General features: G+C 30.3%; 54 protein-coding genes and 1 riboswitch (2 of these 55 only partly in view). Of the genes, 38 read left to right on the top strand and 16 right to left on the bottom strand.

Going from position 1 to position 57,671, the window contains the following annotated elements; genetic code table 11:
* Nucleotides 1–72 carry the 3' end of a signal peptidase I gene (gene lepB / locus KQI86_RS05060; RefSeq protein ID WP_216438047.1) on the top strand. Its footprint begins 546 nt before the window's first position, so 72 of the gene's 618 nt are visible here — the last part of the coding sequence; its start codon lies beyond the left edge, outside the window; its stop codon occupies nt 70–72.
* A gap of 358 nt (nt 73–430) precedes the next feature.
* On the opposite strand, the gene KQI86_RS05055 is transcribed toward lepB, so the two are convergent.
* Nucleotides 431–1,054 (bottom strand): hypothetical protein, encoded by a 624-nt coding sequence (locus KQI86_RS05055; RefSeq protein WP_216438046.1) that lies wholly within the window; start codon nt 1,052–1,054, stop codon nt 431–433.
* 174 nt (nt 1,055–1,228) lie between these two features.
* On the opposite strand from KQI86_RS05055, the gene KQI86_RS05050 reads away from it, so the two are divergent.
* The 4 genes from KQI86_RS05050 to KQI86_RS05035 all read left to right on the top strand — a co-directional run bounded on the left by KQI86_RS05050 (nt 1,229) and on the right by KQI86_RS05035 (nt 4,629).
* A complete protein-coding gene (locus tag KQI86_RS05050; RefSeq protein WP_216438045.1) occupies nt 1,229–1,411 on the top strand; it encodes a DUF4177 domain-containing protein in 183 nt (60 codons plus the stop codon).
* 17 nt (nt 1,412–1,428) lie between these two features.
* Nucleotides 1,429–2,427, top strand: coding sequence for a hypothetical protein (locus KQI86_RS05045; protein WP_216438044.1), 999 nt, complete (start codon nt 1,429–1,431; stop codon nt 2,425–2,427).
* Nucleotides 2,428–2,514: 87 nt separating this feature from the next.
* A complete protein-coding gene (msrA, locus tag KQI86_RS05040; protein ID WP_216438043.1) occupies nt 2,515–2,991 on the top strand; it encodes a peptide-methionine (S)-S-oxide reductase MsrA in 477 nt (158 codons plus the stop codon).
* A gap of 90 nt (nt 2,992–3,081) precedes the next feature.
* Nucleotides 3,082–4,629 (top strand): zinc metalloprotease HtpX, encoded by a 1,548-nt coding sequence (locus KQI86_RS05035; RefSeq protein WP_216438042.1) that lies wholly within the window; start codon nt 3,082–3,084, stop codon nt 4,627–4,629.
* 91 nt (nt 4,630–4,720) lie between these two features.
* On the opposite strand, the gene KQI86_RS05030 is transcribed toward KQI86_RS05035, so the two are convergent.
* The 5 genes from KQI86_RS05030 to KQI86_RS05010 all read right to left on the bottom strand — a co-directional run bounded on the left by KQI86_RS05030 (nt 4,721) and on the right by KQI86_RS05010 (nt 9,100).
* Entirely contained in the window at nt 4,721–5,086 is a 366-nt protein-coding gene (locus tag KQI86_RS05030; protein WP_216438041.1) for a YmaF family protein, read from the bottom strand.
* A gap of 110 nt (nt 5,087–5,196) precedes the next feature.
* On the bottom strand, nt 5,197–6,336 hold the full coding sequence (locus KQI86_RS05025; protein ID WP_216438040.1) for a DHHW family protein: 1,140 nt from the start codon (nt 6,334–6,336) through the stop codon (nt 5,197–5,199).
* 24 nt (nt 6,337–6,360) lie between these two features.
* A complete protein-coding gene (locus tag KQI86_RS05020; RefSeq protein ID WP_216438039.1) occupies nt 6,361–7,761 on the bottom strand; it encodes an MBOAT family O-acyltransferase in 1,401 nt (466 codons plus the stop codon).
* 20 nt (nt 7,762–7,781) lie between these two features.
* Complete coding sequence (locus tag KQI86_RS05015; RefSeq protein WP_216438038.1) at nt 7,782–8,267, bottom strand: DUF4358 domain-containing protein; 486 nt, start codon at nt 8,265–8,267, stop codon at nt 7,782–7,784.
* A gap of 11 nt (nt 8,268–8,278) precedes the next feature.
* A complete protein-coding gene (locus KQI86_RS05010) occupies nt 8,279–9,100 on the bottom strand; it encodes a GDSL-type esterase/lipase family protein (RefSeq protein WP_216438037.1) in 822 nt (273 codons plus the stop codon).
* Nucleotides 9,101–9,282: 182 nt separating this feature from the next.
* On the opposite strand from KQI86_RS05010, the gene KQI86_RS05005 reads away from it, so the two are divergent.
* From KQI86_RS05005 to KQI86_RS04995, 3 genes are all read left to right on the top strand, one after another.
* On the top strand, nt 9,283–10,554 hold the full coding sequence (locus KQI86_RS05005; RefSeq protein WP_216438036.1) for a M14 family metallopeptidase: 1,272 nt from the start codon (nt 9,283–9,285) through the stop codon (nt 10,552–10,554).
* A gap of 191 nt (nt 10,555–10,745) precedes the next feature.
* A complete protein-coding gene (locus tag KQI86_RS05000; protein ID WP_216438035.1) occupies nt 10,746–12,131 on the top strand; it encodes an MATE family efflux transporter in 1,386 nt (461 codons plus the stop codon).
* Between the two features lie 176 nt (nt 12,132–12,307).
* Nucleotides 12,308–14,299 carry a fructose-1,6-bisphosphatase gene (locus KQI86_RS04995; protein ID WP_216438349.1) on the top strand — a complete coding sequence of 664 codons (1,992 nt, stop codon included), beginning with the start codon at nt 12,308–12,310 and terminating at the stop codon, nt 14,297–14,299.
* Between the two features lie 131 nt (nt 14,300–14,430).
* Here KQI86_RS04995 and KQI86_RS04990 read toward each other — a convergent pair whose 3' ends face one another.
* On the bottom strand, nt 14,431–14,958 hold the full coding sequence (locus tag KQI86_RS04990) for a 2'-5' RNA ligase family protein (RefSeq protein WP_216438034.1): 528 nt from the start codon (nt 14,956–14,958) through the stop codon (nt 14,431–14,433).
* Between the two features lie 107 nt (nt 14,959–15,065).
* Entirely contained in the window at nt 15,066–15,515 is a 450-nt protein-coding gene (locus KQI86_RS04985) for a DUF2500 domain-containing protein (RefSeq protein ID WP_216438033.1), read from the bottom strand.
* 753 nt (nt 15,516–16,268) lie between these two features.
* Between KQI86_RS04985 and KQI86_RS04980 the strand changes: the two genes are divergently transcribed.
* The 12 genes from KQI86_RS04980 to KQI86_RS04925 all read left to right on the top strand — a co-directional run bounded on the left by KQI86_RS04980 (nt 16,269) and on the right by KQI86_RS04925 (nt 27,988).
* Nucleotides 16,269–17,435 (top strand): MFS transporter, encoded by a 1,167-nt coding sequence (locus KQI86_RS04980; RefSeq protein ID WP_216438032.1) that lies wholly within the window; start codon nt 16,269–16,271, stop codon nt 17,433–17,435.
* A complete protein-coding gene (locus KQI86_RS04975) occupies nt 17,410–18,252 on the top strand; it encodes a CvfB family protein (RefSeq protein ID WP_216438031.1) in 843 nt (280 codons plus the stop codon). The genes KQI86_RS04980 and KQI86_RS04975 overlap by 26 nt, the downstream gene beginning before the upstream one ends.
* A gap of 455 nt (nt 18,253–18,707) precedes the next feature.
* Entirely contained in the window at nt 18,708–19,448 is a 741-nt protein-coding gene (locus KQI86_RS04970) for an IclR family transcriptional regulator (protein WP_216438030.1), read from the top strand.
* A 33-nt stretch (nt 19,449–19,481) separates the two neighbouring features.
* Nucleotides 19,482–20,717 carry a M20 family metallo-hydrolase gene (locus tag KQI86_RS04965; RefSeq protein WP_216438029.1) on the top strand — a complete coding sequence of 412 codons (1,236 nt, stop codon included), beginning with the start codon at nt 19,482–19,484 and terminating at the stop codon, nt 20,715–20,717.
* A 34-nt stretch (nt 20,718–20,751) separates the two neighbouring features.
* On the top strand, nt 20,752–22,026 hold the full coding sequence (locus KQI86_RS04960; RefSeq protein WP_216438028.1) for a dihydroorotase: 1,275 nt from the start codon (nt 20,752–20,754) through the stop codon (nt 22,024–22,026).
* Nucleotides 22,027–22,043: 17 nt separating this feature from the next.
* Nucleotides 22,044–22,820, top strand: coding sequence for a dihydroorotate dehydrogenase electron transfer subunit (locus KQI86_RS04955; protein ID WP_216438027.1), 777 nt, complete (start codon nt 22,044–22,046; stop codon nt 22,818–22,820).
* Entirely contained in the window at nt 22,813–23,724 is a 912-nt protein-coding gene (locus KQI86_RS04950; protein WP_216438026.1) for a dihydroorotate dehydrogenase, read from the top strand. Before KQI86_RS04955 ends, KQI86_RS04950 begins: the two co-directional genes overlap by 8 nt.
* Nucleotides 23,725–23,739: 15 nt before the next feature.
* Nucleotides 23,740–24,495 carry an ABC transporter ATP-binding protein gene (locus KQI86_RS04945; protein WP_216438025.1) on the top strand — a complete coding sequence of 252 codons (756 nt, stop codon included), beginning with the start codon at nt 23,740–23,742 and terminating at the stop codon, nt 24,493–24,495.
* Nucleotides 24,492–25,298 (top strand): ABC transporter permease, encoded by an 807-nt coding sequence (locus KQI86_RS04940; RefSeq protein ID WP_343216138.1) that lies wholly within the window; start codon nt 24,492–24,494, stop codon nt 25,296–25,298. The genes KQI86_RS04945 and KQI86_RS04940 overlap by 4 nt, the downstream gene beginning before the upstream one ends.
* Nucleotides 25,299–25,316: 18 nt before the next feature.
* Nucleotides 25,317–26,102: a nucleoside phosphorylase gene (locus KQI86_RS04935; protein WP_246582652.1), complete on the top strand. Its 786-nt coding sequence runs from the start codon at nt 25,317–25,319 to the stop codon at nt 26,100–26,102.
* A gap of 48 nt (nt 26,103–26,150) precedes the next feature.
* The gene (locus tag KQI86_RS04930; RefSeq protein ID WP_216438023.1) at nt 26,151–27,191 is read left to right on the top strand and encodes an ABC transporter substrate-binding protein; all 1,041 of its coding nucleotides are present in this window, start codon (nt 26,151–26,153) and stop codon (nt 27,189–27,191) included.
* 17 nt (nt 27,192–27,208) lie between these two features.
* A complete protein-coding gene (locus KQI86_RS04925; protein WP_216438022.1) occupies nt 27,209–27,988 on the top strand; it encodes an ABC transporter permease in 780 nt (259 codons plus the stop codon).
* A 52-nt stretch (nt 27,989–28,040) separates the two neighbouring features.
* Here the strand turns inward: KQI86_RS04925 and KQI86_RS04920 are convergent, their stop codons facing one another.
* Complete coding sequence (locus tag KQI86_RS04920) at nt 28,041–29,696, bottom strand: alkaline phosphatase (protein ID WP_216438021.1); 1,656 nt, start codon at nt 29,694–29,696, stop codon at nt 28,041–28,043.
* A 149-nt stretch (nt 29,697–29,845) separates the two neighbouring features.
* On the opposite strand from KQI86_RS04920, the gene KQI86_RS04915 reads away from it, so the two are divergent.
* The 6 genes from KQI86_RS04915 (at nt 29,846) to KQI86_RS04890 (ending at nt 36,533) form a co-directional block, all read left to right on the top strand.
* A complete protein-coding gene (locus KQI86_RS04915) occupies nt 29,846–30,382 on the top strand; it encodes a chromate transporter (RefSeq protein WP_216438020.1) in 537 nt (178 codons plus the stop codon).
* A complete protein-coding gene (locus tag KQI86_RS04910) occupies nt 30,383–30,907 on the top strand; it encodes a chromate transporter (RefSeq protein ID WP_216438019.1) in 525 nt (174 codons plus the stop codon).
* A gap of 438 nt (nt 30,908–31,345) precedes the next feature.
* Nucleotides 31,346–34,009 carry a cation-translocating P-type ATPase gene (locus tag KQI86_RS04905; protein ID WP_216438018.1) on the top strand — a complete coding sequence of 888 codons (2,664 nt, stop codon included), beginning with the start codon at nt 31,346–31,348 and terminating at the stop codon, nt 34,007–34,009.
* A 139-nt stretch (nt 34,010–34,148) separates the two neighbouring features.
* A complete protein-coding gene (locus KQI86_RS04900; RefSeq protein WP_216438017.1) occupies nt 34,149–35,288 on the top strand; it encodes an aminotransferase class V-fold PLP-dependent enzyme in 1,140 nt (379 codons plus the stop codon).
* A 12-nt stretch (nt 35,289–35,300) separates the two neighbouring features.
* On the top strand, nt 35,301–36,266 hold the full coding sequence (locus KQI86_RS04895) for a hypothetical protein (RefSeq protein WP_216438016.1): 966 nt from the start codon (nt 35,301–35,303) through the stop codon (nt 36,264–36,266).
* Entirely contained in the window at nt 36,267–36,533 is a 267-nt protein-coding gene (locus tag KQI86_RS04890) for a putative Se/S carrier protein (RefSeq protein ID WP_216438015.1), read from the top strand.
* A gap of 159 nt (nt 36,534–36,692) precedes the next feature.
* On the opposite strand, the gene KQI86_RS04885 is transcribed toward KQI86_RS04890, so the two are convergent.
* Nucleotides 36,693–38,183 (bottom strand): hypothetical protein, encoded by a 1,491-nt coding sequence (locus KQI86_RS04885; protein ID WP_216438014.1) that lies wholly within the window; start codon nt 38,181–38,183, stop codon nt 36,693–36,695.
* 172 nt (nt 38,184–38,355) lie between these two features.
* Between KQI86_RS04885 and KQI86_RS20125 the strand changes: the two genes are divergently transcribed.
* Entirely contained in the window at nt 38,356–39,900 is a 1,545-nt protein-coding gene (locus tag KQI86_RS20125; protein ID WP_246582651.1) for a beta-propeller fold lactonase family protein, read from the top strand.
* A gap of 53 nt (nt 39,901–39,953) precedes the next feature.
* Here KQI86_RS20125 and KQI86_RS04875 read toward each other — a convergent pair whose 3' ends face one another.
* The gene (locus KQI86_RS04875; RefSeq protein ID WP_216438013.1) at nt 39,954–40,829 is read right to left on the bottom strand and encodes a DNRLRE domain-containing protein; all 876 of its coding nucleotides are present in this window, start codon (nt 40,827–40,829) and stop codon (nt 39,954–39,956) included.
* A gap of 91 nt (nt 40,830–40,920) precedes the next feature.
* Here KQI86_RS04875 and KQI86_RS04870 point away from each other — a divergent pair, with 91 nt between their 5' ends.
* From KQI86_RS04870 to KQI86_RS04860, 3 genes are all read left to right on the top strand, one after another.
* Nucleotides 40,921–41,907: a glycosyltransferase gene (locus KQI86_RS04870; protein WP_216438012.1), complete on the top strand. Its 987-nt coding sequence runs from the start codon at nt 40,921–40,923 to the stop codon at nt 41,905–41,907.
* A gap of 86 nt (nt 41,908–41,993) precedes the next feature.
* Nucleotides 41,994–42,971 (top strand): CgeB family protein, encoded by a 978-nt coding sequence (locus KQI86_RS20485; protein WP_216438011.1) that lies wholly within the window; start codon nt 41,994–41,996, stop codon nt 42,969–42,971.
* Between the two features lie 12 nt (nt 42,972–42,983).
* Nucleotides 42,984–43,976, top strand: a complete 993-nt coding sequence (locus KQI86_RS04860; RefSeq protein ID WP_216438010.1) for a glycosyltransferase — start codon at nt 42,984–42,986, stop codon at nt 43,974–43,976.
* A 34-nt stretch (nt 43,977–44,010) separates the two neighbouring features.
* On the opposite strand, the gene KQI86_RS04855 is transcribed toward KQI86_RS04860, so the two are convergent.
* Together KQI86_RS04855 and KQI86_RS04850 are read right to left on the bottom strand one after the other, a co-directional pair.
* Nucleotides 44,011–45,555 carry an ABC transporter permease/substrate-binding protein gene (locus KQI86_RS04855; RefSeq protein ID WP_216438009.1) on the bottom strand — a complete coding sequence of 515 codons (1,545 nt, stop codon included), beginning with the start codon at nt 45,553–45,555 and terminating at the stop codon, nt 44,011–44,013.
* Between the two features lie 18 nt (nt 45,556–45,573).
* Nucleotides 45,574–46,686 (bottom strand): ABC transporter ATP-binding protein, encoded by a 1,113-nt coding sequence (locus KQI86_RS04850; RefSeq protein ID WP_216438008.1) that lies wholly within the window; start codon nt 46,684–46,686, stop codon nt 45,574–45,576.
* Between the two features lie 403 nt (nt 46,687–47,089).
* On the opposite strand from KQI86_RS04850, the gene KQI86_RS04845 reads away from it, so the two are divergent.
* Together KQI86_RS04845 and KQI86_RS04840 are read left to right on the top strand one after the other, a co-directional pair.
* A complete protein-coding gene (locus KQI86_RS04845) occupies nt 47,090–47,515 on the top strand; it encodes a YaaR family protein (RefSeq protein WP_216438007.1) in 426 nt (141 codons plus the stop codon).
* Between the two features lie 109 nt (nt 47,516–47,624).
* Entirely contained in the window at nt 47,625–48,461 is an 837-nt protein-coding gene (locus KQI86_RS04840) for a DNRLRE domain-containing protein (protein ID WP_216438006.1), read from the top strand.
* Between the two features lie 431 nt (nt 48,462–48,892).
* Here the strand turns inward: KQI86_RS04840 and KQI86_RS04835 are convergent, their stop codons facing one another.
* From KQI86_RS04835 to KQI86_RS04825, 3 genes are read right to left on the bottom strand one after another with little or no spacing between them, the layout of a single operon-like run.
* Entirely contained in the window at nt 48,893–49,339 is a 447-nt protein-coding gene (locus KQI86_RS04835) for a DUF340 domain-containing protein (RefSeq protein ID WP_216438005.1), read from the bottom strand.
* Nucleotides 49,340–49,341: 2 nt separating this feature from the next.
* On the bottom strand, nt 49,342–50,166 hold the full coding sequence (locus KQI86_RS04830) for a DUF3100 domain-containing protein (protein ID WP_216438004.1): 825 nt from the start codon (nt 50,164–50,166) through the stop codon (nt 49,342–49,344).
* A complete protein-coding gene (locus KQI86_RS04825; protein ID WP_216438003.1) occupies nt 50,163–51,488 on the bottom strand; it encodes an amidohydrolase in 1,326 nt (441 codons plus the stop codon). The genes KQI86_RS04830 and KQI86_RS04825 overlap by 4 nt, the downstream gene beginning before the upstream one ends.
* A 172-nt stretch (nt 51,489–51,660) precedes the next feature.
* Nucleotides 51,661–51,775, top strand: a riboswitch (FMN riboswitch).
* A gap of 192 nt (nt 51,776–51,967) precedes the next feature.
* Here KQI86_RS04825 and ribD point away from each other — a divergent pair.
* From ribD to KQI86_RS04795, 6 genes are all read left to right on the top strand, one after another.
* A complete protein-coding gene (gene ribD / locus KQI86_RS04820) occupies nt 51,968–53,053 on the top strand; it encodes a bifunctional diaminohydroxyphosphoribosylaminopyrimidine deaminase/5-amino-6-(5-phosphoribosylamino)uracil reductase RibD (protein WP_216438002.1) in 1,086 nt (361 codons plus the stop codon).
* A gap of 84 nt (nt 53,054–53,137) precedes the next feature.
* Nucleotides 53,138–53,794, top strand: a complete 657-nt coding sequence (locus KQI86_RS04815) for a riboflavin synthase (RefSeq protein ID WP_216438001.1) — start codon at nt 53,138–53,140, stop codon at nt 53,792–53,794.
* 24 nt (nt 53,795–53,818) lie between these two features.
* Nucleotides 53,819–55,024 (top strand): bifunctional 3,4-dihydroxy-2-butanone-4-phosphate synthase/GTP cyclohydrolase II, encoded by a 1,206-nt coding sequence (locus tag KQI86_RS04810; protein ID WP_216438000.1) that lies wholly within the window; start codon nt 53,819–53,821, stop codon nt 55,022–55,024.
* 65 nt (nt 55,025–55,089) lie between these two features.
* The gene (gene ribH, locus KQI86_RS04805; RefSeq protein WP_216437999.1) at nt 55,090–55,551 is read left to right on the top strand and encodes a 6,7-dimethyl-8-ribityllumazine synthase; all 462 of its coding nucleotides are present in this window, start codon (nt 55,090–55,092) and stop codon (nt 55,549–55,551) included.
* An 814-nt stretch (nt 55,552–56,365) separates the two neighbouring features.
* Complete coding sequence (locus KQI86_RS04800) at nt 56,366–57,364, top strand: RnfABCDGE type electron transport complex subunit G (RefSeq protein WP_216437998.1); 999 nt, start codon at nt 56,366–56,368, stop codon at nt 57,362–57,364.
* 234 nt (nt 57,365–57,598) lie between these two features.
* Nucleotides 57,599–57,671: the 5' end (the start) of an HDIG domain-containing metalloprotein gene (locus KQI86_RS04795; RefSeq protein WP_216437997.1), read on the top strand. The gene runs 578 nt beyond the window's last position; only the first 73 of its 651 coding nucleotides appear in the window; it begins with the start codon at nt 57,599–57,601; the stop codon falls past the right edge of the window.

Raw genomic sequence — 57,671 nt, 5'->3', positions numbered from 1 at the left:
GATTTTAAACAGGTTAAAGGAAAAGTATTATATAGAATATGGCCAATTGATAAAATAGGTAGCTTATATTAAGTTATATTAAGTTATATAAGATTAGTTCACAATTATAAATTTTTGTAAAGATATTTATATATCGGAAATAGGAACTGAGATACATAGTGACATCGCTTCGAAAAAGGCGCTCCTCTCACTATATACATCAGTTCCTTTGTGGTTCATAAATGTATTTTTCAAATATATGTTGCAACAAATTGTTTTCTCAAATGTAGATTTCTATAAAGATAATTTAGTTTTACAAGCAGAGAGCTAAGTATGTAGTAAAGCCGCTCCAGAAAAAGTCGCTATTTCACTACATACTTAGCTCTTTTGAGTTTTACAGATACATTTTCAAATTATATTATGACAAATTGTTTTCTCAGTTTTAAATTTTTTAATTATTATTTATCGCATAGATTAAATACTTATGTGCGCTATTATTAAATACGCTAATCCATATTTCACCGTCGCCAACCATTATTCCATCAGCATTTACAAAGGTTTCTTCAACTTTTTGATTGGCTAGTTTAGCTTTAACGTTATCATTAAAGATTTCATCGTAATTTTTTATAAATTGATCCTTAGTTTCTATAGCTACTTTTTTTCCGCCTATGTGTACATTGATAGGAAAATTTATATATTCAGCTACTTTTTCTTTATCATTAGAAGCTACTAGTTCTTTGATATTATTAAAAGTATTTTTAAATTCTGATGGATTATCTATACCTGCTATAGAATATCTATTGGTAGTCTTATCCTCGTTAGTTTTCTCATTTGATTCAGTCTTAGTAGCAGAAGTTTGGATAGTTTTATCTTCGTCAGTTTTTTCATTTGGTTTAGTCTTAGCGGCAGAGGTTTGGATAGTCTTATTCTCGTCACTTTTATCATCTGGATTTGTAATGGTTATATTTTCTTTATTCTTATTATCAACAGTAGTATCAGATTTTTTATTTCCACATGCGGATAGTGAAGTTACGATTAAAGCAGATATAATTATACTTACTAATTTTTTATTCATGAAGCTCACTCCTAATGTCTATATTTATTATATATTGTAATATTAATTATAATAAGTTTGGAAAATTAATGGTTACAAATAAATTACAGTAGATGATTGTTAATAAATTTGTGGTAAAATATAGTTAAGCAACATGAAAATTAAGAATTTTAAAATTAATATGGAGGGGTATATATGTATGAGTATAAATATGAGTCTTGTAATTTAGGGGGCTTTTTTACAGATGCAAATCATCGTGAAATAATAGATAAATATGCAAAACAAGGATGGAGATTGGTTCAAATAGTTCCTACCTATTATAATGGACATGGAAAGCCTACGGAGTATGAAATAATTTTTGAAAGGAAAGTAGAATAGTATCCAGGGGGGATAATATGAAAATTAATAAGTTAATAGATAAATTTAAAATAATATTTATTATATGTATTTTATTAAGCGGAGTATTATTTGTTTCTTGTGAAAAAAACAGCTCTGGCACATTATCAAATAAAAATAATGGTGTAATTACAAAAAGTAGATTAACCTCTGAAGAGGAAAAGTTAGTTGAATCCTTAGCGGATAGGTATTTTATCTTTGATGTGGAATTTGGTAAAGAGGAATATCAGTGGGTAGAGCTTTGGGTAGATGAATATGAAAAAGGAGTTAAGAAAGAAAGGGTTTTAGGATTTGGAAGTTCTTTAGACAATGAGAAGGAAAAAAATAGTAGAATTATTGTTTCTATAAATGATAATGTAGCTGATAATAATAAAAATGAATTATGGTCTTTTGCTCTTGTAAATAATAATGGAATAGCTAAAGCTAAGTCTACAATTACAAAAAAAGAAAGTGCAATGGCTTCTACCTGGGATAGCGTTGAAAATTTAGAGATAAAGGAAGGGGATACTTTATCCCTTGCAACTATGTTGTATTCAAAAGATGGTTCATTTAGAAGTTTATCAAAAGATTTTTTTAAAGAACCAGAAAAATATACAAAAGAACTAGCGGAATATGATTATGCATATATAATAAAATGTAAATTTTTAAAAGAGCATAAGGATTATGTGGAAAAAATAAATATAGATGAAGTTAGCTCTATTGATATAAAATTTAATGATATATTAAAAGAAACTTACACAAAGCAAAACAATGCAAAAGAGATTGAAAGATTTATAAATGCTTATAATAATTCATTTCCATTTATATTTGAAGAAGATGAAAAGAGTAAAAATCATATTAATGTAGTCATAAAACTAGAAGGTGGAGAACAAATTCTTTTAAGTGGAGGTACAAAAGAATTTATTAATGTGACTAAAAATGGGCAAGAAATGGGTATAACTGGTGAAGATATAATAAATATATTTAAAGAATTTTCAAGTGGATTTAATAATGACTAAATTAGAGGTTGATTATATAGATTTATTAAAAAAGTAATGGATAAAAGTGAAGAAAAAATGGGAAACTTATTTTGAGAGGTGATATTTATGAAGGAGATAGTATTAGCAGGTGGATGTTTCTGGGGAGTAGAGGAGTATATATCTAGGATAAATGGAGTATTAGAGACTAAAGTAGGATATGCTAATGGGCAAGTAGAAAATCCAACATATGAACAAGTTTGCAAAGGAACCACAGGCCATGCAGAAGCATGTTTTGTAAAGTATGACGAAAATGAGATAAGCTTGGAAGAACTTTTAAGGAAGTTCTGGGGTATTATTGATGCTACAGTTATCAATAGACAAGGGCCAGATATTGGACATCAATATAGAACGGGGATATATTATTTAAAAGAAGAAGATTTAGATATTATATTAAAAAGCAAAGAGGAAGAACAAGATCACTATTCAAAGCCAATAGTTACAGAAATAGAACCTCTTAAAGGTTTCTATGCGGCGGAAGAATATCATCAAAAGTATTTAAAGAAAAATCCAAGAGGATATTGTCATATAAATTTAAATCAATAAAATTAATTTAAAGGAAGATAGAAAGTTACTCTATCTTCCTTAACTTTTTTCAATAAATTGGATATAATGGATACGAGAGGAGTTGATGTAGTGAAAAATTATTATAAAGTTGTTTTAAAAAAATCCATATTACTTTTAACTCTTTCCTTTGGACTCTTATTTGCAGTAGCTACTACTTTAGTTTGGAAATATGATTTGAGTATATGGTATGGAGTGGCTATATCTGTTGGTATAGTATTAGTTCAATTTTTGTTTGGACCTATTTTTATTGATTTAATATACAAAGTAAAATTTAATATAGAACATGAATATATAAATGAAAATGTATTAAATTTTATAAAGACCTCCTGTGAACAATATAATATACCAGCACCTAAGATAGGCATAATAAAAGATGGAAACCCTAATGCATTTACTTATGGGCATATACCAAGAAATGCAAGATTAGTGGTGACTACAGGGCTTTTAGATATATTAGAAGAGGAAGAGAAAAAAGCTGTAATAGCTCATGAGTTGGGACACATAAAACACTATGATTTCATTGCAATGATGGTAGTGTCTTTAATCCCTATGATACTTTATCAAGTATATGTAGGAACTAAGGGGAAAAAATCTGATAAAAAATATATTATCGCACTAGGAGCATATGCAGCATATTTATTAAGTGGATTTCTAGTTTTAGGGTTTTCAAGAATGAGAGAATATTATTCGGATAATTTTGCTAAAGAGCTAATGGGAGAGAGCAAATACTTAAAAAATGCTTTGATAAAAATAGCCTATGGTACTGCTAGCAGAGAAAAAGGAGAGAATCCTAGAACTTCTTGTATGGCATTTACGAATAATATACAAAATGATGCATTAATGCTATCAACTTATAAATTAGATGGTGAGAATAAATTGGATGAAAAGCTTATAAGATGGGACTTAAAAAATCCTTGGGCGAAATGGTATGAAATAAATAGTACTCACCCATTAACAGGAAGAAGAATATTAGCATTAACAGATACAGAAATAGTAGAAACAGAGGATAGTGAAGGATGGATAAAAAGATTATCAGTATTCATAGTAGAAGCAATCATTAACATGTTGCCTGCTACTATGGCTTTAGCAGGGTTCATGTATCTTATATTTAATAAAGAAATAGGAATAAGCTATTTTATTAAAGAACATTCTTTATATATAGCTTTAATAGGAGCTAGTATTTTAATTAAATATTATTATTCTTATAGAAAAAATTATGAAGAAAGAAGTATAAAAGAACTATTAGAAAGGGAGGATGCTTCTCCAGTAAGAGGAATTCCTACAGTATTAAAGGGAAAAGTTATAGGAAAAGGTATACCGGGATTATTTTATAGTGAAGATTTGGTTATTGATGATGGAACGGGGATAATGCTTGTAGATTATAGACAGCCATTAAAAATATTTGAATGGATTTTCGGTTTGTTTGAAGTGGATAAATATATAGATAGAGAAGTTGAAATTATAGGATGGTATAAAAGAAGTGTAAGACCTTATTTTGTATGTAAATATATTGTATTGGGTGAGGAAAAGGCTCAATGCTTTAACTATATATTAATAAAAATATGTGGATACTTACTTATGGCTTTAGGGATATATTTGAAATTTATTTACTATTAAAAGATAAGATTATGTATTACAAGCTATAAATCCACAATTAATTAGAGCACTTGGAAACCAAGTGCTCATTTATATTATTAATTATTTTACACTAGCGTAAAGGGTCCTCAATTAGAGTTGCAAAAATAAAGCTATGATTATGACCAACATTAACAGTGGTTACTCCCGTTGCTAAATGAACGTGTTTACCGTTTCCCACATCAATTGCAGGACCTGTAGTTACACCTATTTCATGGATATGGTTGAGGAAGAAATCAGTATTAACAAGGATAGCATGAACGTGAGAGTTACCCATAGGAATAACTTCACTAGTAACTCCAGCAAATCTATGATTATGTCTATTAGCACCTTCTACAGCTAATCTTGTGCTTCCTAAAAATTCATGAGTGTGGCTTTGACTACCATTTGGCTCTGGACTACAATTTTTAGAGTTATAATTTAAGTCTCTTTCTGACATATAGTGACACCTCCTTATCTTTTGATATTATATAATATGTATCAAAAGGTAAGGAGGTGCCGTTATAATTATCTAATATATATTTATTTAATATAGTGATTTACATAAAACTATTCAATAATATTATTTATAGAAGCGTCCTCAAAGAATGTATTTACATTATAAAGAATTAACGCATTATCTATATTATTTTTGTTAATTAAATCATTTAAATTCTCATTGTAGAACCTTAAATCCACCATATATATTTCATTAAAATGATCAAGCAAAAATGGTACAAAGCTATTAGCATAAGAATCTTTAATGATTAATAATTTTTTACCGTTTTCAACCTGAGTAGAAATTTTAACTACAGGATGGTTTCCATCTAAAAATACAGTATATTTATCTTTTTTATTTAGATTATCCATAGTGTATATTGAATTAGAGTTTTCATCTTTATCAGAGTAAGAAACAATTAAATTTTGTTCGTTTTTAGGAAGATAAAGGTTAATACTATCAGGTTCTAATCCTCTAAATCCGCTTTTAGAATACATAGATCCATAAAAATCATCTGATACTTTACTTATGTTAAAGTCTTCTTCTGTTTTAGGTGTAAAGTTCATTGCTGAAGCTAAAACCTTATATGCATAGTAGGCTCCCTTAGTTGTCCAATGATGATCTGTCTTATAATAAATATATTCATTTTTTTTATCTTTTAAAGGTGAATATACATCTACAAAATTTATGCTCTTATCTAAGGAATTTTGTACTTTATCTATATAAAGTTTTTGATCATCAGGAGAAGCAAACATAGGAAGTTTGTCTTCTAAAATCTCAATTGAGTTTGGCACAAGCATAAAGTACTTATTTATTTTTGGGTTTTGAGAAGAGAAAGAGTTAATACTTTCTATCTTATTCTTAAAATCTTTTTCTTCAGGTTTGTTAAACATTTGAAATAAATATCCGTCCTTGCCTAGATATACACCATTATTATCTTTTTTACCCATTACCCTCTCTGTACTGGATTTTACTCCTATCCAGAAGTCTCTTATAGGGAATTGATCTGCTACGTATTTTTCGTAATCAGAGGTATATTTACCTTTTAAAAGCTTATCTAATGAAAATTTGGGTTTTTCCTGAAGTACTCTATTTTCGCTTTCAGAAAATTTTCTTTGAGGAATTATAATATTAACAGCAAATATACTTATTAAATAACCTAATAGAAGAAGCGCTAATATATTTTTGTATAATTTATCTAAATTCTTCAATTCTCCACCTCTTAACTCATGTTCCTAAAACCTAAAATATAGGAAAGGATTATAGCTAGCATTTACTAGATAGGCTGTACACAACAATAAAAGAATCACATATATTGTTGTCACAACTATATAACCATAAGATTTTTCTTTAATTCTATCCATTACCTTTTTAGGAAGTGGAGTAGAGAAAATTATAAGACCTATAAATACCCAAATATTTGTATAAAGATAATAAAGTGACTTATAATCCAAGAAAGGAGTTTTACCTGCTCCGAACATCAATCCTATGAAAGAAAATACATTTCCTACCTGATCAAATTCAAATATAATCCATCCTATGATTATTAGGAAAAAGGCGTATATATGACTTATAGCTTTAGGTTTGGTTTCCAGCCATTTTAAAAGAAAGCTTTTCTCTATAATTAATATGGCACAAAAGTATAATCCCCATAGTATAAAGTTCCAACTAGCACCATGCCAAAAACCTGTTAAAAACCATACTATAAATAGATTTCTAAAATGTTTTGCAGTACTAACTCTATTTCCTCCAAGGGGTATATATACATACTCTCTAAACCATGAGCCAAGAGAAATATGCCATCTTCTCCAAAATTCTGTTATGCTCCTTGATATATAAGGATAATTAAAGTTTATATCTAAATCAAAGCCTAGCATTTTTCCAAGACCTATTGCCATATCAGAATATCCGCTGAAGTCAAAATATATTTGAAAAGTAAAGGCTATAATACCGAGCCAAGCCGAGAGTGTAGAAAGTTCTACGAAGGGTGTAGCTTTTACGCTAGTCCAAAGTGCTCCAATATTATTAGCTAGTAGCACTTTTTTACATAATCCAATGAGGAATATTTCAGCTCCTTCTCCAAACTTCTCTAGAGATTCTTTTCTATCATTCAATTGCTTATGGATGTCTCCGTATTGAACAATAGGACCAGCGACCAATTGTGGAAACATTGCTACATACGTTCCAAAAGAAATAATGTTTTTTTGCATTTGAGCTTTGCCAAGGTAAAGATCTATAACGTATGACATAGTCTGAAAGGTATAAAAAGATATACCAACAGGCAATGGAAGGGATGAAGTTGAAATACTTAATCCCAATAAGTTATTAATATTAACTACCATAAAATTGTAGTATTTAAAAAAGAATAATATACCTAAATTTATTACCATTGAGTTTATAAGTATAAACTTAGGTATAATTTTATGATCTCTATACTTGCTGATTAATAGTCCATTAAAATAATCAAAGACCGTAGAGAAAATCATTATTGATATGTATACCGGTTCTCCCCAGCCATAGAAAATCAAGCTTGCTATAAGAAGCACAAAGTTTCTTAATCCTTTTGGAGATATATAATATATAAGTAAAGTGATTGGTAGAAACTTGAAAATAAATACAAGACTGCTAAATACCAAAATGAGTACCTCCCAATCTTCTATTTAAAGCTCTCATAAAAAATTTCTTTTGCTTTTTCACTATCTTTTGAAATTGATAAGAAAATATAGTTATCTTTAACTTCTAAAATGTGATTTTCTATTAAGCTATATTCTTCAGGAAGATAATCCTTAAAGCTTGTGCCTTGATTCTCAACTCTTTTTTCCACTTTTTCTTTTATAAAATCTACTTTTGTCTCGTCTTTAACTTTTATTATGGCTAATTCGTCAGCTTTAATATTTGAAGGAGCTGTTAAAAGGAAAAAGTCTTCAACATCTTCTTCTGCTATATCATAAAGTTTAGCTAATTTTTTACTGTCTCCTTCCTTCATTTCGGAAAGATCAATAGCTTGGCTTATTTTTTCACCAATTTCTTTTGATGAAAGGTTTTTTGTTGATGATTCCTTTGGAGAACAACCAAATAAAACTCCTGTAGGTAATATTACTATTAAGGATATCAATAATATATTTTTAAATAGATTTTTCATGTCTTCATCTCCTAATTATGTTGTAAATTTTCATTTTCAGTTAAATACTTCTTTAAATAATCTAAAAGTTCATCATAGAACTTAGCTTTAAAGTGTATTCCATCTTCTTCATATAATTCTTCACTATGGTTTAATACTGGCTCTATATTAATAAAAGGTAATCCCTCCTTTTCTGCCATATCCTCTAATACCATGTTAAACTCTTCTATACGTTCATCAGAGAGAAAAGGATGTTCCTTTTTTGCCTTATCTGCAACAGGAAGTATAGATAAAATATAAATATTAGCTTCAGGTAAACCTTCCTTTATGTCTTGTAATAGCCCTGAATAATCCTGTATAAAAGAGTCACCTTTAAGTTTTTCATTAAATAAATCATTATTTCCTAATAAAATAAATATGTTTTTCGGATTTAATTTCACTATATTAGGTACTTCTTTTTTTGCTTTAAAAGCAGTTAAACCTTTTTTATGTATTACGTGTTGCTCGTCCAACACTTCGTAAAAAGATAATCCTTCTATTATAGAATCACCAAAGAATAGTCCATCCTTATAGAAGGTTTTATTATCTATGTCATTGCTAAAAGCCACATTGTTTTCGGTGTTTTTTCCAACAGTATTATTTTTCACTTCTGCGGCTTTAGTTTTTTCAACTTTATCATTAACTTCTTCTTTATTATTAATCTCTTCTTTTTTATCATCTATTTTTTTTGTAACGGGAGGGGTATTGGAATTTTGACCCCAGATGAAACTTTTAATAGGTATAAAGGCTGCGACTATAAATGTGAACAAAATTGCCAATTTAATTAGTTTCTTCTTTTTCTTCGACTTTTTCATTATTATACCTCCAAATATAAAGAACAACTGATTTTAAATTACAAAAAACATTATAATATATTTGTCAATAAAAAGGGTTACAAAAAAATTAAGTTAAAAATATATTAATATTTATCACAAAAATTAGCAGGGAAAATAAACTAATAATAGTAATAATGTATAAATGGTGGGTTTATTAAAATATGAGAACATTAAAGAGAGGTTCTAGAGGAACTGATGTAATGGAAATTCAAGCGCTATTAAAAAAACTTGGATATGATCCTGGTCCTATTGATGGTATTTATGGAGCACAAACAGAAAATGCAGTAAGGGAATTTCAAAGAAATAATGGACTTGTAGCAGATGGTATAATCGGTCCTAATACCTATAAAGTTATGGAAAAATTTCTTTTAGGTTATGACAATTATACAATCCAACCAGGGGATACGCTATATAATATTGCTAGAAAATATTACACTCAAGTTTATAGAATATTAGTTGCCAATCCAGGACTAAATCCTTATAATCTCATTCCTGGTGAGAGTATTGTTGTTCCTTATGGAATAGATATAGTGGATACTAATATAGATTATACTTATGATGTATTAAGAAGAGACATTGAAGGATTGAAAAAAAGATATCCATTTATTACTGTGGGAAGTGCAGGGAAAAGTGTATTGGGAAAGGATCTATATTATATAAGGCTTGGGGTAGGTCCTAATGAAGTATTTTATAATGCTGCTCACCACTCACTAGAATGGATAACATCACCATTACTTATGAAATTTACTGAAAATTTTCTTAATAATTACGTTTTAGGAAGAGAAATAAGAGGATACAATGTGCCAGATATATGGAGTAGGAGCAGCATATATATTATGCCTATGGTGAATCCAGATGGTGTGGACTTGGTTTTAAATGGATTAAGTAGAGATAATCCTTATTATAATCAATTAATAACATGGAACAATGGAAGTACTGATTTTTCACAAACATGGCAGGCAAATAATAGAGGAGTAGATTTAAATCACAATTATAATGCATCTTGGCAGCTATCTAAAGATGCAGAAAGGTTATATGGCGTATACGGACCAGGGCCTACTAGATATTCAGGACCTTTCCCAGAATCAGAACCTGAAACTCAAACAGTAGTAAAATTTACACGAGATCATAATTTCAGGTTAGTACTTGCTTATCATAGTCAAGGAGAGGTTATATATTGGCAATATGGAGATTTAACTCCACCTGAATCTAGAAGAATTGGGGAATTATTTGCAGAAGTAAGTGGATATACTTTAAGTGAGACTGTTGGAATAGCTTCTTATGCTGGTTACAAGGATTGGTTCATTGAAGAATTCAGAAGGCCAGGATATACAATAGAAGTAGGAAGGGGAGTAAATCCATTACCTATAAGTCAATTTGATGAGATATATAATGATAATGAAGAACTCTTATTATTAGCTTCTACAATTTAATACAGTTTACAGTTAACTTAATTAGTTGAAAGTTAATAGTTGAGGGTTTAGAGTAAAGAAAGGGATTTTGCTGAGCAAAATCCCTAAAATTATATATAAGACATTAGGGAAATATAAATTTGATTTGAAAAATATACTATATTTATGTATAATTAATTAGTTATATATAATGCAATAAGAGGAGTGGTAGTTTGGATAGATCGAAGCAATTAGGAGAAGAGAGTATAGGTAAACTTCTTTTGAAGTTTTCAATACCAGCAATTATAGGAATGCTTGTAAATGCATTGTATAATATGGTAGATAGAATATTTATAGGTAGAGGTGTCGGGGCATTAGCAATATCAGGCCTTGCCGTTGGATTCCCTTTATCCACAATTAACATGGCTTTTGGTATGTTGGTGGGGATAGGGTCTTCTGCTATAATTTCTATAAAACTAGGTGAAAATAAAAAAGATGAAGCTGAAAAAATTCTAGGAAATGCACTTGTTTTAAATATACTTATTTCATTAATGGTGAGTATTTTAGGCTTAATATTTTTAGATGATTTATTAAAAATATTTGGTGCTAGTGATGCTACGTTGCCTTATGCTAGAGATTATATGAAATACATAATTGGCGGAGCCTTATTGCAAAATATAGGTTTTGCAATAAATAATATAATTCGTGCTGAAGGAAGTCCTAAAATCGCTATGGCAACTATGCTTATTGGGGCAGTAATAAATACAGTATTGGACCCTATTTTTATATTTGTTTTTAATATGGGAGTTCAGGGAGCGGCAATAGCAACAATAATTGCTCAAGGGGTATCATCTATTTGGGTATTAGCTTATTTCTTTGGCAAAAATAGTATATTAAAAATTAAAAAACAAAATTTAAAAATCGAGATGAATACAGTAAAATCTATATTTTCTATAGGTATCTCACCTTTTTCTATGCAAATTGCAGCTAGTCTAGTTACTACTCTTTATAATAAGAATTTATTAAAATATGGTGGGGACTTGGCTGTTGGAGCTATGGGAATAATAAATAGTATTATAATGTTGTTTTTCATGCCTATGTTTGGTATAAATCAAGGATGTCAGCCAATAATAGGGTATAACTATGGAGCTAAGCAATATGACAGGGTGTTGAAAGCTTTAAAGATGGCGGTAACTGCTGGTGTAATAATTGCCACTGTAGGCTTTATAGTAATTGAAACTTTTCCAGAGGCTTTAATAGGTATTTTTAATAAGGATAATCAAGAGCTTATAGAATTAGGATCACGAGGCATGAGAATATATATGATAGCATTACCATTAATCGGATTCCAGATTATAAGTTCAAATTATTTCCAGGCTATAGGAAAGGCAAAAATATCAATATTTTTAAGTCTTTCAAGACAATTTATTCTATTAGTACCTCTATTATTAATATTACCTCCAATATTTAAACTAGATGGAGTATGGATAACAGGTCCTATTTCTGATATATTGTCATCTGTAATAACAGCAGCATTTCTGTATAAAGATATAAAAATACTTAAGAAAAAAAGCAGAAATAATGAAGACGAAAAAGAGTTGGAGTTAAAGGCTAATTAAAATTGATTTATATTAAAGGTTATAAATTTAATAATAAAGTATATCACATTTTTAAATATGATATACTTTATTATTTTTTAATTAGTTCTTTATCCAATTAATGTAGAATTTATTATAGGAATGTAATATAATATATATTATATTTGAATAAAAATATAGAAAAAGGAGTAAATCCTATGACTTTATACGATGAAAATAATATTAAAATAATAAGTGAAGATTTGAGATATTTAAAACTTCTAGGAACTAAGTATCCAACTATATCTTCTGCTAGTTCAGAGATAATAAATTTACAGGCGATTTTAAATTTGCCTAAAGGTACAGAACATTTTATTAGCGATATTCACGGTGAATATGAGTCTTTTACTCATATGCTTAAAAATGCTTCTGGGGTAATCAAAAGAAAACTAGATGACATATTTGGAACATCATTGATGGAAAGAGACAAGTCTAGTCTTGCCACCCTTATTTACTATCCTGAAGAAAAGATAGAATTGCTAAAGCAAAAAGAAAGCAATTTAGAAGAATGGTATAAAGTAACCCTCTATAGATTAATACAAGTTTGTAAGTCTGTATCCTCTAAGTATACAAGATCAAAGGTAAGAAAAGCTCTGCCAAAGGATTTTGCATATATAATAGAAGAATTATTGAACGAACAAGCAGATAGAATAAATAAGCAAGAATACTATACAGGAATAATAAACACAATCATAGAAATAGGCTGTGCTAACTCTTTTATTATTGCCCTTTCTAAGGTAATACAAAGGTTAGTAGTAGACAGGCTTCATGTTATTGGAGATATTTATGATAGAGGACCAGGAGCAGAAATAGTTATGGATGCTTTAATGGATCATCACTCTATAGATTTTCAGTGGGGTAATCATGACATTCTTTGGATGGGGGCAGCCTCAGGATCAAGGGCTTGCGTTGCTAATGTTTTAAGAATATCTTTAAGATATGCAAACCTAAGTACTTTAGAAGATGGATATGGAATTAATCTATTGCCTTTAGCTACTTTTGCTATGGAAACATATAATAATGATCCTTGCAAGTGTTTCACTCCTAGGACATTGGATAAGGATATTAGTGACAGTGATAAATATTTATACTCTCAAATGCATAAAGCTATAACTGTAATTCAGTTTAAATTAGAAGGGCAAAAAATTAAGAGGCGTTCTGAATTTGAAATGGATTATATGCTTTTATTAGATAAGATGGACTTAGAGGAAGGAACAGTAGAGGTTAACGAAAAGAAATATAAACTTAGAGATACTAATTTCCCGACGATAGATCCAAGTGACCCATATAAATTAACTGAAGAAGAAGAAGAAGTGATAAATAAGCTAACTAGATCCTTTGTAAATAGTGAAAAATTTCAAACACATATACGTTTCATGTATAGCAAAGGTAATTTATATTTAGTATATAATTCTAACCTTTTATACCACGGATGCATTCCATTAAATGAAGATGGAAGCTTTAGAAAGTTGGTAATTGAAGGAAAAGAATACAGTGGAAAGTCGATGTTAGATATTTTTGAACACTACGCTAGAGAAGCTTATTTCTATAAAAATGATACAAATATTAAAAACTATGCTATGGATATGATGTGGTATCTATGGTGTGGTCCTTATTCACCTCTATTTGGTAAAGAGAGGATTACTACCTTTGAAAGATATTTTATAGAAGATAAGGAATCTCATAAAGAAAATAAAAACTATTATTATAAATATAGAGATAGTGAAGAACTATGCAATAGAATATTTGAAGAATTTGGTTTAGATCCGGATATATCTCATATTATAAATGGTCATATACCAGTAAAGACAATCAAAGGGGAAAGTCCAGTAAAAGGAAATGGTAAACTTCTTGTAATTGACGGTGGATTCTGCAGAGCATATCAACCTGAAACAGGAATAGCGGGATATACATTGATATATAATTCCTATGGACTCTTATTGTCTTCTCATGAGCCTTTTGAATCTACAAGAAAAGCCATAGAAGAAGAACACGACATTTTAAGCTCTACAGTAATATTAGAGCATTCAGCTAAAAGAAAAAGAGTTGCAGATACAGATATAGGAAAAGAGCTTCAAAATCAGATAAAGGATTTAGAAAAGTTGTTAATTGCTTATAAAAAAGGACTTATTGAAGAGAAGGAAGTTTAAAAATTGTAAATCAGTTTTTTAGTGAAGTATTAAGAGTAAAAAATTAAGACTAAAACAATGAAGAGTAAAGGATAGAATTCTCAAAGAAATTTCATCCATTACTCTTCATTTTAAATTTTAACATTTAGTTTTTAATTAAAAAGATATTCTTTGTAAACATCCCATCTTTCACCATTCCATTTAAGTATGGATATGTTATCAAAATAAGTTTCAAATTGAGGATTGTATTTATTCACGTGCTTCCATATAGGGGAGAATTTATCACTTCTCAATCTACTTACAATTGTACAATGATATACTTTTTCCTTACCTTCGTGAGGTTTCCAATGAAGCCAAGGTATATTTGTTAACTCATCTATGAATTGGTCATGTATATCAATAGCTTCTTTAGAGGGTAAAACCTTCATAAAGATTACTGCATCTCTAAAGTGATTAAAGCCAGATATCTCTAAAAGCTGTTTGCTTTTATCCTTTGTAAATCGATCTAATACATCTTCCATTTCTTTTATGTTTTCTGTTTCAAAAGGTGCTTTAATAGTAAAATGAGCAGGTAGCTTTTGAGGCCTTACTTTATAGTTAAAACACACTTCTTCCACTAGCTTTTCATGAAATTTAAGTACTTCTCCCTTTAAAAGACATACTATTACATATCTATCCATTATTGCATCCCTTTCATAGTGTAATTGATATTAGGAATCTTAAAAAATAACTTGCCAGTATGCTGGTCTATTTTGCATCATTGACTAATTATTTTATTTCAGATACCTTAGTATTCTTTATAATCATGGGAATTATCCTTTTTATCCTCTTTTTCACTGCTAAAACTTTCAACAGGTTTTCTTTTAAAATCCTTAAACCATTCTCCTTGGTAGGTAAGTTCTCCTATATCTCCTTCAATAAGCTGTCCATACATTCTGCCACTTAGTGATAGTTCTAACCTTTCACCATGCTCTGTCTGAAAAGTTATATAGTAAGTAGTAGATGTATGATGAGTGTGATGATCATTATGATTATGAGTATGATTTGATACATCTATTCTTTTGGTAATTATCTTAGCTTCTGTTGTAATAACAGGAGCTTTTGAATTTTTTGCGTAGTTTGAAATATTAGATATTATAACAAATGCAAAAACTATAAAAAATAACATAAAGATTAAACTGAAAAAAGGCGGCATACCACCGAAAAACCCACCACCGAATCCATCACCTGGTAACATATAATCACTCCTTTAAATTAAACTTTAGCTCTATAAAATGCTTCCTATAACCAATATATTACGAATAGAACAAGTATGATATAGAAAATAAGATTTTTAATGGTATTTAATATATTCTATTTATAGAAAGAAAAATCCTTTCACATCTACATTATGACAGTTTAATATCTCAAATATTTATCTTTACTATTTTATTGTCTAAAACTTAAAAATGCTATGTAATGCGCCCTATGCATATGAGCAAAATTTAGAAATTCTTAATTTATTTTAGAAAAATGCAGTTAAGATGCTGTACATGTTTGACCGAAGGGAGTTTGTTAGCATTAGGGATTTTTATAGAATAAATTCTAGAAGTTCTTATTGCGGTGAGTTAGCATAATAAGCATTGTATAGTATTTTTTTATTTGTTTCACCTCTAAATTATTTTCTTGAATATAGACTTCTACAAAAATAATTAGGTATTCGAAAATGGAATTGAGGTACATAGTGAAGCCGCTCCAGAAAAAGTCGCTTTTCACTACATACTTAGCTCTTTCGTGATTTATAAATATATTTTCTGAGCTTCGTAATTTTTCTATATTAAGTAGTATTTAGCTTACATTCTATGATATAATTTATTTACATATTTATTATCTAAAAAAGAGTGGAGATGGTGTCGTGCTAGCGGATTGATATACCTTATCTATATTTTTTTAGGCCTTATAAAAGAGGTCTTTTTGTAGTTAAAAAATATCTTAGATGAGGTGTATTAAATTGAATAGCGAGACCAAGAATTTATATGTAATGTATGCCATTTCTTATTTACAAGGATTGGTGTTTTATGGTTCAATAGCCACTATTTTTAGGCAGAGCAGAGGACTTAGTTTATCTCAAATATTTCTTTTGGAATCAATTTTTACAATTTCTATGATATTGTTAGAAATTCCGTGGGGATATTTTGGAGATAAATTTGGATATAAGAAAACTTTAACCTTATCCTATTTTTTGTTTTTTATATCAAAGATAGTTTTTTATAATAGTAATAGTTTTCTTTATTTTTTAGCAGCAGCTTTAATAGGAGCTTTAAGCATTTCAGGTATATCAGGATGTGATTCTGCTCTTATTTATTTGTCTGCTGGCAAAGAAGATTCAGATAAAGCATTTAGCTTATATGCATCTTTTTCAGCGGCAGGGTTTTTTACAGCTTCATTTTTATCTACTTTTATGATAAAAGTTAGCTTGAATTTGCCAGTATATATCACTATATTTCCTTATGGAATGGCCTTTCTTTTGGTTTTCTTTTTAAAAGATGTTAAACCTGCTAATAAAGAGCTGAGAATTAGTGGAAGTTTAAAGACTGTTTTGAAAAATAAAGAGATTTTAATTTTTATAGTAGCTATAGCTTTGATTTCTGAAGCTACTCATTCTATATGTATATTTTTAAATGGGCCTAAGTATTTAGAAATAGGGGTGCCATTAAAATATTTTGGTTTACTAACTGCTTTTATGCAAATAATATGTATAGGATCTGCCAAAGCTTATAGAATAAAAGACAAATTTGGATATACTTTATTGTTTAAAGGATTAATTGTTTTAATAGTAATCTGTAGTTTTTTATTAGCATATGTAAATAAAATATTTACAACAATATTATTCATAGCCGTGATTGAAGGGGCCTTTGCAATAGTTCAGCCTTTAAGTATGGATATTCAAAATAAATCCATAGAAGGAGAAGATAGGGCTACCATTTTATCTATGTATGCGATGATTGGAAATATAATAGCTTCTTTTGTGAATATAACTATCGGAAAAGCTAGTGATATTTCCTTAGGTTTTAGTTTTATATTTTGTGGAATATTAAGTTTAACAGCTTTGATATTAATAATTAGGTGGAGTAAAAATTGGAGGGAACAAATTGATACAAGTAGGAGATTACAATAAATTTAAAATAAGTAGAAAAACGAAAATAGGATATTATCTAGATGCAGGTACAGGAGATACTAAAGACGATATATTATTGCCTTTTAAAGAGTGTCTAGAAAAAGAGTTTGAGGCCGATGATGAGGTAATTGTATTTATATACAGAGATTCAAAGGACAGATTGGTAGCTACATTAAGAGAACCTCTAGCTAGAGTAGGAAATTTAGCTTATCTTAAAGTAAAGGAAAATACAAAAATAGGAACATTTTTAGATATGGGAATAGATAGGGATTTATTTGTTCCTTTAAAGGAGCATAAATATAGATTGAACGAAGAAAAGAGCTATTTATTCTACGTTTATGAAGATAAAACTGGGAGATTGGCTGCCACTGTAGATGTAGAAGAGCATTTAGAAATAGCTAAAGGTTATAAAATTGGTGATGAAGTATTAGGAACCATATGTGGATTGTATAGAAGTGAAAACTTGATAATAGCTATAGAAGATAAATATAAAGGCATAATGCTGAAAAATGAATACTTCATATCTGTTAATAATGGGGATAAGATAAAGCTAAAAATTAAGAGAATTTATGAGGATGGTACTTTAGGAGTTACTACAAGAGTTACAGGAAAAGAGGAAAGAACTCAGCTTCAAGAAGAAATTTTAAAATATTTAGAAGCAAATGGCGGATTTATGCCTTTTAATGATAATTCCACACCAGAAGATATTAAAGAAACATTTAAAGCTAGTAAAAATTATTTTAAGAGGGCTTTAGGTGGACTTATGAAAAAAGGATTGATAGAGCAAGATGAAAATGGAACAAAATTGATTAAATAGAGTATTTTTAAGATTATTTATAAAAATTGTTTATCAAGTGATTCTTAGCTTCAGATGGAGTTTGTTTAAAAGGAATACTTACTCCAACTGAAGCTTAGAAGAACTTATCCAGGGACGTAGCATCCGTTATGCACAGCATAAGAACTCTAAATCACTGAAGCTCAAGAGTTCTAATATCTCCCACTTGTAGAAGATGGGAGTATTACGGATGGTAGTCATCGGATAAAATTGTATAAATTCAAAATAGAGGATGTAGTCTGATTTCACAGGCTACATCCTCTATTTATATATCATAAATATTATTTTTAAAATAAAAATGTAACACATAGTAAAAATAAAAAACAAATTATTACATCATATATTAAAAATTATTTCCTTAAGTTTTGATATATGATATAATAAAATCAAATTCCATTATGAAGAAATGATTTCCATGTAGTGGAAAGGAGGACAACATGCAATTAGTCGATAGAATATTTAATGTATTAGAGTTGCTTAGTAGCAATAGTGAAGGATTTATGATAACAGAAATAAGTAAATCTTTGGATTTGCCAGTAAGCACTACCCATAGATTATTATCATCTTTAAAAGACAACGGTTATGTTATACAAGATGAATCTACCTCTAGATATAAGCTAGGACTAAAAGTAGTTACGTTGGCGTCTAATTACCTAAATGGTAATAGTATAAAGCAAGTAGCTAAACCTTTTATGGAAGACTTAGCCTATGAATATGAAGAAGTTGTCTTTTTAACAGTTTTGGAGAATGAAAGAGCAATATGTATTGACACCGCTGTTAGTAATACTAGAATTAATTTCTATGTGAAAGTTGGAAGTGAAATGCCTTTAAATGCTGCAATAGGTGGACAAGTAATATTAGCTTATGCAGGAGAGAGAGAAGTAGATAGAATTTTAGAGAATTATTCTAGTAGAAAATATACGCAAAAAACATTGCTAGAGCCTAAAGATATTAAAATGAAATTAAATAAAATAAAGGAGCAAGGTTATGGTATTTGCGATGAAGAGCTAGAGCTTGGAGTTTGGGCTGGAGCAGCGCCTATAATGGATACTTCAGGCAAAGTCGTTGCCAGCATTGCTATGTTAACCATAAAAAATCCAGATAATGATTATGAAAGCAAAATTAAAAGTTTAATAGAAACTGCAGACAAAATATCTAAGGCATTAGGTGGAAAGTAATTTATATTTCATGATGAATGAGGTGGGGATAGTTTGATTAATACTCTTGAAAATTTCTTGAACAATATGGATAAAATAAACTCCATAGGATTTGAAGAAGGACAAGGTGTGACTAGATTGGCCTTATCTAAGGAAGACATGAAAGCTAGAGATTGTTTAATTAGAATATTTAAAGATATGGGGCTAGCAGTTAAGATAGATAGCGTTGGAAATATTAGAGCAATAAAAGAAGGAAGAGACAAAAATTTATCAAGTGTAATGGTTGGCTCTCATATAGATACTGTACCAAATGGAGGAAAGTTTGACGGATTATTAGGTGTAGTGGCAGGCATTGAAGTCTTGAATAGGATGATTAAAAAAAATACACCTCATTCTCGTTCTATAGAAGTAGTTATTTTTTCTATTGAAGAATCTAGTAGATTTAATTTTTCAACAGTAGGAAGTAAAGCTATGACTGGGAAAATAGATGTAGAAGATTTAAAACTCCATGTGGATGAGAATGGCATATCTATATATGAAGCATTAATAGATAGAGGTTATAATCCAAATAATTTAAAGAAATATATTATAAATCCCCAAAAGATTAAAGCCTTTTTAGAATTGCATATTGAACAAGGTCCAATACTTGAAAAAGAAAACATACCAATTGGTATAGTTGAAGCTATTGCAGCTCCTATAAGGCTTCAAATAGAACTAGAAGGTGAAGAAGCTCATTCAGGAGGCTGCCCTATGAATATGAGAAAGGATGCTCTTGTGGCAGCATCAGAAATTATATTGGGTGTAGAAGAAGTAGGAAATAAAGAAGCTATATATAAAACAGTTACTACTACGGGAAATTGTCGCACATTCCCAGGAGCTATTAACGTGGTGCCAGGAAAGGCAGAATTGTTTGTAGATATAAGAGGTATCGATGGAGAAAGTATGCGTCGTGCTCTTAAAGGTATAAATAACTGTATATATAATGTAAGTAAAAAGAGAAATATAAAAAGCCATGTTAAGGTTTTAAGTAGGGAAGAGCCGGTAAAGTGTAGCGAAAATATGATTAAATTAATTAAGAGTATTTGTAATAAGTTGAATATAAGACATAAGATTATGGCCAGTGGCGCTGGACATGACACTATGAATATGTCAAAGGTAGTACCTTCTGCATTAATATTTATCCCATGTAAGGGAGGAATAAGCCACAATATGAAAGAGGATGTTTATTTAGAGCATATTAAAACAGGAATTGATGTTCTCTATGAGACTGTTCTAGAACTTGCAAAGTAATTTGAACTAAAGAAATAGGAATGAAGGAGTAAATATGAAAACGTTGATAAAGGATGGGTGGTTGGTAGATCCATCTCAAAATTTATTTGGAGTATATGATATTTTAATAGAAGAAGATAAAATAGTTAAAATTCATGAAAATATCGTTGATGAAGAAGCCACAGTAATTCAAGCTTCAGGACTTTATATCTGTCCAGGACTAGTAGATATGCATGTACATTTAAGAGAACCAGGATATGAATATAAAGAAACAATAGAAAGTGGCGCTTTGGCAGCTGTTGCAGGAGGATTTACTAGTATAGCATGTATGCCAAATACAAACCCAGTTATAGACAATAAAGAAGTAGTAGAATATGTAAAGAATAAAGGGAAAAATTCAAAATGTAATGTTTACATTATGGGAAGTATTACTAAGAACTTAGATGGAGAAGAAAAAAGTCCATATAAAGAGCTGGCTAAGTCCGGAATAGTTGCTATAACAGATGATGGAAAAACTGTAATGAATACAAGAATAATGTATGAAGCTATGATGGATGCCAAAGCTTTAGGAATGCCAGTAAGTGTACACTGTGAGGATGCTTACTTGGTTTACGATAGAAGTATTAATAAAGGCAAGGTATCTGAAAAATTAAATTTAACTGGGGTGCCAGCCTTGGCAGAAGAAATTATTATTTGGAGAGATACTGTACTTGCAGATATTACAGAATGCCATGTCCACATTCAACATATATCAACAAAAAAAGGCTTAGATTTAATTAGGGATGCTAAGAAAAATGGAGTAATGGTAAGCTGCGAAGTTACCCCTCATCACATTACTCTTACAGAAGAAGAAGTAGAGAAAATAGGAACAAATGCAAAAATGAGCCCGCCATTGCGAAAAAAAGAAGATGTAGAAGCTTTAATTCAGGGACTTTTTGAAGGGACTATTGATGTTATCGCAACAGATCATGCACCTCATAGTAGAGAAGAGAAAGATAGCGACCTTACTAAGGCTGCAAACGGAATAGTTGGTTTAGAAACATCTTTAGGAATTGCATTGACTGAATTGGTTCATAAGAGAAATATGCCTCTTCCAATGTTAATAGATAAAATGAGCCGTAAACCATCAGAACTATTAAAAATACCTGGAGGTACATTAAAGGCAGGAAGTTTTGCAGATATTGTAATAATTGACTTAGAAAAAGAATGGACGGTAGATAGGGATAAATTTTATTCAAAGTCAAAAAACTCACCTTTTCAAGGTAGAAAGTTAAAGGGCAAGGCAATAGCTACAATAGTTAGAGGACAAATCCAATATAGTGAAATGTAGGAGTTGAAGAGATTTACATGAAAACAAACAAAGGAATAGTTATATCAAATCATTGCGTTAATAATAAATATCATCATTTAATAATTAAATGTAAATCATTAGCCGAGGAAGTAAAAGAAGGGCAAATAGTTCATATACGATGCGGTGTAAATGAAGATCCATTTTTGAGAAGACCTTTTAGTGTTTATCGATTTGATAAAGAAAATGAAGAATTGGAGATTGTCTACATTGTAAAAGGAAAAGGAACAGAAATCATGACTCACTTTAAGAGTGGAGATAAAATTGATATACTTGGACCAACAGGAAATGGATATAAATTAAATGACAAAGCAAAATCAATAGTTGTCATAGGAAGAGGCGTAGGTTCAGCATCCATAATTTCAATTGCAGAAAAAGCAGTAAAACAAAATATGAAAGTGATTGCCATACTTAGTGGAAAGGATAAAACATCTATTTTAGGTGATAACTTTTTAAATAGCTTAGGATGCATAGTATATTCCTTAAATGATGAAGATGGAAACAGCTCTTTAGATAATGTAAGGGACATTTTAGAAAAACACATAAAGGAAGAAAAAATTGACCAGATATTCACCTGTGGATCAAATAGAATAGGAAAATTTGTAAAAGATATTAATAATAATTATAAAATACCTAGTTTTATATCTTTAGAAGAAAAGATGGCCTGTGGTATTGGAGTATGTTTAGCTTGCGTATGCAAAACAGTTAATGGATATAAAACTGTTTGTAAGCATGGACCTGTATTTCCTATTGAGGAGGTGTGTTTTAATGATTAAACCAAATCTTCAAGTTCAGTTAGGTGGAGTAACTCTTAAAAATCCGGTAATGCCAGCTTCAGGAACTTTCGGAAGTGGAAACTGTGATCTAATAGATATAAGAAAAATTGGAGCCATAGTTCCTAAAAGTGTTACATTAACCCCTAGAGAAGGTAATAATACACCGAGGATAGCAGAAACTACTGGAGGTGTATTAAATTCTATAGGAATACAAAGTGAAGGCTTAGAGTATTTTATCAAAAATGACTTGAAATACTATGAACAATATGATACACCAATTATTGTAAGTATTTCAGCTTATAGTGTTGATGAATTCTTAGAAATGGTAGAAATATTAAATAAAGAGAAATCCATTAACATGATTGAGCTAAATATATCATGTCCCAATTTAAAAGAAGGTGGAAAAGCCTTTGGAATGAGTGAAGAATTTACTTACAAAATAGTAAAGGAAGTAAAAAATGTAACTAATAAGGTGATTATACCTAAATTGACTCCTAATGTTGCAGATATAGTAAGTATTGCTTTAGCTGCAGAAGAAGGGGGAGCGGATTGCTTATGTGTTGCTAATACTCATTTAGGTATGGCCATAGACGTTAAAAGTAGAAAACCAAGGTTAGGAAATATAATTGGAGGGTTATCAGGACCAGCCATAAAACCGATTTCACTGAGAATGGTATGGCAAGTTGCTCAAAAGGTTGGTATACCAATAATAGGTGTAGGAGGGATTTCCAATTGGGAAGATGCTATAGAGTACATTTTAGCTGGTGCTACAGCTATACAAGTAGGAACATATAATTTTGTAAATCCAAACTGTATGATTGATATAGTTGAGGGTATAGAGAAATATATGATAGAAAATAATTATTTTAGTATTAAAGAATTAATTGGAAGTGTCGAAATATAGTAGGAGGTGGACAATTTGAAGAATAAAAACTGTCTAACAATAAGAAATCTTGAAAAAACTTATAAAAACGTATTTGGAAAAGAAACAATAGCTCTAAAAGATATAAATCTGGATATAAAAGATGGAGAATTTGTATCTATAATCGGTCCATCGGGCTGTGGTAAATCAACCTTATTAAAGATTATTAGTAATCTTGAAAAATATACTGGTGGTACTATTGAATTCAGTGAGAGTCTAAAGGGAGATGATCACATAGGATTTGTATTTCAGGATTCAGTATTATTACCATGGAAGACAGTGTTAGAAAATGCTATGTTTCCATTGAAAATTAAAAATATGGTAAATGATGAAAGTCTTAAATACCTTGATGAATTATTAGAAGTAGCTGGACTGACCGATTTTAAAAATTCACTTCCAAGAGAATTATCAGGAGGAATGAGACAAAGAGTTTCTATCGTAAGATCCTTATCTTATGATCCGCAGTTATTGCTTATGGATGAACCTTTTGGTGCATTAGATGCTATGACTAGGGATATATTAAATATTCAACTTTTAAAGATATGGGAAAAGACCAAGAAAACTATTTTATTTGTAACTCACAGTATTGATGAAGCTGTGTTCTTATCAAATAGAGTAATTGTAATGTCAGCAAGGCCAGGTGAAATAAAAGAAATAATTGATATAGATATAGATGGACCAAGAACACCAGAAATAAGAAATACAGAAAAATTTAATGAATATTCCAAGTATCTCAGGGAGGTGCTAGGGTGATTAATAATAATTCAAGTAAAGGAAATATATTTAAATCAAAAATATTTAAGTTTATATTTGAATATGCCTTATCAATAGGCGCCTTCATACTTATATGGAAGGTGTATGTAGATGTAAGTGGAGTACCTGAGTATATGATGCCTCAGCCAAAGGTAGTATTTGATAAACTAATCCAGATGATTGCTGAAGGAGAAATTTGGGCACACTTTTGGGTAACTACTGGAGAAATATTCTTAGGATATATTTTAGGAACTGTATTAGGAATATTTTTCGGTTACTTATTAGAAAAATCAAAGTATCTAAAGGATGCATTGATGCCATATTTGATTTTTGCACAAACTGCTCCTAAAATCGCTTTAGTTCCTTTATTTGTAATCTGGTTTGGATTAGGGTTAACTTCAAAGTTAGTATTAATTGTGTCTATGGTATTTTTCCCGGTAATGGAGGGTACTATGCTTGGAATAAATTCTATTTCTAAAGATGTAAGAGACTTAATGAAGGTGTTAAATGCGTCTAAATTTCAAGTTTTAAAGGAAGTGGAATTACCATCCTCTCTTCCAATGATTTTTTCTGGACTAAAAGTAGGTATGGTGCAAGCAGTAATTGGAGCCATAGTTGCAGAATGGATATCAGGAAAAATGGGACTTGGATATGTATTGATTTACGCATCATCAACTTTTGATACAGTGTTACTTATTGCGGGAATAATATTTACCATTATCGTAGGAATAATATTTTACGAACTAATTAATTTAATGGAGAAAAAGTTTTTATATTGGCATGAATCTCAACAAGTAAGATAATTTGAAAGGGTGATTAATTTGTATATAGTTGCAGATAATCCGCTTTATGATAATAAAGTACCTCATTTACGTTGTGAAAAAAAGGATATATGTGATGTAGTATTATTGCCTGGAGATCCAGGTAGAGTGGAGTTTTTTAGTGAATTACTAGATGATTTCCAAATCATATCTTCAAACAGAGAGTATAAATTAGCTAAAGGTACCTATAAAGGATATCCAGTAAATATATGCTCTACAGGAATTGGAGCAGCTTCAACAGAAATTGCTGTTACAGAACTTATTGAACTTGGAGCAAAAGCTTTAATAAGAATAGGTGGTACTGGAGCAATAAAAGAGGGAGTAGAATGTGGAGATTTTATTATTAACACAGCATCTGTAAGATTAGGTGGATCTTCAATGTTTTACGCCATGCCAGAGTATCCAGCAGTAGCAGACTTTAATTTAGTAATGTGCTTAAAAGAAGCTTGCAAAGAAAAGAACTTAAAACATCATTTAGGAATTGGTGCTTCAGTAGGTTCTTTTTATAGGGGACAAGGTAGAAACCCATTAGCTATGGAAAAAGACAAAAATTATAAAGATCTATATGAGGAGTTCATTCGCTTAAATGTATTAAACATGGAAATGGAAGCTGAAACAATATTTACTTTAAGTTCTATATATGGAGTTATGGCTGGTAGCATTTGCACTGTTCATTGCAATAGGTTAACGAATAAATGGCTTGTTGAATATGAAGAACCGCAGAAGACAATGTGCAAAACTGCTTTAGAAGCTGTTATCAAAGTATATGAAAATTGTTTAAAATAAAATATTAAATATATAATATTTATTTTACTAAAGGAGGAAAGAGTAATTATGAAAACTGGTTTATTCAAGAACAAGAAATGGCTAAAAGTTTTAGTTACTACACTAACATTAACGTTAGGAATGTCATTATTTGTAGGTTGTGGAAGTGATAAAAAACAACCTGCTGCAGAAAAAAAAGATCTAAAAAAGGTATCAATACAAATTGATGGAGCTGCGGTACCTTATTATGCACCTCTTTATATCGCTAAAGAGAAAGGCTATTTTGCAGAACAAGGTATTGATGTAGAGTTTTACTATGCAGCAGCTGCTGAAATAGTAAAAAACGTTGCAGCAGGAAACGTTGAATTTGGATTTCCAAATGCAGATTCAGTTATAACAGCTAAAACTCAAGATATTCCAGTAAAAGTAGTTCACACTACTTATCAAAATGGTTTAGGTTCAGCAATATTTAAAACATCATCAGGAATTAAAACACCAGCGGATTTCAAAGGCAAGAAAATTGCAGTAACTTCCCTTGGAAGCCCAAATTACATTCAATTACAAATAATGCTAAAGAGTGCAGGATTATCTTTAGATGATGTTAAAGTTGAAGTTATAGGAACTGGCGCTATTGTAAATGCTTTAGTTACTGATCAAGTTGATGCTATAGTATTCTCAATGTTAAGAACTATAGAATTAAAGAACCAGGGCGTAGATGTAAGTGAAATTCGTTCAGATGATTTCTTACCATCCCACGGTAATGTTCTTATAGCTAGCGAAAAGTTAACAAAAGAAAACCCAGAATTAGTAAAAGGTTTCACAACTGCATTAAATAAAGGAATTCAGTATATAATAGATGGAAATGCTGAAGAAGCAGTTAAGCTTGCAGTTGAAAAATATGCTCCAAGCTTCAAAGGAAAAGAAGCTGTAACAACTGATATTATTAATGAAGTATTCGTTCCATACTTATGGCAGAGTGAAAACACAAAGAAAAATGGTTTAGGAGCTGCTGATATGGCAAAATGGAATAAATCAATTGAAGTATTAAATGAATATAAAGTTATAGACAAAACATTTGACGCAAGTGAATTAATATATGAAGCTAAATAATGAAGGAAGTGATATAGTTGTTAAGTAGCAAACAAAGAAAGATAATTCTTCCCATTATAATGTTTCCAATTATAATAATTATATGGAAACTATATATTAGGCTATTTAACATACCACCTTATCTATTACCACAACCAGAAGATCTTATGAAAAGTACCATTGACTATTTAGTAAATGGAGATATGATCTCTCATATCAATACTACTTTACAAGAAGTTTTTGTTGGTGTAGGAATTGGAATATTAATAGGTCTTGTATTGGGATATATAGTTGCAAAATCTAAATTCATTGAAAGATTTATTATGCCTTTTGTATTAATAATACAGACTGCACCAAAGATTTCATTAGCTCCATTATTTATATTGTGGTTTGGATTAGGGCTTCAGTCAAAAATTGCTTTAGTGGTGCTAGTTGTTTCATTTCCAATTATGATTAATGAGGTAGTGGCAATTAGAAGTATAGATACTAATGTATTTAATCTAATGAAAGTACTAAATGCTTCAAAATGGCAGAGATTTATATATATCGAATTGCCATATTCTATGCAAGCGATACTTTCTGGTATAAAAGTAGCACTAACTCAAGCTATGGTTGGAGCTGTTATAGGTGAAATGATAGGTGCCAAATCAGGTTTAGGATATCTATTAACATTAGGTAATGAAACCTATGATATTAATTTAGTTCTCAGTTCAATATTTATTCTTAGCCTTATAGGACTAATATTATATTTAGTTGCAGGGCTTATTGAAAAAAGATTATTGGGCTGGAAAGAAGAAAATATAGATATTGTTGCTTAAAAGAAAACATGTAAAGAGCTATTAATTTAGCCTTTACATGTTTTTATTTTTCCTATTTAATTAAATCTACAGCATTTTGGGATACATACCATTTAGAAATATCAATTTTTTCTTTATCACCACTGTACACAGTAACTCCAGGCATTTTTACAACTTTACCGTTAACTATAGCTATATCTTTATTTTGAGGGAATTTAATTTCTGTTTCTCCCTTTGAAACTATCAAAACTAAATTTTCCTTATCTATAGAGTCTACAGTAACTAAAGCTCCCTTATTTTTAAAAGCTTTATCTGCTTGTAAGAATAGAGTTTTTGTAGTTTCACTTAAGTTTGTTCCTAAAACTTCACATATATATTTAGCTATATCTGTATTTTGAACCACTCCAGTGAGCCTATCGCCCTTAGGATGGTAAACATATAAGCCAACCTCTTCACCAGTATGACCAGTAGTAGTCCAGCCAATATGAGCTCTCTTACTTATAATAGGGCCAACTGTATAATTTAATTTTCCAGGCTCTGCATTTTTGATGGCTTCTTCTTCTTCTGCGGTTAAATCAGAAACTCCATAATAATAAGACATAACTTCTTTTATATTTGTTTTTTCAGAATTAATTTTACTCTCTAAACCTTCACCAGTTAACTTAGCAGCTTTAAGTGGTGGCAAGAAAGTTGATAATGGCTCATTATCATAAGTTTTATCTAAACCTGAATCTCCAATACTCATTCCGCCATTACTATGGTCAGGAGCTACAATAACAACTGTATTTTTATCTTTCTTAGCAAAATCTAAAGCAACTTTTACCGCATTGTCAAAGGCCAATACTTCCGTAATTACGCCCACAGGGTCATTAGCATGGGATGCCCAATCTATTTTACTTCCTTCAACCATTAAGAAAAATCCGTCTTTGTCTTTGGATAGTATATCTATTGCTTTTGCGGCCATAGTAGCCATGCTAGGGGTATTTTCTGTTCTGTCCTTATCATAAGGCATAGCAGAGGGAGCGAATAATCCCCAAACTTTATTTCCTTTGAAGTTGCTTAATTCTTCATTATTTCTAACTACTCCATAGCCTCTTTCTTTTAATACTTTTATTAAATCTTCCTTATCTTTTCTCTTTGCAGGAGTCAATTCACTATATCCTCCAGCTAAAACTACATCTACATTATTGTAAACCATTTGTTCGCTTAAAGTATTATAATCAGATCTCTTTGGATAATGAGAAGCAAAAGAAGCTGGTGTTGCATGTGGGAATTCACTAGTAGCTACAAGTCCAGTAGCTTTTCCCTTTAATTTAGCTGTTTCAAGAACTGTTGCAACGGGACGTCTTTCTTCACCCTTAGGAATTGCATCTACTAATGGCATATTTGCTACATCAGGAAGCACTCCAATAAATCCAGTATGGGATTTAAATCCTGTAGCCATAGCAGTACCAGCAGGCGCTGAATCTGCAATCACTGCGTCAGAAGAGTAGGTTCTGATAAGTCCAGAAGCAATTTCATCCATAGCTAGAGGAGAACCGCCCTTATACCATCTAGCTAAGGTTGTGTGGGTTATGCCTGTGCCGTCGGGAATTAATAGAATCACGTTTTTAACCTCTTTCTTTCCTTTAGCTTGTACATTTGAATTTAATGCAGGTGATAACACTATACTAAAAGAAATGATTAAGGCTAATAATAGATTAAGTCTTTTAAAATTCTTTTTCCTCATGTATATCCCCCTTTGAAATATATAAATCTATTGTTAATATATGTAGCTAATAATTCATATATGTTAATCTTGTAAATAATTATTTAAATGTAAAGATTTATTGTATAATATATATAGATAATGAGAATTGAAAATTTGGAGGTCTTAATTTGAATAAAGTTTTGAGTATGTTTTGGAGCTTTTTTAAGATAGGAGCTTTTACGTTTGGTGGAGGATACGCCATGATTCCATTAATTCAAGCTGAAGTGGTAGATAATAAAAAATGGATAGAAAAAGATGATTTTTTAGATATATTAGTAATAGCCCAATCCTTTCCAGGAGCGTTGGCTGTCAATGCTTCAATATTTATTGGATATAGAATTGGAGGAGTTGTAGGGGCCATTATGGCTCTTTTAGGAACAGTATTACCTTCATTTACAATTATATATTTTATAGCTGCTTTTTTTATGCAATTTAGAAATAATTATTATGTAGATTTAGTTTTTAAAGGAATAAGTGCAGCGGTACCTATGTTAGTTTTAATTGCAGTGGTAAGTTTATCTAATTCCATCAATAGAAATTATATGAATTTTATCATAGTAATAGTAACAGTAATAGCAATAGCAATTTTAAATATACATCCAGTTTTAGTAATTGTTATATCAGGAATATATGGTTATCTTTACTATAGAAAGAAGGTGGAGTAATTGAGACTATTATTTGAGTTATTTCTATCCTTTTTGAAAATAGGAGCCTTTAGTTTCGGTGGAGGATATGCTATGCTTCCATTAATTGAAAGGGAAATAGTTAATAATAAAGGATGGATTACTTTTACAGAATTTACAGATATAATAGGCATTTCTCAAATGACGCCTGGGCCTATAGCTATAAATTCAGCTACATTTGTAGGATATAAAATAGGTGGAATATGGGGCAGTATATTTGCCACTTTAGGGGTGGTAAGTTTTTCTTTTTTATTAATATCTATAGCTATCCACTATATTATAAAGTTTAAAGAATCGAAGGTGATGAAGGCATCCCTTATGGGAATGAGACCGGCATTAATAGGGCTTATTATCGCTGCTTTTTTATCTTTAGCAAAAGAGTCTTATAAGGATTTTAAAAGTATAATAATTAGTCTTATAGTTGCAGTAATGTTATTATCAAAAAAAATACATCCAATATTGGTAATTGTTGCAGCTGGAATACTAGGGATAATTTTTTATGGTTAATAATATAAATATGTTGCATATATATTATCCATGTGATATAATGCTTTTAACGAAGGGGAGTAGCATAATTTAACTATTCGTCACTACAGCGTATGCTCGGATAGTTACTCATGTTAGAGATGCAAGACCTTTGTTCTATGAATATAGGACAAAGGTCTTTTTAGTTTTTTGAGAAAGGAGGGGAATAAAAAATATAATATTGTATATATATTACCAATGTGATATAATTTTTCTAGCAAAGGGGAGTAGCATAACTTAACTATTCGTCAATACGGCGTATGCCCGGATAGTTACTCGCTTTAGAGATGCAAGACCTTTGTCCTATTACTATAGGACAAGGGTCTTTTTAGTTTTTATTTTTTGAGAAGGGGGAGAATAAGAAAATATAGCTAATAAATTATTTTATATAGACAAATAATATGTAAGAGGTGAATTTAAATGTGGTTTGATAAGAGCAAAGAAGACGTTATAACCGAGTTATCTACAGACGTTGTTAACGGTCTTACAACAGAAGAAGTAGAAAAACGTAAAGAAAAGTATGGGCTAAATGAGCTAACTGCAAAAGAAGGAAAATCTACTATAAGGATGTTCCTTGAACAACTAAACGACCCGCTAATATATATATTACTGGCAGCAGCATTAGCATCAGGGATAGTTGGAGAAGTAGCTGACGCAATTATAATTTGCTTTGTTATTATACTAAATGCTGTTATTGGGGTAATTCAGGAAGCTAAGGCTGAAAAAGCTCTTGAAGCACTAAAAAAACTATCTACTCCTAAGGCTATTGTTAGAAGAGATGGAGAAATGAGAGAAATTCCATCAGAAGAAGTTGTGCCTGGAGATGTGATAATATTAGATGCAGGAAGATATGTACCTTGTGATTTAAGACTTGTAGAGACTGCAAACTTAAAAGTTGAAGAATCTGCATTAACAGGAGAATCAGTACCTGTTGATAAAGATTCAAATTTACTTTTAGACAGCAGTGAAACTGCATTAGGTGACCAAAAGAATATGGCATTTATGTCTACTCTAGCTACCTATGGTAGAGGAATAGGTATAGCAGTTGGTACAGGTATGAATACTGAAATAGGTAAGATAGCAAAAATGCTTGAAGAACAAAAAGAGGATTTAACTCCTCTACAAAAGAAGCTAGCTGAACTTGGTAAAATGTTAGGAATCGGTGCATTAATTATATGTGCTGTAATGTTTGTTGTTGGAATAATTCAAGACAGAGAGCCGCTTGAAATGTTCTTAACTTCTATAAGCTTAGCAGTTGCTGCTATACCAGAAGGTTTACCAGCCATAGTTACAATAGTTCTTGCCATGGGCGTTCAAAAAATGATAAAAGAGAATGCTATAGTAAGAAAGCTTCCAGCGGTTGAGACTTTGGGTGCAGTAAATGTAATATGTTCAGATAAGACAGGAACATTAACTCAAAACAAAATGACAGTGACTAAATTCTATGCAGACAACTATCTTGGAGATATAAGTACTTTAAATAAAGATAACGCTATCCATAAATTGCTTTTAGAAAATTTAGTGCTATGTAATGATGCTACATACAAAGAAGAGTCTAAAACAGGAGATCCAACTGAAATAGCATTATTAGAAGCAGGAGCTAAATACAACTTATTTAAAGATGATTTAGATAAAACTCGTACTAGAGTAAATGAAGTACCTTTTGATTCTGATAGAAAACTTATGACTACTGTCAATGAATATGATGGTGAATACTATGTAATGACAAAGGGTGCTACAGATAACTTAATTGAATTATGTAATCAAGCTTATGTTAATGGTGAAATAGTACCAATAACAAAAGAAATTAAAGAAAATATATCTAAAGCTTCCATAGAGATGTCTAATGATGCTCTAAGAGTTTTAGGAGCTGCTTTCAAAAAGGAAAGTTCAAAACATGTAGAAATTGATAATTTAGAAAAAGACTTAATCTTTATAGGATTAGTAGGAATGATTGACCCACCAAGAGAAGAAGTTAAAGATTCTATTGCTGAATGTAAGAAGTCAGGAATAAAAACTATAATGATTACTGGTGACCATAAAAATACAGCTTTTGCTATAGCTAAGGAACTTGGCATAGCAGAAGATGAATCACAAGCTATATTTGGTTCTGAGTTAGAAAAAATAAGCGATGAAGAATTAGCAGAAAAGGTAGAAAATCTAAGAGTATTTGCAAGAGTTTCACCAGAACATAAAGTTAGAATAGTTAAAGCTTTTAAATCTAAGGGTAATATAGTTTCCATGACAGGAGACGGTGTTAACGATGCACCATCACTTAAAATGGCAGATATCGGTGTTGCTATGGGTATCACAGGAACAGACGTTGCTAAGGGTGCTTCAGACATGATTTTAACTGATGACAATTTCTCAACTATAGTGTCAGCTATAAAAGAAGGTAGAAATATATTTAATAATATCAAGAAATCTATAGTGTTCCTATTATCTTGTAATATTGGAGAAGTAATAGCATTATTCTTTTCTATATTACTAGGATGGCCAGCACCACTAAGGCCAATCCATCTTTTATGGGTTAACTTAGTAACAGATAGTTTACCAGCTTTATCCCTTGGTGCAGATCCTGGAGATCCAGATGTAATGAAGGAAGAACCAAGAGACCCTAAAGCTAGCTTATTTGCAGGTGGAACAGGATTTTTCTTAATATTAAATGGTTTCTTAATAGGACTATTAACTTTAGCTGCTTTCGTTATAGGTGTTAAAGAACACATGGGCATGACTACACTATTCCCACTATTACCAGCCACAATATCTGAAGAAGCTATGATAAGCGGTCAGACTATGGCATTTATAGTATTAAGTGTATCACAGTTATTCCATGCACTTAACTTAAGACACCCAAGAAAATCTATATTCCAAGTAGGAATATTTACTAATAAATATTTAATTGCATCTATTCTACTAGGTATATTTTTACAGGATGTAGTAGTAACTATACCTTTCCTTGCAGGAATATTTGATGTTATAAATCTTGGAGCAAATGATTGGTTGATAGTTGGAGTGTTATCTATAATACCACTAATAGTTAATGAAATCGCTAAGATATTCTTAAGAGCTAGGGAAAAATAAAAAATAAACATTAAGATTTCAAGGGAATTTCTTTCAAAGGGAGAATTTTAGATTTAGCTAAAATTCTCCCTTTTTATTCATAATAGAAAGGCATAGTTAATATATTTTAGTAGTTTATATAAATAACTAGGAGGAATTTATGATATATTTAGATAATGCAGCAACTAGCTTTCCAAAGCCGGAGAAAGTATATAATGAAGTATTGAATTGTATGAAAAACTATGCTGCAAATCCAGGAAGAAGCTCCCATGATTTATCAATTAAAGCTTCTGCTAAGATACTAGAAACTAGAGAGGAGATAGCGAGTTTTTTTAACATATCTAATCCTTTTAATATAGTATTTACTAAAAATGCTACAGAGGCTTTAAATATAGGTATAAAGGGAGTTTTAGAAAGAGGAGATCATGTAATCACAACAGTAACTGAGCATAATTCAGTATTAAGACCTTTAAATAGCCTAATGGATAAGGGGATATCTGTTACTTTTCTAGATATTGATGAAGAAGGGTATATAGATATAAATATATTGAAAGAAAAGATAAATAAAAATACTAAATTAATTATAATAAATCATGTTTCAAATGTAATAGGAACTATTCAAAATATAAGTGAAATAGGAAAAATAGCTAAAGAAAATGGAGTTATATTTATGATAGATGCTTCTCAAAGCGCTGGAAGTATAGATATAGATATGAAAAAAAGCAATATAGATTTATTAGCATTTCCAGGTCACAAAGGTCTGCTAGGTCCTCAAGGTACAGGCGGCTTATTTATTAGTGAAGATATAGATGTTAATCATTTTAGCCATGGAGGAACAGGAAGCAATTCAGACCTATTAAGTCAACCGAATTTCCTTCCAGATAAATTTGAAAGCGGCACTCTTAATGTACCTGCCATTGCTGGATTGTGTGAAGGGATAAAGTTTATCAAAACAATTGGTATAAATGATATAAAGAGTTATGAAGAGGAGTTAACAAATTATCTTATAAGTGAAATACAAAAATTAAGTTTCATAAAAATCTATGGTCCCATAAATAAGAAAAGGGCATCTGTAGTGTCTATAAATTTAGATGGCATTGACAGCTCCACAGTAGGGTATTTATTGAATCAAAGAAATATAGCAGTTAGAACAGGGTATCACTGTGCAGCGATGATACATAAGTGTATCAATACATCGAATCTTGGTACTGTAAGAATAAGCCCAAATTACTTTAATAAACTAGAGGATATAGAAAAATTGATAGATTCTTTAAAAGATATATATAATCATAGGATCTAAGAGGTGAGTATAATGAGCTTAGATCAATGGATTGATAGATATTGTAGAGATAAGAATATAACTTATGATGAATTGGTAGAGGAAGCCTTAAAACATTATAGAACATATGAAGAAGATGGGAAAAGTATTGAAAAATATGTAAATAGCGAAGAGTTTAAAAAAGTTGTAAAAAACTTATATAAAATTATTTTTCAAAAAAACTCTTGGAGAATATATGCTATAACTAATACTAAAGATAAAGAGGAATTTTATAATAAGTTTAATTGTGATATAATTATAAATTCATTTGACAACAGCATAGATGTATTGAGAGTATATCATGAAGATAATTTAAATGCGTATGTGTTAATAAGCTATGAATATGATAGCTTTGGTAAATATTCATTTTTGCATAAAATATTTTTTCAAGAAGGAGCTCACATTAAAAACTATTCAATAATTGAAGAACTAACATGCAAATATATAAAGGCTAAGGGATTTAGTTATTTAGATAGAATATTGTATACAAAAGAAGTTGAGAGTATAGAAAAAATAGGATATTACTTGCTAGAGAATAATTTAAATGTAAAAGTACTTTTAAATGATAATAATGAATCTAATAAAATTGATTATAAAGTTACAGAGAATGAAAAGAGTGAGGAAACTTACGAAATTATTTCCAATATTACACCTAAAAGACTAATAAAACCCTTAGATAAATGGGATAAAATTATTTTAGGTAAAAATATGTTTTTTCTTAATTACAAAATTTTTCAAGATAAAGCTTTAGTATATATTTATATAAGAAATGTTTTTGAGAACTTAGATAGGGAAGAGTTGAAAAATATGTATGATACCATTATAGATATTTTTATTAATAAAAATATAAAATATTTATATACATTCATACCTAGTAGTCATATTATGCTATTAGATAAAAATAATATAGAAATACTCAATAATATTATATGGATAAGAAAAAATATAGGGGTGAGTTGATTGTACTATAATATAAAGGAATATATATTAGTTTGTGCCTCTTATAATATAGCTATATTTCTGCATAATAAACTATTGAGACAAGGTCATTCCTCACAATTAATTTCTACGCCTTGTAGAATATCTTCAGGATGTAGTCAAGCGGTTAAGTTTAAAGAGGATTCTTTAGAATATGTTAAAGAATTAATAGCAGCACAGCCAGGTGTACGAGGGATTTATGAAGTTACCTTAGAAAATAAAAAGCCTAAATATAAAAAAGTATATTAGAATATATAAAAGGGGCTGTCTCTAATGCATAAAAATGCAATATGAGAAGTCCCTTCTCTGTTTTATAGCCAAATTTTACTTAAAAACGTAATCGTTTATAATGCATTTGGGGTTATTTGAAAATATTTTTTATATAATAATTTATTTTGAGACAGACCCTTAAAAAAATCGCCAAGGTCGTTTAGCTGACTTTTCTTCAAGTTCAATTTTTAATGATTTTATTTCGTTTGCCAACAATTCTAATTCTTTTTCAAGATTAATTATAAAATCTTCTTTTAATTTGATTAAGTCATTTAATTCTTCAATCTTAGTATCTGCATTTGATAATAGATTTTCATTTTCAGTAATTGTTGATTTTACTTGAGAACTTAGATGAAGATTTTTTTCAGTTAATTCTTCAATCTGCTTTGTTAATACATCGTGGTTGTTATTTAAAATCTTATTTTTATCTAATAATTCATGAATCATTGTATCTTTAGAAGCTATTATATCTGATAGTTGGCCTATATAATTATTTTTTAATTCAAGCTCATTTAAAATTATTTTATCCGTTTCAATATTTATGGAACTAATATTATGCATTATATCCTTAGCTTCAAAAGGAATAAGTTTTTCGTAGTTGATGTTTTCATTATCTATTTTTTTGGTATTTATTTTTTTATCTAATTCTATAATTGGAATAGGTATATTTTCTTCGATAAAATTCATGAAGTTATTATTTGTTTCCATATCTTCTTTGTTATTGCTTATATAAATACTGTTAATGATATTCATACCTTTTACATCAATATACTTCTCATGCTCCCATTTATTGATATTATTAGTTTTTATATATATAGCTTTATCCTGCTCGATCCATAAAACATATAAATCATTTTTTATGTTGAAAATTGAAGGATGTATTGAGTTAGACCTATTACCTGAGATAACTAAATCACTGGACCATGACTGATTTACTGAAGATATATCTTTATATCTTAACAAAGTTTTTATGGTCTTATTAATAGAAGCATTATAACATATGATGAAAAAATTATTGTGATGAAAAAAAGTAATGTTATGAGAGTTTTTGATATTAATATTATCCTCTAAAGTTCCCCAAACATGGAAGTTAAAATTAAATTTTTTAATACTATAGTTTTCTTGAGAATCTTTAGAATAAAAAAGATATATATTATTTTCGTCATGGCTGATCATGTAAGGATATATATATTTTTGAGAAAATACTTGTGTAATCTTTTTATTTATCCATTTTTTACCATTCCAATAACTATGGCATATTTCCCAAATTTGTGAGTTGATTTTATTGCCTAGCATATAAAATATATGTATTTGGTTGTTAATTAATTTTAAAGATAGAAATCTAATATTATGCATCTTCAAATTAATATTATTTATAGTAGTTTCAATGAGAGAAGGATAAAGTTTATACTTTAATTTACCATCGGAACATAGATATATAAGGTGAATAACGTCATTTTTATCAATATCAACAGAATAATCAAGTATAACGTCCTTTATTTCTAAGGAAGAGTTAGATTCACTATTAAAAGGTTTTATATTTAAGTTTCTACCATCTAATTTAATATTTAAGAATTCGTTTTTAGAATTTCTAAGGATGTAAGAATATTTATTTATATTGTATATCATTACTTATCCTCCAATTTACTAAAATATTAACTACTAATTTATATGTGAAGTATTATGAAATTATTATAAATATAGTATTAGAAAATAATAACATTATTATTTTCCATGCATATACTGTATTGAAGAATAGAATTATTCAATTTTATCATATTTTTTAATAGGAGGAGATTATATGCCAGTAGCTGATGTTACTAAAAGGATAAGATACTATGTTTCTAATCCTACAACAGGAACACTATCCGTAATAGATGGCTTTACTAATAACATTGTAGCAACTTATACTTTAGGATTAGGAGCTAGAGAAGTTGTTGTAACTAAAGATGGCACAGTATATGTAGCAAGTGCAGACAATGACACAATTTCCGTTTTATGTTTAAATGGTACAATAAAAACCATGCCTATAGCTAATGATGGAATAATTGATGTTGATGGTATAGGTGGAAAATTATATGTTTCTAATGTAAATACAGTTAATATATACGATGCAGCCAGCGGTATTCTTATTGGAAGCATTCCAGGATTCGTTAGCATTAACGACATATCAATAACTCCAGATAGAACTAAATTATTGGTATTAGATAATAATCAAGTAAAAGTTTATAATACTAGTAGCTTAAACTTGCTAAGGACATTTAATGCAGGAACTAATCCTATATATGCACTAGTAACAGAAGATAATAGGAGAGCATTTATTGCTAACCAAGGGGACAGTTCAGTAACTGTTATCGACTTAGTTAATTTAGTTCAAATACTAAATATACCATTAACTCCTGGTTCAGGACCTACTGGTCTTGCAATAAAAGGAACAACTTTATATGTAGCTAATCATGGAGCAAATAATATAGCTTTAATAAATACAGTGACTTATGAAGTACTTGCAAATACTATTCCAACAGTACAACCAACAAGACTATCTATAACTCCAGATGGAGACACATTATTAGCAACAAATGCAACAGGAGGACTAACTTTAATTGATACTATTACCAACGCAGTTGAAGGAACAATAGTACTTCCTGCAACGCCTTTTGATGTTAAATCAGGATATTTTGGATCAACAATTGCTCCAGGAGAGCCTATTGATTTAACAGATCCGTACCAACTAGATGATATAACAGAATCAGTTTGTATATTAGCTAGAAAGGTATTCGCACACTGTCAAGCAAGGGAATGTCAACCCGATGTGGTTATACAGCCTCCAACAGGAGTTACATTTAATAGTGTAGGTCCAATTACCTTCAAAAACGGTGTAATTAGAAGTGGGTCACTGGTAATAACACCATTACCAGAAAGACCTAATTTTTCAAGAGTACAGTTTATTATAGATATTCCAGTAACTATCTCATATAACAATGGTCAAACTTTAGATACAGTTTTACTTCCGATTCCAAAAGATATAGTTATGTTTATGCCAAAGTCTCGTGATGAATTTAATTTCGAAGTAATTGTAGAAACAAGAACTGAGTTATTAAATACTCCAATTATATCTGGAGGAAATATTGTATTTGCTGCTGGAGTATTTATAGTAATGAAAGTTGCAGGTCAGGTTCAATTGTTAGTTCCTGCATTTGGATATTGTCCAGAACCAGCAGAATGCGAAGAATATACAGGAACAGTACCAGAAGATGTATGTGAAACTTTCTTAGACTTTACACAGACTCCATTCCCAGAAGACTTCTTCCCACCACAATATCAGGATGTCAATTGCCAGATGTAAAGACATTAAATAAAAGTTAAAGAGGCTTAAAGCCTCTTTAACCTTTTTTATAATTAACCTACAGTTGCTGCATATATGGATAGAGTTGCAGGTTGATTGGCCACTTTTGATTTAAAGGATACTCTAGCATATTTTAGATGACCAGTGGTGGTCATAATTAAATGGTCACCAGGGACGAATGTTGGAGTAGATACAAAGGACAATATATTATCTATCCAAGTTATTCCGTCTGAACTTAGTTGTAATATTACTTCTGCGCTGTTTAAAACACCTATATTCATAACACCAAAGGTGGCTTGTTTAGCACCTAATGGTATTGGTGTAGAACCTGTAAAATTATTAGTAGTAGTAACTATCTCTACAGGATATTCAGTAAAACTACTACCACCGCCACTACATGGACAAGGTAAATCATACTGAACTTCTAATACAGGAAAATAGTCGCTATTATTAAAGAAAGTACTTCTAAATCCTACTATCCCATAGGCATTATTTACTTCCTTAATTAATATACCATAATTAGGAACTAAACCAGTAAGCCAATTTTTAACTAGGGTAGTTAAATCAAAATTGATAAATGTATTAACTTGAGAAGTAACTGGTTTAACGTCTACAGGTGTATTTTCTATGAGTGGAACATTTGCAAAAGTTACAGAATTCTTATCAAAGTTATTTAAGAATCTGTAGATACCTATATTAGAAGTTACAAGAGGAGCATCGTTTCTATATATATATAATTTCAATGTTGCAGATGTAATATTAGCACCTATAGGAATGGGTGATATATCAAACTGAAGAAGAGATTGATATATATCGTTATTATCAAGAAATTTTCCTACAAATAATTCTGCTGCACCATTAAAATTAGTGTTGCTATAATATTGTGAAATATATAGGTTTTTATTAGGCATATAATATAAATATGGCATAAAATTCACTCCAATTATTAATAAATATTAGACTTCAATATTATTATATTCACATACTTTTAAAAATTGAATAGGAGGAAAAATATATTATATGAGGATTCTTTATTGCATAAGAAATGACTATTTAATAAATTTTGCAGGAGATTCCATGCAGGCAATTAAATACGCCGAATATTTAAGGAAAAAGGGCGTTATAGTAGATTTTAATAATGGGGACATACAAGATTATTCCTCATATGACATAGTGCATTTATTTAATCTTACTAGAATGGGTGAGACATATAAATACTATAAAGTTGGGAGATTGTACAATAAACCTATGGTGATATCTCCCATATACTGGAATTTAAAAAAGTATTATAAAAATATAAAGGATAATGAAAGCATAAAGCTTTGGAATAAATGTAATAATTATAGATTTGAAATATTAAAAGGATGCAAGGGGATATATCCAAATAGTAAGTTAGAGGGGGAACTACTAAGAAAAGATTTTGATAAAAACATTAGATATAATGTAGTATATAATGGTTTTGATTTTCAAGGGGATATGGGAAACATATATGATTTTAAAGAGAGATATAATTTAAAGAATTATATACTATGTGTGGGAAGAATATGCAATAGAAAAAATCAGTTGGCTTTAGCGAAAATATGTAATGAATTGAATAAACCTCTTGTTCTTATAGGTAGTATAAATGATGAAAAATACTACAATGAATGTATGAAATATGATAATGTAGTTTATTTAGGATTTATGGACAGTAATAATCTTCGCAGCGCATATAGATATGCTGAATTACACGTACTACCTTCATTTATAGAGACACCGGGTTTATCTTCTATAGAGGCAGTGGTAAATGGATGTAATATCGTTACAACCAGTGAAGGAAGTGCAGAAGAGTATTTTAAAGATATGGCAATATATTGTAATCCATATGATGAGAAAACAATAAAAGAAGGAATAGAAAAGGGGCTTAAAAAAACTAAGAGCAACATATTAAAGGATCATATTTTGAATAATTATAATTGGGAAAAGTGTATAGATAAATTATATGAGAGTTATATGGAAATTGTATAAAATATAAGCGGAAAAGTCCGCTTTTTATTTTTGGTAACTTATATAGCTTTATTGAATAAACTGTTTATTATAAGGAGGTGTCTTATGTGAGAATACTTTTTGTAGAAGATGCACCTTTAATAAAATATGGTATAGGATATTCATTAGAGCAATATGGAATAGAGACTAAATATACTAAAATTTATATAGATATTGAAAATGGCATGTTAGATACCTTAGAAGAAGAGATAAAAACTTTTAGACCAGATGCTATATTTAATGCAGGCATGTGCATTTATAAAAATACTAAAAATTTTTTAAATAAAATAAAAGAGCTTAAAGTACCTTATATTTATTGGGCTGTAGAAGACCCTTTATATTATAGATATATTTCTTTGCCTCATGCAAAAGCATCGGATTTAACAATGACAACAGCAATAGAATGTTTAGGAGCTTATAAGAAAATAGAAGTAAATGCTATTTTTTTTATGTTTGGCTGTAATGAAAGTTTTCATAATGCAGGAACATATAATAAGAAGTTTGACCATGACATTATATTTATAGGGAATAATTATTCTAATCATAAAGCTAGGCAATATGGCAATAAAACAGTGTTAAATCCATTAATAGAAAGAGATTATGATATAAAGATATTCGGTAATGATTGGTGGTTTGAAGAAGATAATAGATTTAAATTAGATAGAAAGTATTATGGGGGATATTGTAATTATGAAGAAATTAAAGATGCATATTCCACTGCTAAAATAGTTTTGGGACTGCACTCCGTAGATAACTCTTCAACTATGATGAGCATGAGAACTTTTGAAGTATTAGGATGTGGAGGGTTTTATTTATCACAATATGTTCCTTCGCTAGAGAGATACTTTGTAAATAAAGAACACTTAGTTTGGAGCAAGAATTCTAATGAGACCTTAAAGAATGTAAATTATTATTTAAAAAATCCTGAAGAAAGAAATAAAATAGCTTTAAATGGTCAAAGAATATGTTACAAAGAACACAGTTATAAAGATAAAATTCCTAAATTAATTAAAGAGTTAAAAAACTTAAATATTTGGAGAAATTAAAGGAGGCTAGTTATGGCTACATTTATTCAAATGCCTACGGTACCGTATAATAAAATGACTCAAAGGCCTCAGCAAATCATGAAAAAGTTAAGTGAAATGGGGCATAAGGTCTATTATATAGAAGATATTGATGATAATTATTTAATAAAAAAGACTGCTAATTTGCATTTAGTAGGAAGTAAATATGATATGAATAATTTGGAATCGGAAAAACCTGTAATACTTTGGTGTTCCTGTCCAGATCAGGTTCTTAATATAGATAAAATAAGACATGATTATGTAGTATATGATGTGGTAGATGATGCATCGCATGAATTTGCAATTTGGGGTGCTTATATAGATGAAATGGTTAGAAGAGCCAATGTAATTTTTACCTCAGCAGAAAATTTGTATGATAAATTTAGTAAAAGGCATGCTAAAGTAAATTTAGTAAACAATGGAGTAGATTTAGAAAATTTTTCATTAGCTAAAAATAAGAAGCCCCTAGATTTACCTACCAATAGAAAAATAGTAGGATATGTAGGAGCAGTAGCATCATGGATAGATTGGGCTTTAATCAATCATATAGTAAAAAACTCAATGTATAATTTTGTTTTTGTAGGACCATTATACAATCTAAGCTCAGTTCCGTTAATACGAAGCAATGTATATTTTTTAGGAATGAAAAATTATGAAGAACTTCCCTATTATATAAATAACTTTGATTGTTGCATAATACCTTTTAGTATAAATGAAATGACTAATAGTTGTAATCCAATTAAACTATATGAATATATGAGTTTAGGAAAGCCGGTTGTGACTACAGCTATGAAAGAAGTGCAAAATTTCTCTAATCTATGTTATGTATCTAACACTATGGAACAGTTTAAAGAAAATATAGTTACTGCCGTAAAAGAAAAGGATCATAAATTAGAAAATTTAAGAAAAAATATGGCTGAGAATAACAGCTGGCAAAAAAGAACAGAACAAATTATAGAGATACTAAAAAAAGAAAGAATTTTATGAGACTGACTTATTATTGTCAGTCTCTAATTCTTTATTACTTAATCAATCCTTTAGATTTTAAGAATTCTCTAGCTACAGTTTCAGTTTCTTTTCCTAGTTTATCACATTGATAGTTAAGATCCCTCATTGTCTCATCATCAATCAATCCTTCTAGTTTTAAAAGTTCCTCTCTAACTTCAGGATATTTGTCAAAGGTATCACTTCTACCTACAGGCACTGCATAGTATGGAGGAAAGAATTTTAAATCATCTTCTAGCACCTTTAAATCGAAGGCTTTTAGAAGACCATCCGTTGCAAAAGCGTCAGTTACATCTATTTCACCAGAATTTATAGCAGTATATCTTAGACCAGAATCCAACCCTTTTTCAGATTTAAAGTTCATATTGTATTTTTCCTTTACTCCAGAGAGACCATCATCTCTGCCTAAAAACTCCATAGTTGCACCAATTGTTGTATTATTGCTTATCTTTTTTAAGTCTGAAAAAGTTTCTAATTTATATTTTTTAGCAAAATCCTGTGTAACTGCTAAAGTATAGGTATTATTAAAACCAAGAGGTCTTAACATTTCAATATCATATTTTTCTTTAAGTCCATTTTTTGCAATTTCATAAGTCTTTTCGGGATCAGAAGTTGGCTTTTCATTTAATATACTAACCAAAACAGTTCCTGTATATTCTGGATATATATCCACATCGCCCATAGTAGTAGCTTTAAATACTACATCTGTTCCTGCTAAATCCAATTTTTTCTCAACCTTAACATCTGTATTTTCTTCAATTAATACAGCATACATATTCGCAAGAAGGTTGTTTTCGGTGTAATTTTTACTGCCTATGACTATTTTATCGCTTTTACCAAAAGCACTAAATACCATTGGGGAAATAATAGCTATTACAAGAATTACAGCTACTATAGCTAATCTTTTCTTTTGAGCTTTATTTGATTTGTTTTTAGGATTAACTGTTTTCTCAACTTTTCCAATTACAAAATCTATAAGCAGTGCAAGTATACATGCTGGAATAGCACCAGCTAAAATCATATTAGTATTTACAGTCTGCACCCCTGTATAAATAAAGCTACCAAGACCACCAGCTCCTATAAATGCTGCTATAGTCATAAGTCCAACAGCAGTTACTGCAGAAATCCTTATACCTGCCATTATAACCGGGAGTGCTAGAGGAAGTTGTACCATTGTAAGAAGTTGAGCCTCTGTCATTCCCATAGCTCTACCTGCTTCAATGGTAGCAGGGTTTATGTTAACAAGCCCTGTGTAAGTATTCTTTATTATAGGTAAAAGAGAATATAGAGAAACCATAATTATTGAAGGAGTTTCCCCAATTCCTAAAACAGGAATTAAAAATCCCATTAAAGCTAAACTTGGTATAGCTTGTAATATATTTGCGATTCCTATTATAGGAGGAGCCATTTTCTTTCTTTTAGATATAAGTATTCCAAGAGGTACTCCAATAGCTATTGCAATTACAACGGCTAGTAAAGAAAGTTGTATGTGTTTTAAAGATAAGGAAAGAATATCATCTTTCTTAAGCATTATAAAATCTATAAAATTACCTGTTCGCATGCATATTCACCGCCTTTGTTAAAATAACTTTTCTTCAAATAATGTTATAAGACTACTTTTTGTAACAAGTCCTTTTAATAATCCAAATTTATCTACTACTGGTATGAAACCAACATTATGTTCATTAATAGACTTCAATACAGTGCTAATTGAATCATCATTATAAACATACACTAAATCTTTAGGCATAAAAGAGCCAATTTTTAAATTTGGAGAATCCATATGTTCTCTTACATCTTTTGAGGTAACTATACCTGAAAGTTTATTATAATTATCTACTATCAATAGACTATCTACTTTATTACTTTGCATTATCCTTATTGCCTGTAAAACAGTTCTATTAGAAGATGAAGTTATAGGATTTTTAATCATAATATCTTCTGCTTTTATAAATTCAGGCTTATTCCATAGTCTATCAGATCCTATGAATTTTTCCACAAATCCTTTTTCGGGATTTCTAAGGATATTCTCAGGACTGTCATATTGAACGATGTCCCCATCCTTCATGATGCAAATTTTATCTCCTAATTTTATAGCTTCATCCATATCGTGAGTAACGAATACTATGGTTTTTTTCAATTCCTGTTGAAGCTTAAACACCTCTTCTTGAAGAGTATTTCTAGTTATTGGATCCAAGGCGCTAAAGGGTTCATCCATTAGTATAATATCTGGATTTACTGCCAGTGCCCTTGCCACCCCAACTCTTTGTTGCTGGCCACCACTTAATTCATCTGGAAATCTATCTATATACTTATCTGGATCTAATCCAACTAAGTCTAGAAGTTCTTTAGATTTCTTTCTACTATCTTCAGCAGACCATTTATTAAGAAATGGAACCAATTCTATGTTCTGTCCTATAGTCATATGAGGGAAGAGACCTGTTTGCTGAATTACATACCCTATATTTCTTCTAAGTTCAATGGTATTTTTTTTACCTATATCTTCTCCATTGATTAGTATAGTTCCAGAGGTAGGGGTAATTAGCTTGTTTATCATCTTTAAAGAAGTAGTTTTACCACATCCGCTGGGACCAATAAGTACTAAAAATTCTCCATCATTTATTGTGAGATTTATATTTTTTAATACATCAGTATTTTTAAAACTCTTTGATACATTTTTAAATTCTATCATGAAATTCCCTCCTTTGATAAAGTAACAACTTAATTCTAACATATGAGATGTTACTTGTAAAATTGACGAAAGCATAAAAAATGGGAAAAGTTTTAATAATTCTACATAATTTCGATAAATATACTGTGAGATTTGTTGGACAAAGAATAAGGCTATAATACTTTAAATAACTTAATATAACTGTAAGATAAGTATGTGTTAATTATTTAGAAAATATTTATTAACAAAAAATTAACAACCTTATTTCATATAAGGAAGTTGTCACGTTTAATTTGTAATATTCATGAGTTTTACATAATTAGCTTAATTTATCAAATAAAGAAGTTAAAACTGTTTTTTTATAAAAAATTAATATATAATGAATATAAGAGTTTTTAAAGAAAATATATTGCAGGTGATTTAAGTGGAAATATCTAGAGTGGGGAGTAACTCTCCAGTAAGGAATAGTGATAATAAAACAGTATCTAGCAAGAAAGATTTTTCTCAGAGTTTTAGTTTTGCTAGGGAAAGAAAATCAGAAGAACAATTAAAACAGATGCTAGAAGACATAAAGAAAAAGGGAAATAGACTAGTGGTAACTAAATGTTATGCAGATGTGGCAGCTTATAAAAGAATGATAAAAGACTATTTAAATTCTGTACTAAATTATATGTATAGCGTAAAAAAAGATATTAGTTTCTGGCAAACACAGTATTTTATAACGGTGGAGACAATAGATGAAAAACTGAAAGAGTTGACGGAAATGCTTTTAAGCGAACAAAAAGAAAATTTAGATGTTGCAAGCAGTATAGATGAAATTGCTGGGCTTTTAGTGGATATATATAAATAATTTGACATTCACCTTATTACATAAGTGCTAATACAATATATTAGACAAACTAAAGATTTTAGAAAGTTATGTCTTAATATACAAAAATATGTAATAAGGAGGAACTTTTATGTCAATAGTAAATTTGCACACTTCTGAAACTGCTTATGTAGCAGAATACTATCCTGATCAAAATTTTCCCAATCCAATTAGATTATTTGTTGGTAGATTTGATGGAGCGGGAGATATATATAGAAGCCTTTTAAAATTTGATTTAAGTAAAATACCTCAAAAAGTTACAGTAAAGTCAGCGACTTTAAGATTATATGTAGGTAGAAAAGATATTCCAGGGCCACAATTATTAAATGTTTACCCAAATTTAAATGATTTTGATGAAAATGAAGTAACTTGGAATAATCAACCTAATTTGGGAGCCTCAGTAGGAACTCATAGCGTATTAGATGCAGAGCTTAACACTTATATTAGTGTAGATATTACTGGCTTGGTTACAGCATGGTTAAATGGAACTATTCCGAATACAGGTATAACTCTTGAGGGAGTAGAAGCATCTGATGCATTAATAGGATTCCAAGGAGTTGACGATAACGATTATACTGTATGGCCATACTTGGTTGTGGATTATGTTGCAGGAGTTACAACAATATATCCAGCTGAAACATTAAATTTCCTTATAGCAGGAACTCAAACTACTAGCTCAATTGAATTAGGACCAAAAACAGAAGTAAGCTTTAGCATTGAAATAAGCGGAGTAGGTGCAGCAAATGCGATTATACAGTTAAGCAACGATGGAGTAAACTGGGTTAATGAGTCAGGTACTCTTGTAGCTATAGCTGTTAATGGAGAGGCTGTATTAACAACTGATGCAGTAGCTCAATTTGCAAGATTAAGAGTTGATGGTCTTGGAGCATTAACTGCAACAGTAGTGCCATCTACAAGAGAATTATAATTTAAAATAAGGGGTTCTGGTTTCCAGGACCCTATTTTTATTACCTCTAAAGCTATAAAGGATAACATATATAAATGTTTTTGATGGATTATCATATATGTTCTACAAATTGTTTTCCCAAAGATAGATTTCTACAAACATAATTTAGTTTAACAAATAGAGAGCTAAGTACATAGTGAAAGCGCTCCAGAAAAAGTCGCTATTTCACTACATGCGTAGCTCTTTTGTGGGTTACAAATATATTTTTAGAGTTAAATTATGAATAATTACTTTCTCACTTGTAAATTTTAACAAAGATATTTAGGTATCCAAAATAGAAACTGAGATACATAGTGATGTCGCTTCGGAAAAGGCGCTTCTCCCACTATATACCTCAGTTCTTTTAAGTTCTACAATATCTAAAAATCTAAAAGACTAAACTAAACATCTAACTAAATTTGTCCTAATAATTTCAAAATTGTTTGTGCTATAAGTGCAGAACCTATATAAGTTCCTGTGAATACAAAGCAGGAAACTACAATAATTCTCCAGCCGGATTTTTTAAATGTATCTAAATCTTTACCTAAGGAAATTCCAACATACGCCAGTATTGGTGTTGTTAATGCTAAGAAATCTACTTTGGCCATATACTTTGTTATTGCTGCAGCACCAGGTACAGCAGGATAAGTTAAAATACATCCAAGGGTTACAACATAAGCAACAGCTGGTATTTTACCAGGCATTATCTTAGCCAGCAATATACCTGATAAGGATATTAATATCAATATAATCATTCCCGGAAGAGCCTCTAAAATATTATGTTTAGGACCTATCATATTTCCTACTAGAGTAAGTGCTCCTACTAAAACTAATATAAATGCATTATCTTTAATTTTCATAATTATACCCCCTTAGAAGGATTTGATTTAGAACGTTGTTTTACTTTAGGAGCTTCAACTCCATATTTTAATCTATAGCATCTCTTGTATAACCATTCTGTTGCTGGTAGAGATAACCATAGGCACATATAAAGACCATCTAATCCTGATAACATGTTACTTGCAGCCCCAAAAGCAGTTAGAGTTTCCTGCATTTCAGGATACATTGCACTTAAAGAACCTACAGCAGCAGTCATCATACTAGCACTTCCAACTCCAGATGCCATAGCTAAAGAATAAGGATGTAGTGGTGTATAGGCAGCGAAGAAGCTAGCAAGAAGTCCAAAGAAAACAGTACCAATAACTGTACCGCTTATATAAACTCCCATAACACCTTGTCCTTCTTCTCCATCTAAACCGTAAATATCGCTTATTAACGCTATATTTGGTTCACGAGCTATAGAGTGAGCAGCACCAATAGTCTCTCTTTTCAATCCAAGCATTACTGCTAGCGGAACACCTATGAAAACAGTACCTAAGTTACCGAACTCTTGTAATATCAAAGCAGGACTGGATTTAATTATTGTTGGTAGAGTAGGTCCAATTGTAGTTCCATATCTAGCCATTAAAAGCATTAAAGATATAGTTATTAAAGATCCTGCATCTTTCATATCTTTATCATTTACAACTTTTAAAAATTTAGGGGATAAAAATACTCCCATAATAAGTGCATAAAGCATAGGTAATAACACTATGGTTCCAGGGCCAAATTTAAATTTCATTACTCCTATAGCCTCGGCGACAACTACTAAAATTAAAACTAATAGGTGGTTTTTCCAATTTTTCATTCTTCAACCTTCCTTTCAAAACAACTTTCTAAAAACTTGATATAATCTTCTTTATTATTAAATGTTGGTACATAAGAATCTATAACCTCTTTAGCCCTTTCAGCATCATTATATAAAAGATCTATAGTTGTCATAGCCATTAACTTAGCTGGTAATATACATGCAGCATCGAAATCTTCCACATTAAAGTCCTTTGTATGCAATGCTCCAGAAACTCCCCCTACAAATGGATGTATGGATGGGATTAAGTTTGATATATCTCCCATGTCTGTTGAAGCAGCAAAATGACCAGCGTCTATAACTTTATCTTCTGGTAATAAGCTTAAACTATTTTCTCTAAATAAATAATTTAATTCCTTTGAACATTTAAGGGGTAAATGACCTGGTATAGTATTTATAATTGTTTTAGCTCCCATTGTATATCCACCAGCAATTAAAGCCCTATCCACTTTTTTATTAGTAGACATCATAGCATCTACGTTTTTGGCTCTTACATAGGATTCCATGCGTACATCTGATGGAACACTATTAACTGTATCTCCACCTTTAGTGATTATTGGGTGAACTCTTATAGAATCTTCATCTTTAAAGGTTTCTCTAAGAGCGTTTATTCCCATAATACCAAGCATAGCTGCATTTAGAGCATTAATTCCATCATGAGGAGCTTCCGCAGCGTGAGCGGCTTGTCCTAAATATTGAATGGTTTTACCAATAAATCCATTACTAGTTTCTCCTATAGCTACAGTAGGCTCTGGGCAATTTTTAAGGGAATGCATCATCATAGCTATGTCTACATCCTCTAGTTCACCTCTATATATAAGTTCTTGTTTGCCAGCTAGGAAATTTATTTTACCTTCTTCTCTTAATTTTTCTCTATATTCTATTTCAATATATTCTTCAGCAGGTACTGCAAAAAAAGTTACGTTTCCATGGAGCTGATTTTCTACTCCGGAAAGCTTAAGACCAAGAGCAGCACCTAGCATAGCAGTAATCTGTAAATTATGTCCACAGGTATGAGAAGCTCCTGTTGTTTTATTTGCATTCTTACTGTCAAAGCAGATTACTCCATCTAGTTCACCTAGTATTGCTACATTAGGACCAGAAGAATTATCCTTTAATTTTCCCTTAACTCCAGTTAAAGCCACTCCATCTTTATAAGAAATATTTAGCTCATTTAAAAAATTACAAACTTTTTTTGAGGTTTCTACTTCTTTATAACCAAGTTCAGGGGAGTTTTCTATATCTTTAGCTAAAGATAGCAATTTTTCCTTGTTTTCCTCTATGGTTTTACAAGCTAATTCCTTCAGTTCTTCCCTATTCATCAAGCATCCTCCTTAAAATTTTGTAGAAATACATGTTTTTATTTAATAAACACATGTATTTTACTAGCGTACTATGTATATTTTATACAGGTCAATAAAATATGTCAATAAAAATAAAAAATATTGACATAAAAATATCAAAGTGGTATTCTTTAATCATAATTAAATATCGTAGTTCCTTCAGGGTTTGGTGAAATTCCATACCGGCGGTATAGCCCGCCAGCCGAAAGGCAGATCTGGTGAAACTCCAGGGCCGACAGTTATAGTCTGGATGAAAGAAGGAAGAAAGTGTAATGCCTATGGTATATTTATACCTATGATAGGGTTTTATTTGTGCATAAAATCTATCATTTTATAGGAATATTATGCTAACTTTGTATTTGTGTATACCAAACCCTGAAGAAAATCTTCAGGGTTTTTTTGTGGTTGCTTTTATAATTAAATTTATCCTGAATTAAGTAAGTTTAAGGAGGGGACTTATGGAAGAAAAATATATGAAGAGGGCTTTAGAACTGGCTAAACTAGGAGAAGGTTTTGTTAATCCTAATCCATTAGTTGGTGCGGTAATAGTAAGAGAGGGAAAGATAATAGGAGAAGGATATCATGAATTTTTTGGAGGACCTCATGCAGAAATAAATGCCTTTAATAATGCTACAGAGGATGTAAAAGGCGCCCATATGTATGTTACCTTAGAACCTTGCTCCCATTATGGGAAAACTCCCCCCTGTGCTAGTTCAATTATTGAAAAGGGAATAAGTAAAGTAATAATTGCTATGAAAGACCCTAATCCGGTTGTCAGTGGTAGAGGAATAGATTTACTAAAATCCAAAGGTATAGAGGTTCAGGTTGGTGTATTAGAACAGGAATCTAAAACATTAAATGAAGTATTTATAAAATATATAACAACTAAATTGCCATACTGCATTTTAAAAACGGCAACAACTTTAGACGGCAAAATAGCTACAGCAACAGGAGATTCAAAATGGATAACTGGAGAGAAATCTAGAGAATACGTACACCAAGTAAGAAATAAAATAAGTGGAATAATGGTTGGAGTAGAAACAGTTATAAAAGATAATCCAAGTTTAACTACAAGACTTAAAGATAGAAAAGGGAGAAATCCTATAAGAATAATTGTAGATAGCAAAGGTAGGATACCATTAGAATCAAAATTATTAAAAGAAGAGGGGAAAACCATTATTGCTACTACTGAAAACATATCTAGTGATAAATGCTTTAAGCTAGAAGAATTAGGAGCAGAAATAATAGTTACACCATTAAAAAACAATAGAGTAGATTTGAAATATTTAATGAAGGAATTAGGAGAAAGAAGAATTGACAGTATTCTTTTAGAGGGGGGAGGTACGTTAAACTATTCAGCTCTAAAAGAAGGAGTAGTAGATAAGGTTATGGCCTTTATTGCACCTAAAATAATAGGAGGAAGTTCTTCTAAAACATCTGTAGAAGGTGATGGAATAGAACTTATGAAAGACTCTATAAAATTGAAGAATATTTCGCTGCAAAGGTTTGATGATGATTTTCTAATAGAAGGATACTTACGTTAATGAAGAGTTGAGAATGGAGAGTTGAAAGTTTTTATTGAATGAAAAATTAAAAATGAATAATTAAGAAGAAAGGAAGTGATAAGGATGTTCACAGGTATTATAGAGGAAATAGGAAAGGTGAAAGCCATAAAAAAAGGGCAGCATTCAGCAAGTATAACAATCCAATCTCTGAAAGTTATTGAAGATGTAAAACTTGGAGATAGTATATGCACTAATGGAGTTTGTCTTACAGTAACAGCTTTTACTAAAGAGGATTTTACTGTGGATGTAATGCCTGAAACTATGAGGAAAAGTAATTTAAAAGATTTGTCTATAGGAAGCCAGGTTAATCTGGAAAGAGCTTTAAAAGTATCAGACAGATTAGGTGGTCATATAGTTAGCGGGCACATAGATGGGAGGGGGAGAATTAGAGGATTTAAAAAAGAGGATAATGCCATATGGATTACAGTAGAAGCTCCGGTGGAGATTTTAAAATATGTAATATACAAAGGCTCTATAACTATAGATGGTGTAAGCTTAACTGTTGCCCATGTTGATAATAGTGAATTTAAAGTATCCGTTATTCCTCATACGGGAGAAGAAACTATATTATTAATGAAGAAACTGGGTGATGAAGTAAATTTAGAATGTGACATAATAGGCAAATACGTAGAAAAATTAATGCATTTTAATGATGAAAGAAAAAATTATGGTGAAAGCTCTATAAATTTAAATTATTTAAGTGAAAATGGATTTGTTTAAAATTTTTTAAGAGGTGATGTTAATATGATTAAATTCAACACAATAGAAGAGGCTATAGAAGATATTAAAGAAGGAAAAATGATTGTAGTAGTAGATGATGAGGATAGAGAAAATGAAGGAGATTTAATTATGGCTGCTGAGAAAGTTACGGCAGAAGCTATAAATTTCATGGCTAAATATGGTAGAGGACTCATATGTATGCCTATAGATGGAGAGAGATTAAAAGAGTTAAACATAGGTCAAATGGTGGAGGTTAACACAGATAACAAAGGAACAGCATTTACTGTGTCAATAGATCATAAAGAAACTACTACAGGAATTTCAGCCTTTGAGAGAGCTCTTACAATTAAAAAAGTTTTAGAAGGTGAATCAAAAAGCGAAGATTTCAGAAGGCCAGGCCATATATTTCCTTTAGAAGGAAAAGAAGGTGGAGTATTAAAGAGAGCGGGCCATACAGAAGCATCATTGGACTTGTCAAGACTTGCGGGATTATATCCAGCAGCAGTTATATGTGAAATAATGAATGAAGATGGAACGATGGCAAGAGTTCCTGAGCTTATGGAGTATGTAAAAAAACATAATTTAAAGATAATTACCATAGCTGATCTCATAGCTTATAGAAGAAAAAATGAATCCTTAATAGAAAGAGTAGTAGAGACAAAGATGCCTACTAAATATGGAGAATTTAAAATATATGGGTATGTAAATAAATTAAATGGAGAACACCATGTAGCTCTAATAAAGGGAGATATTAATGATGGAGAGCCAGTATTAGTTAGAATGCATTCAGAATGTCTTACTGGAGATGCATTAGGCTCCATAAGATGTGACTGCGGGGACCAATATGCAGCGGCTATGAGAGCTATCAGTAAAGAAAAAAGAGGAATACTAGTTTACATGAGACAGGAAGGAAGGGGAATAGGGCTTATAAACAAACTTAAAGCTTATAACCTTCAAGATAAGGGTATGGACACCGTTGAGGCTAATATTGCTTTAGGATTTCCAGAAGACTTAAGAGACTATGGAATAGGAGCTCAAATATTAGAGAACTTAGGGGTAAAGGAAGTAAAATTAATGACTAACAATCCTAAGAAAATCTCTGGGCTTTCTGGATATGGTATAGAAATAGTAAAAAGAGTACCCATAGAAATACATGATCATGAAGAAAGTGAGTTCTATTTAAAAACTAAAAAAGAAAAGATGGGACACTTATTAAATTTTGATAAATAAAATGGCAATTTGAAAATTTAATGAATGAAATATTTATTAAGTATATTATATGAGGAGGAATAAGTATGAAAATGTATGAAGGAAATTTAATTGGACAAGGTTTAAAATTTGGTATAGTAGTAGGAAGATTTAATGAATTTATAGGAAGTAAATTATTAAGTGGTGCTGTAGATGGACTAAAAAGGCATGGAGTAGCTGAGGAAGATATAGAAATAGCTTGGGTGCCAGGAGCCTTTGAAATTCCTTTGGTTGCTAAAAAGATGGCTAAAGGTAAAAAATATGATGGAGTAATATGTTTAGGAGCTGTAATTAGAGGAGCAACTACACATTATGAACATGTAACAGCGGAAGTTTCAAAAGGGATAGCAAAGGTTAGTCTAGATGAGGATATACCAGTTATATTTGGAGTATTAACCACTGAAAATATAGAACAGGCAATAGAAAGAGCAGGTACTAAATCAGGAAACAAAGGTTATGAATCAGCAGTTACTGCAATAGAAATGGCAAATTTATTAAGGGAAATATAAAAATCTCTATACGTATAATAATTAATATTTGAAAATGTATTTATAAACCACAAAAGAGCTAAGTATGTAATGAAATAGCGACTTTTTTCGGAGCGGCTTCATTATGTACTTAGCTCTCTACTTGAGAAACTAAATTAGCTTTGTAGAAATCCATCTTTGAGAAATCATCTGTAAAACATAAGGTAACAAAGTATATAATATATATTATATTTAATGAAGAAATTCCTTTAATGGAACTTATTTATTATGTAAGAATCTAAAAAGTTATAAATCTAAATATCTAACTAAAAAAGTTTGCAGCTGTTAGGAAATATTATCTGATAATGGTAATAATTTTCTTAAAACACATATATATAAAGAAAATAATTTAACAACAATAATTAATATAGGTTAAAAATAAAACATAAAAATAAAGTTTGAATATTTTAAAAAAAGAATAATAAAAATCGTTATTTTCATAAAATAAATCATATTCATACATTAAAGTAATAGTAAAACCTCCTAAATACAGATTTCATTAAAATAAAAATAAAATTTAACTTTGCAAAAAGTAATAAAATAATTCGTAAATTAGGAGTTTTCTCGCAGAATGAGAAGTTTGGCGAATCAAATATTGAATAATTCTGTTCCTTTGTAAGAATATTATACTAAATTCATAAATATTATATTGACACTAAAATGATATTATATTAACATAATTAATGAAACTAGATTTTTTTAGTTTAGAATAGTATATTGATAGGCTTGTAAAAGTTAAAGCCCCTTTATTCTAAAATTATAACTTATATTATTTAAGTCGGGAGGTAATGGACAAGTGAAAAAGTTTAGAGGAACTATTGTGTTGTTATTAATAGCATCTGTTTGCGGTCTTATTTTAGGTATTAGTCATGGTGCAACTAAAGACATCATTGCAGAAAGAGAAAAATTAGAAAGTTTACAGTTAGAAGTTATCTTACCAAAGAGTAAAGCTAACGATGTAAAAGAAATGGACATTAATCTTGAAACTATAGAAAACGTTGAAGGTGCCTATGAGGTTCTAGAAAATGGCGAAGTTATTGGACATGCAATTATTGTAACTCCTAAGGGATATGGTGGACCTATAAAAATGACAGTTGGTGTTGATAAAGATGGTAACATCGGTGGTATAAAAGTAGCATCCCACGCAGAAACACCAGGTATAGGTAGTGTAATTGAAGATGAAAAAGTATTATCTCAATATAGAGATAAATCAACAAAAGAAACTTTAAAATTAGTAAAAGGTTCAGCATCAGCTGAAAATGAAATTGCAGCTATTACTGGAGCTACTATAAGTTCTGGTGGTATGATTGCAGGTGCTAATACAGCGATTAATTTCTATAAAGAACATATTTTAGGTGAAGAAGTTGTAGACGAAAAAAATAAAGAAGTAACAGTTAAAGATGTAATGGCTGATGGAGATGAAATGAAACCACATGAAGTAGCATTAAATGATAATATTGCTGGAGTTAATGCAGTTTATAAAGGAAGTGAAGTAATAGGATACGCTATTACTGCTATATCCGAAGGCTACGGTGGAGAATTAAAAACTCTAGTTGGTATATCACTAGATGGAAAAATAACAGGAATTAGAGTTATTGAACAACAAGAAACTCCAGGTCTTGGAGATGGAATATTGGAAAAAGACTTTACTGATAAATTTGTAGATAAATCAGCAAGTGAACCATTAAGCATCGAAAATTTGGAAGGTATAAGTGGTGCAACTGTAAGTTCTGAGGGTGTTATATATGGTGTTAACCATGCTACTAAATTCTTCAATGAAAATTTAAAAAAATAATGTAAAAGGAGGTTGAAAAAACCTCCTTTTTTATATGTATTTAAAATAATTTTAGGGAAAAATATATTTGAACAAAGGAACAATATAATATAATATTAAAGGAGGAATAAAGATGGCTAAGAAAGGTATGAAAAGATCTGCACCTGAGGAAGCACCAACATATCAAACTAAGAAAAGAAATAAGAATCAACAGCCTGTTCCTGAAACCAAAAAATAGTAAGGGAAGATAATATTATGGATAAAAATAAAATATTTGAAGAATTTAATATTCATCTTTTAAATGATTCTAAACCATCCATGTATTTTA

The sequence above is a fragment of the Clostridium mobile genome (genome assembly GCF_018918285.1).
GTDB lineage: Bacteria > Bacillota > Clostridia > Clostridiales > Clostridiaceae > Clostridium_AW > Clostridium_AW mobile.
Note: the sequence above shows the minus strand (reverse complement) of the source record. Positions and strands in the feature narration are given on the sequence as shown.

Coding starts and splice junctions, on each gene's coding strand:
- KQI86_RS04950 (WP_216438026.1), top strand. CDS start 22,813: ATGATTAAACCAAATCTTCAAGTTCAGTTAGGTGGAGTAACTCTTAAA.
- KQI86_RS04920 (WP_216438021.1), bottom strand. CDS start 29,696: ATGAGGAAAAAGAATTTTAAAAGACTTAATCTATTATTAGCCTTAATC.
- KQI86_RS04905 (WP_216438018.1), top strand. CDS start 31,346: ATGTGGTTTGATAAGAGCAAAGAAGACGTTATAACCGAGTTATCTACA.
- KQI86_RS04830 (WP_216438004.1), bottom strand. CDS start 50,166: ATGAAAAATTGGAAAAACCACCTATTAGTTTTAATTTTAGTAGTTGTC.
- KQI86_RS04860 (WP_216438010.1), top strand. CDS start 42,984: ATGGCTACATTTATTCAAATGCCTACGGTACCGTATAATAAAATGACT.
- KQI86_RS04855 (WP_216438009.1), bottom strand. CDS start 45,555: ATGCGAACAGGTAATTTTATAGATTTTATAATGCTTAAGAAAGATGAT.
- KQI86_RS05030 (WP_216438041.1), bottom strand. CDS start 5,086: ATGTCAGAAAGAGACTTAAATTATAACTCTAAAAATTGTAGTCCAGAG.
- msrA (WP_216438043.1), top strand. CDS start 2,515: ATGAAGGAGATAGTATTAGCAGGTGGATGTTTCTGGGGAGTAGAGGAG.
- KQI86_RS04995 (WP_216438349.1), top strand. CDS start 12,308: ATGACTTTATACGATGAAAATAATATTAAAATAATAAGTGAAGATTTG.
- KQI86_RS04900 (WP_216438017.1), top strand. CDS start 34,149: ATGATATATTTAGATAATGCAGCAACTAGCTTTCCAAAGCCGGAGAAA.
- KQI86_RS05050 (WP_216438045.1), top strand. CDS start 1,229: ATGTATGAGTATAAATATGAGTCTTGTAATTTAGGGGGCTTTTTTACA.
- ribH (WP_216437999.1), top strand. CDS start 55,090: ATGAAAATGTATGAAGGAAATTTAATTGGACAAGGTTTAAAATTTGGT.
- KQI86_RS04895 (WP_216438016.1), top strand. CDS start 35,301: ATGAGCTTAGATCAATGGATTGATAGATATTGTAGAGATAAGAATATA.
- KQI86_RS04835 (WP_216438005.1), bottom strand. CDS start 49,339: ATGAAAATTAAAGATAATGCATTTATATTAGTTTTAGTAGGAGCACTT.
- ribD (WP_216438002.1), top strand. CDS start 51,968: ATGGAAGAAAAATATATGAAGAGGGCTTTAGAACTGGCTAAACTAGGA.
- KQI86_RS04875 (WP_216438013.1), bottom strand. CDS start 40,829: ATGCCATATTTATATTATATGCCTAATAAAAACCTATATATTTCACAA.
- KQI86_RS04970 (WP_216438030.1), top strand. CDS start 18,708: ATGCAATTAGTCGATAGAATATTTAATGTATTAGAGTTGCTTAGTAGC.
- KQI86_RS04870 (WP_216438012.1), top strand. CDS start 40,921: ATGAGGATTCTTTATTGCATAAGAAATGACTATTTAATAAATTTTGCA.
- KQI86_RS05015 (WP_216438038.1), bottom strand. CDS start 8,267: ATGAAAAATCTATTTAAAAATATATTATTGATATCCTTAATAGTAATA.
- KQI86_RS04840 (WP_216438006.1), top strand. CDS start 47,625: ATGTCAATAGTAAATTTGCACACTTCTGAAACTGCTTATGTAGCAGAA.
- KQI86_RS04990 (WP_216438034.1), bottom strand. CDS start 14,958: ATGGATAGATATGTAATAGTATGTCTTTTAAAGGGAGAAGTACTTAAA.
- KQI86_RS05045 (WP_216438044.1), top strand. CDS start 1,429: ATGAAAATTAATAAGTTAATAGATAAATTTAAAATAATATTTATTATA.
- KQI86_RS04985 (WP_216438033.1), bottom strand. CDS start 15,515: ATGTTACCAGGTGATGGATTCGGTGGTGGGTTTTTCGGTGGTATGCCG.
- KQI86_RS04850 (WP_216438008.1), bottom strand. CDS start 46,686: ATGATAGAATTTAAAAATGTATCAAAGAGTTTTAAAAATACTGATGTA.
- KQI86_RS04810 (WP_216438000.1), top strand. CDS start 53,819: ATGATTAAATTCAACACAATAGAAGAGGCTATAGAAGATATTAAAGAA.
- KQI86_RS20125 (WP_246582651.1), top strand. CDS start 38,356: ATGCCAGTAGCTGATGTTACTAAAAGGATAAGATACTATGTTTCTAAT.
- KQI86_RS04815 (WP_216438001.1), top strand. CDS start 53,138: ATGTTCACAGGTATTATAGAGGAAATAGGAAAGGTGAAAGCCATAAAA.
- KQI86_RS04955 (WP_216438027.1), top strand. CDS start 22,044: ATGAAAACAAACAAAGGAATAGTTATATCAAATCATTGCGTTAATAAT.
- KQI86_RS04960 (WP_216438028.1), top strand. CDS start 20,752: ATGAAAACGTTGATAAAGGATGGGTGGTTGGTAGATCCATCTCAAAAT.
- KQI86_RS04885 (WP_216438014.1), bottom strand. CDS start 38,183: ATGATATACAATATAAATAAATATTCTTACATCCTTAGAAATTCTAAA.
- KQI86_RS05055 (WP_216438046.1), bottom strand. CDS start 1,054: ATGAATAAAAAATTAGTAAGTATAATTATATCTGCTTTAATCGTAACT.
- KQI86_RS04825 (WP_216438003.1), bottom strand. CDS start 51,488: ATGAATAGGGAAGAACTGAAGGAATTAGCTTGTAAAACCATAGAGGAA.
- KQI86_RS05005 (WP_216438036.1), top strand. CDS start 9,283: ATGAGAACATTAAAGAGAGGTTCTAGAGGAACTGATGTAATGGAAATT.
- KQI86_RS04930 (WP_216438023.1), top strand. CDS start 26,151: ATGAAAACTGGTTTATTCAAGAACAAGAAATGGCTAAAAGTTTTAGTT.
- KQI86_RS05010 (WP_216438037.1), bottom strand. CDS start 9,100: ATGAAAAAGTCGAAGAAAAAGAAGAAACTAATTAAATTGGCAATTTTG.